Origin of the sequence: Nocardia arseniciresistens, from assembly GCF_046764875.1 — a bacterium.
Taxonomy (GTDB): Bacteria; Actinomycetota; Actinomycetes; order Mycobacteriales; family Mycobacteriaceae; genus Nocardia; species Nocardia arseniciresistens.
The window spans coordinates 343,922-400,968 of the sequence record NZ_JBKORD010000005.1; the positions used below are offsets into that span (position 1 = coordinate 343,922).

Sequence of the window (57,047 nt, forward strand, 5' to 3'; positions counted from 1 at the left end):
CCTACGAGCGGCTGCTGGACGGCCCGACGCCGTTCGAGGGCGGTGTCACGGTAAAGCTTTCGCTGGGGATGGGCGGTAACAACTCGATGGTGGTGCTCGGGCCGGTGTGAGCCAGGGACCTACCCGTAGGGCAGCGGTACCGACCAGCTGAGCCGCGTCCCGGGCAGCCCGTCGTCCGTCTCGTCGTCACGGCGTACGTCGGGCCCGATGGTGAACTGCCCGTCCGCCTTCTCGGCTCGCTGTTCCAGATTGCGTAACCCGCTGCGGATTACGTGATTCGGTATGCCCCAACCATTGTCGGTAACCACGATGGTCAGATCGTCGGCAACGCCGATTTCCACCGCGACCAGATCGCCGCCGGAATGGCGCACGGCGTTGCTCACCGCTTCCCGGACCACCGCCTCGGCGTGATCGGCGAGCTCGGCCTCGAGCACCGACAGCGGACCATTGACCCGAATGGTCGCTCGCAGCTCGCTGTCGGCGGTCTGCTGCCTGATCGCCACCTCGATCCGCTGCTGCAACCCGGTGCTCTGACCGCCGCCGTGCAGGTCGAAGATCGAGGTGCGGATCTCCTGCACCACCTCCTGCAGATCGTTGATCACGTTCGCAAGGCGTTCACGCACGCCGGGAACCTCCGACCGTGGCACCGCGGCCTGCAAGCTGAGCCCGATCGCGAACAGGCGCTGGATCACATGGTCGTGTAGGTCGCGCGCGATGCGGTCGCGGTCGGCGAGGATGTCGAGCTCGCGCATCCGGCGCTGAGTGTCGGCGAGCTGCATGGCCAATGCCGCCTGATCGGTGAACGCGGCGGTCAGCTCGACCAATTCGTCCGGATAGGGCGCGGAGCCGACGGGGCGCACCGCCACCAACGCGCCGAGGGTGGCGTCCGGTGTGCACAACGGCAGGATCAGCGCAGGGCCGACGTCAGGAAGCGGCGCGCCGAGATCCACCTGGGCCGCATCGTCGAAACGCAGTGGCGTGCGCCGGGTGAAGGCCTCGCCGAGCGCGGTGCCCTCGGTCTGCACGATCCACCCTTCGTGTCCGGCGCCGGGTCCCGACCACTGCGTGACGAATAGCTCGGTCACCGCGCCGAGCCTGCCGTCGGTCGCGGCGCTCGCGAGGAACGACTGGTGCGAGCCGGTGAGGGTGCGGGCGTGGTCGACCACATGGGCGAGCACCAGATCCGGTTCGGTGCCGGCGAGGAATTCGGTGGCGATGTCCCTTGTCGCCTCGATCCAGGCCTGTCTGGTGCGCGCGGATTCGTAGAGCCTGGCGTTGTCCACGGCGATACCCGCCGCGGCCGCGAGCGCCTGGACGAGTGCATCGTCGTCCTCGGTGAACGGTTGCCCGCCTGCCTTTTCGGTCAGGTACAGGCTTCCGAAGATCTCGTCCCGGATGCGCACCGGAACGCCGAGGAAGGTGTGCATCGGCGGATGATGCGTCGGAAACCCCACCGACGCATGATGATTCGACAACTCGTCGAGCCGCAGCGGCTTGGGCTGGTTGAACACGACGCCGAGTACGCCGTGCCCGGCGGGCAGCCTGCCGATTCGTTCGCGGGTTTCGTCGTCGACGCCCTCATCGATGAATTGGGTCACCTGCTGATCGTGGCCGCGCACCGCGAGCGCACCGTAGCGGGCATCGACCAGGCTGGTTGCGGTGTGCACGATGGTGCGCAGGGTTTCATCGAGGTCGAGGCCCGAGGTGACAGCGAGCATCGCCTCTACGAGGCCGTCCATCCGGTCGCGCGAGTCGATGATCAACTCGACGCGTTCCTTGACCTCGGACAGCAGCTCCCGCAGCCGAAGCTGCGACAACGTGTCGCGCGCCGAATACAGGCCGCTGCCGTTGTTTTCGGTCATATCGGCTTCCTGTCCTGGCGGGCGCACACCAGCGCGCTTACGCCAGTCTAGTTCGACGATCGAGGACTTTCGGCTCTGTTCACCGTGACGTTGTGGTGATGAGGTTGGCGCACCGAGAATAGAAAGTAGGTGTTTCCTATGAATTCGTCGGAGCTGGTGAGAGCGTCGGAGTTGGTGGGCGAGGCGGGGTTGACGGGCGAAGAGGGGTTCGTCGGAGAGGCGCAGCTGGTCGGCGAATCCGAGTTGGTTGGTCGACCGGAGTCGGTGTCGGTAGGTCGACCGGAGTTGACGGGTAAGTCGGTGTTGGTGGGTAAACCGGTCTCAGTGGGTAAGCCAGTGTTGATGGGTAAGCAAGTATCGGTAAGTAAGTCAGTGCTGTTGCGTTCGACCGAGCTGTGGGCGACCGCGGCCGACCCCGAGCTCGCGGTGACGACATGTGGTGCGGTGCCCGCCGCGGACGTGACACGCGCGGTGCGGGCTATCGGTCGGGTGTTGCGCCGCCATCACGTCGATTCGGCGGCGAGGGTACGGGTGACGGTGCCGCCCGACGCCACCGAACCGACACTGGTGCAGGCGAATATCCGTTTCCACGACACTCCGACGCGTGTGCAGGTCACCGGTCCGCGCGGATTCGCCGTCACGTTCGCCGTTGAACGGCTGGATCGGCAGATCGCCAGACTCGCGACGAGCCAGGCTCGCCCGTGGCCGGATCCGGCGCGGCCACCGCTCGCCCGTGTCACCGAGACGCGCCCGATTGCGCGCAGGAAGCTCTGCGCGCTGCTGACCGGAACACCGACCGAGGCGACGGCGGTACTCGACGCGATGGACTACGACGCATACCTGTTCACCGACTCGGACACCGGTGAGGACGCGATCGTGCACTGGGAAGAGTCACTGGGCGTGCGGCTGACGCGACAGCATGCGATCGTGGCGCCGTCGGTTCCCGCGCCGCAGGAGGAAGCGCCGTTGACGGTGAATTCCCTTCCGCTCACTGTGGATTCGGGGCCGACGCCGATCCTGAGCGAGGACGAGGCGGCAGCCAGGCTGTGCGGCGGCGGCCTGCCGTTCCTGTTCTTCACCGACCAGGGAACCGGTCGCGGCCGACTGCTCTACCGCCGATACGACGGTGACCTCACCATCGTGGTCCCGACCGATGATCAGCGCGGCTAATCTTCCAGGAGTTTTGTGGCCAGTACCGCGGCCTGAGTTCGTCGTTCCATGCCGAGTTTGGCCAATAGTCGGGAGACGTAATTCTTGACGGTCTTCTCCGCCAGGAACATTCGCGCGGCGATTTGCCGATTGGTCAGCCCCTCACCGAGAAGTGCGAGCAGTCTGCGTTCTTGTTCGGTGAGCCCGGCCAGCGGCCCGTCGTTCTCGGTACTGTTGTGCAGGCGCGCTTTGAGTGCGGCCGCGGCGCGATTATCCAGCAAAGATCGACCGGCGCCGATTTCCTTGATCGCCGCGGCCAATTCCATGCCTTTGATGTTCTTGACGACGTATCCGCTCGCGCCGGCCAGAATCGCGTCGAGCATGGCGTGGTCGTCGGTGTAGGAGGTGAGGATGAGGCAGCGCAGACCCTCGATATCGGCGAGCAGATCGCGGCACAGCTCGATGCCGTTGCCGTCGGGCAATCGCACGTCGAGCACCGCGACGTCCGGCCGCAGCGCGTGGATGCCGGTCATGGCCTGCGCGACATCACCCGCCTCGCCGATGACGGTGAGCTCGGGATCGCTGTCCAACAGGTCGATGAGGCCGCGGCGGACGATCTCGTGATCGTCGACGAGGAACACCGTGATCACGGCCGCCTCCCCTGTATCGCTGGAGCCCGCACTTCCCCGGCGGCTGCGCTCCCCCGTTTTACCACCCGCTCAAGGTAACTCGTCGACCACGTGTTGGGGACAGCGCTCCGCAATTTCGGGTAAAGGTGCCTCGAATTCCTACTCGAGGTGGGCAATTGGATTTCAGCACTGCTCTCGGCCCCCGCGCCATTGTCCCGGTTGTGGATCGAACGCCATCGGCATCTCAGGTGATCATCGGGATGTTCACCGTCGTTGTACCCACACCGGTGGGTTGAGCGGGCGCGTCGCATCCGTGTTCCGTGTCTTCGACCACGATGGCGCCGAGTATCGGTATGGTGCGGTCGTGAGCGAGCGTAGCGAGCGAGCCATGTCGCAGTGCGTCTCGCGCACGACGGAGCCGAGCGTCAGCGAGGAGTAGTCGTGAGTAGTCCGTGGGGGGAAGATTCGGGTTCGGGCGAGCCCCGAGCGGCCGAGGCGGGCGTCACCCTCGTCGAGGGCTCGACATTCTGTATCAGCGAAACCGGCGGCGGCATCAGCCCGCATCGCCCTGAGGGGCTATTCGTCAGAGACACCAGGGTGCTGTCGCGATGGCGGCTCACTGTCGATGGTCAGCTGCCGCAGCCGCTCACCGTCCAGCATGCCGACCCCTATAGCGCGACCATGCTCGCCAGGACGGTGCCACGACCCGGCCGTGCCGACAGTACGGCGCTGGTGATCGTCGGTCGCTATGTCGGCGACGGCATGCGCGAGGACCTGACCGTGCGTAACCTGTCCGGCGAACCCGTCCGCTTTGCGGTCGTGCTCGAGGTCGACGCCGATTTCGCGGACCTGTTCGAAGTGAAAGAGAGCAGGGTCGGCGACGGCGTTGTCACCAGTAGCAGGGCTGTCGACGGGGCTGTCGAGATCACCAGGGCCGACCTCCAGGTGGGGGTCACTGTCAGCGCGGCGGGCGCCACCGCGAAGGACCGCGAATTGCATTGGGAGGTAGCGCTTCCCGGGCGCGGTGTATGGACGGCCTGTATCCAGTACCAGCCCGCGCTCGGATCGGTCCCCGTAACGCCGCGACACCTGTGCGGCAGTTCGGTCTCGCGCAGCGAGCCCGCGCAGCGCATGCGTGACTGGTACAAGAACTCACCCACCGTGCACACCGACGACGAAACTCTCGCCGCGGTATTGCAGCGCGCCCTCGTCGATCTCGGCGCGCTGCGCATCTTCGACCCCGGTCATCCGGAGCGGGCGGTGATCGCCGCGGGTGCGCCGTGGTTCATGGCCCTGTTCGGCCGCGATTCACTGCTCACCTCGTGGATGATGCTGCCGCTCGATCGCAGGCTCGCGCTCGGCACGTTGCAGAGCCTGGCGGGCTTGCAGGGCAACGAGGTTCGTTCGGCCACCGAGGAACAGCCCGGCCGCATTCCACACGAGGTGCGGTTCGGGCGGGCGGCCACCCGGCTGCTCGGCGGCGACACCGTGTACTACGGCACCGCCGACGCCACTCCGCTGTTCGTGATGCTGCTCGGGGAGCTGCAACGCTGGGGCCTCGATGCCAAGACCCGCGATGAGCTGTTGCCGCACGCCGATCGAGCGCTGGACTGGATCGAACACTACGGCGACGCCGACGGCGACGGGTTCGTCGAATATCAGCGCGCTGCCGAACACGGACTGGCCAACCAGGGCTGGAAGGACTCCTGGGACGGCGTGAATTTCCGCGACGGCAGCCTGCCGGAGGCGCCCATCGCACTGGCCGAGGTGCAGGGTTATGTCTACGCGGCATACCTGGCGCGGGCGTCAATCGCGCTCGAGATGGGTGACCACGCCACCGCGGACCGGTTCCGCGCGAAGGCGGGGCAGCTGAAGGCCGCCTTCAACAAGGTGTTCTGGCTGCCGGAGCTCGGCTGGTATGCGGTGGGGCTGGATCGGGACAAGCGTCCTATCGATGCGCTCACCTCCAATATCGGGCACTGCCTGTGGACCGGGATCATCGACGACGACAAGGCGGCCCGGGTCGTCGATTGTCTGCTCGCGCCGGAAATGTTCAGTGGCTGGGGCATCCGCACGCTGGCGACAACCATGGGCGCCTACAACCCGGTCAGCTATCACAACGGTTCGGTGTGGCCGCACGACAACGCGATATGCGCCGCCGGGTTGATGCGCTACGGGTACACCGAGCAGGCGACCAGGGTGATCGATGGGATGCTGGACGCGTCGAACCGGTTCGGTCACCGGCTGCCCGAGCTGTTCTGCGGCTTCGATCGCGCCGAGTTCGCGGCACCGGTGCCGTATCCGACGTCGTGCTCGCCACAGGCATGGGCGGCCGCCGCGCCGCTGCTGTTCCTGCGCAGTATGTTGCGCTTGGAGCCGGGCAGCGGTGGTTCGTCCGGCACAGGCTCGACCTCGGTCGCGCCCGCGGTGCCCGACCGGTATCTGCCACTGCGGGTCAGTGGGGTGCGGGTCGGTTCGGATGTGCTGACGGTCACCGTCGACGAGGACGGCTGGCAGTTGCGCGGCGCCTCGGGCGAAGTGCGGGAATCACACCTCTGACCTGGACGGACCTCTTGATCTGGCCGGGCAGGCCGCGCAACCTGAGCGTGGGAATCACCAGCTGAGCCATGCTGTTGGACACGATGGCCGCGAGGTGGGAAAAGGCGCGCGAAGAAACTTGTCGGTGGGTCGGCCTAGCATGGCGACGGGGGCATATCCGGACGTCTAGACAGCGCTTTGTTACACCGACACGATCGAGAAGGGACACCTGGTGGCGGAACGCCTCACTGTGCGCGGAGCTCGGGAGCACAACCTGAAAGGGGTCGACCTCGATCTGCCCCGCGACAGTCTCATCGTGTTCACCGGACTGTCCGGTTCGGGCAAATCGAGCCTCGCCTTCGACACGATCTTCGCCGAGGGCCAGCGCAGGTATGTCGAGTCGCTGTCCGCCTACGCCCGCCAGTTCCTCGGACAGATGGACAAGCCGGACGTCGACTTCATCGAGGGCCTCTCGCCCGCGGTATCCATCGACCAGAAGTCGACCAACCGCAACCCGCGCTCGACCGTCGGCACCATCACCGAGGTCTACGACTACCTGCGCCTGCTCTACGCGCGTGCGGGCACACCGCACTGCCCGGTGTGCGGTGAGCTCATCGAAAAGCAGTCGCCGCAGCAGATCGTCGACCAGGTGCTCGCCATGGAGGAGGGCATCAAGTTCCAGGTGCTCGCGCCGGTGGTGCGTACCCGCAAGGGTGAATTCGTCGACCTGTTCGACCAGTTGAACACCCAGGGCTATGCCAGGGTCAGGGTCGACGGCGTCGTCTATCCGCTGAGCGATCCACCGAAGCTGAAGAAGCAGGAGAAGCACGACGTCGAGGTCGTGGTCGACAGGCTCTCCGTCAAGTCGAATTCCAAGCAGCGGCTCACCGATTCGATCGAGACGGCGCTGCGCCTGGCCGACGGCATCGTCGTACTCGACTTCGTCGATCGCGACGAGCACGCGCACGACCGTGAGCGCCGTTTCTCCGAGCGTCTGGCCTGCCCCAATGGGCATCCGCTCGATATCGAGGACCTGGAGCCGCGGTCCTTCTCGTTCAACTCGCCCTACGGCGCGTGCCCGGACTGCACCGGCCTCGGTATCCGTAAGGAGGTCGATCCGGAACTGGTGGTGCCCGACTCGGAGCTGAGCTTGGCCGATGGCGCCATCGCGCCGTGGTCGCGTGGGCAGACCGCCGAATACTTCAACCGACTGCTGTCGGGCCTCGCCGAATCCGTCGGCTTCTCGATGGACACACCGTGGCAGGATCTGCCGCTCAAGGCTCGCAAGGCGGTGCTGGAGGGCAGCTCGGATCAGGTGCACGTCTCCTATACCAACCGCTATGGCAGGAAGCGTTCGTACTACGCCGATTTCGAGGGCGTGATGCCGTTCCTGCAGCGGCGCATGGAGAACACCGAGTCCGAGCAGATGAAGGAGCACTACGACGGGTACATGCGCGATGTGCCGTGCCCGGTCTGCAACGGCGCCAGGCTGCGCCCGGAGATCCTCGCGGTCACCATCGCCTCCGGCGGCGAGCGGAAGTCCATCGCGGACGTCAGCGAGTTGTCCATCGCCGACTGCGCGGCCTTCCTGAATTCGCTCACCCTCGGTGAGCGGGAGACCGCCATCGCCGGGCAGGTGCTCAAGGAGGTGCAGGCACGGCTCGGCTTCCTACTCGATGTCGGGCTGCAATATCTATCGCTGTCGCGAGCGGCGGCGACGCTGTCCGGCGGTGAGGCGCAGCGGATTCGATTGGCGACCCAGATCGGTTCCGGCTTGGTCGGCGTGCTCTACGTGCTCGACGAGCCCTCGATCGGGCTGCACCAGCGCGACAATCGCCGTCTCATCGAAACCCTCACGCGGCTGCGCAATCTCGGCAACACGCTGATCGTGGTCGAACACGACGAGGACACCATCCGCGCCTCGGACTGGGTGGTCGATATCGGTCCGCTCGCCGGCGAACACGGCGGCGAGGTGGTGCACAGCGGCCCGTACCAGGAACTGCTCACCGAGCCGAAGTCGTTGACCGGCGCCTACCTCGCGGGCCGGGAGCGGATCGAGGTGCCGATGGTTCGGCGCCCGATCAGCAAGAAGCGTCAGCTCACCGTGGTCGGCGCGAACGAGCACAACCTGCGTGGGATCGACGTCAGCTTCCCGCTCGGTGTGCTCACCGCCGTGACGGGGGTGTCGGGTTCCGGCAAGTCCACCCTGGTCAACGACATCCTGGCGACCGTGCTCGCGAACAAGCTCAACGGTGCGCGGCAGGTGCCCGGCAGGCACACCAGGATCAACGGTCTCGATGAGCTCGACAAGCTGGTCCAAGTGGACCAGTCGCCGATCGGTCGCACCCCGCGCTCGAACCCGGCCACCTACACCGGTGTGTTCGACAAGATCAGAACGTTGTTCGCGGCCACAACCGAGGCGAAGGTGCGCGGCTACCAGCCGGGCCGATTCTCCTTCAACGTCAAGGGCGGTCGCTGCGAGGCGTGCTCCGGCGACGGCACGCTGAAGATCGAGATGAACTTCCTGCCGGATGTGTATGTGCCGTGCGAGGTGTGCCACGGGGCTCGGTACAACCGGGAAACCCTCGAGGTGCACTACAAGGGCAAGACCATTGCCGAAGTGCTGGACATGTCCATCGAGGAGGGCGCCGAATTCTTCGAGCCGATCACCTCGATCCACCGCTACCTCAAGACCCTGGTCGACGTCGGCCTCGGCTACGTGCGTCTCGGCCAGTCCGCGCCGACCCTGTCCGGTGGTGAGGCACAGCGCGTGAAGCTGGCCGCCGAACTACAGAAGCGTTCGACCGGCCGTACCGTCTACATCCTCGACGAGCCGACCACCGGCCTGCACTTCGAAGACATCCGCAAGCTGCTGCTCGTCATCAACGGCCTTGTCGACAAGGGCAACACCGTCATCGTCATCGAACACAACCTCGACGTCATCAAGACCTCCGACTGGGTGGTCGACATGGGTCCGGAGGGTGGTTCCGGCGGCGGCACCGTTGTCGCGGAAGGTACTCCGGAAGATATTGTCGCCGTTGCGGACAGCTATACCGGGCAGTTCCTGCAGCACGTGCTGCAGGAAGCATCAGCGCCGAAGGCTCCGGCAAAGAAGGCGGCGAAGAAAACCGCGACCAAGGCCGCGGCAAAAACAGCGCCGAGCAAGGCCGCTGCAGCCAAGGCCGCCGCGACAACAACCGCGTCGACCAAGATCGCGGCCCCGAGTGCCGCCGCCAAACGCGCTTCACGCAAGGCTGCCGCATTGCGGTAGGTCGCCTCTCGTCGACGCCCGTCGAGCCAGCGCGGATCCGGCAACGGTCTGCTCCAGCACATCTGGAGCGGGCCGTCGCCGCCGGCTATGTCCCGCGGCTACTTATCGCCCGGTCGATACGGTAGAACGTCGGCGGCGGACGCAACCGCGCTGCCGATGAATCCGGCGACAACCACCCGTGGATATCCGATGCGGCGGCCTACCTCAACCCGGCGCTGACGCGACGGCTCGCCGCGCCGGTCCGCGTGTCACGAAGCTCGAGGGGCACCGAACCAGCGGGACAATACGCCGCGCAGGCGGTTCTCCTCGGCGTGCCCGGAATCGCCTGCGACCCACGCGATGTAGCCGTCCGGCCGGATCAACAGTGCGGTAGCGGGCGCGTCGGGGCTGGTCGCGGCGATGACCTCGATCCGGTCGTCCCATTCGCGCGCGGCGTGCGCGAAGTCGGTGCCGCCGGACAGATCGAGCAGCACCGGCCGTGCCTTGTGCATCAGCTCGGCGACTCGCCTGCTGCCTTGCGGTGTGTCGACGACCAGTTCGGGGACCAGCAGTCCGGCGAGGGGATGGTGGTCGCCGGTGTCGTAGCGGACGTCGGATCCGGCGAGCAGGTTCGCGATGTGCGCCGCATTGGCGGGGATTCGGAGTAGTTCGGTGAAGAGATCGCGCATCGCGGTTACCTCCGGTCCCGGCGCCATCAGCGCGATCTGGGTCAGCGAATGCATCATGACGCGTACGCCGACCGGATAGCGTTCGGCTTCGTAGGTATCGAGCAAACCTGTTGGCGCCCAGCCGTTCACCTGTGCGGCGAGCTTCCAACCGAGATTGGCCACATCCTGTAGGCCGAGATTGAGCCCCGGCCCGCCCATCGCGGAGTGCACATGTGCGGCATCGCCGACGAGGAACACATTTCCCTCGCGGTAGCGGTCGGCCTGACGGGTGTTCTGGCCGACGGTCCGGCGCAGCGCATGCGGACCGGGGCCGGGCGGCTCCTGGATCGGTACGTCGACACCGAGTACACGCTGAAGGCTCGCCCGCAGTTCCGCCAGTGTCATCGGGACTTCGTCGGACACCGGTTCGGCGTCGAATTCCATTGTCGCGATGAGGGGTCTGCCGGGCTCGAGTTCGGCGAAGACGAATCCGCCGTGCGCCAATCGGTTGTGCCCCATCGGCAGTCGTCCGAAGCCGGGAATGTCGATGCTGCCGTCGGCGGCGCGCACTTCCGCAGGAAGACTCACATGCGCCATCCGGGTAATGGTTCGTTCGAATGTGCTGCCGGGAAAGCCGATTCCGGCGAGCTTACGGACAGCGCTTTTGCCGCCGTCCGCACCCACCAGATACGTCGTATCGATGTCGTAGCTGCCGTCCGGGCCCGCCACTGTCACCGTGATGCCGTCCGGCCGCTGGACCAGATCGGTGAGTTCATGACCCCAGCGGATCTCCGCGCCAAGTTCGAGCGTGTGTTTCTCCAACAGCCGCACCAGTTTCGGTTGGGGCAGCAACAGCACATGCATCGGATTGTCTTGCAGCTCAGCGAAAGACATCGGAATTCCACTGAACGCGTAGCCGTTCATGGTCCATGGCGCGCCGGGAGCGCCACCGAATCGGTGATACAGCCCGCGCATATCGAGCAGCCGAATTACCTGGCCCACCAGGCCGTTCGCTTTCGGCTCCGCGCTGGGTTCGGTGAGTTTGTCGAGCACGATCGCACGCACTCCCGCCAGCGCGAGTTCACAGGCGAGCATCAGGCCGTTCGGGCCGGCACCGGATATGACTACAGAGTTTTCAGGCATGACGAATAGACCCTTCTTGCACGGGTGTGATCAGAGAGTTGTCAGGTGGCCGACGGTTCCGGTAGCCCGGCGGCCACTTCATCGACAGCGCGCCGGAGCAGGGTGGTGATCAGGACGGGCGGATCCGCGCGGGTGTAGGTCTCGGTCACCGATTGATAGATGGCGCCGAGCACCCCGGCCACCAGGCGTGGATACAGATCATGGTCGGCATCGGTGCCGGTGCGCTCGGCGATCGCCTCGATCCAGTCGTCGAAGACGCCCTTGGACACCGCGATTCGCGTTTCCGGGGCGTCCAGGAGTTCGCGGACCACCGCGAGTTGCTCGGGGCTCGGCAGGTACTGTCCGGCGCCGTCGGCCTCCAGCGGTTCGACGATGGCCGCCGCGATGGCCTCCCAGAGCGGCTCGTCCACGGGTCTGCCGCGAAATACGATGAGGCTGCGGCGAACCCGCTCGATCTGCCGGTAGGCCAGTGCTTCGTGTTTGCCGGTGAAGTAGTTGTTGAAGGTCCGCACCGACACGCCCGCCCGGGCGGCGATATCGTCGCGGGTGATATTGCCGAGACCGCGCGCGAAGGCCAGCTCGAGTGCGGCATCGCTCAATGCCTGACGAGTATCGAGCTTCTTGCGTTCCCGCAGACCGAGGGGTGGCTGTTCGTCCGACATGCCCCAAGTGTATGAAAAAAATGCCCGGCGGGCAATATTTCTCGCCGGGCATAATTATCGCAAATGGGTGGAAGTGTTCGGCTGCCGTTCGAGCCCTGGTCAGTGGACCGGGCCGGTGTATTTCTCGCCAGGTCCCTTGCCCGGCTCGTCGGGGTGGGCCGAGGACTCGCGGAAGGCGCGTTGCAGAGACTGCAAGCCATCGCGGTAGGGGCCTGCGTGTGGCCCGAAGTATTCGACGGACGAGGTGACCAGGCCCGCGAGGGCGGTGATCAGGCGGCGGGCCTCGTCGAGGTCGCGATGTGGGCTGGTGTCCGGGTCCGGCTCGCCGAGCCCGAGCTTCTCCGCCGCCGCGCTCATCAGCATCATCGCGGCGCGGCTGATCACCTCTACCGCCGGGATATCGGCCAGTTCGCGAACGGTGGTGTCGGGCTGTTCAGTCATGGGACCAGGCTAGCGAGGCCGCTCGGAGCCCGGCGGGGCCAGGTGGGGGGTCTCGTGCTGGTACGCGGTTGTCGGCGCGATTCGGCAATAGCGAGCCGGAATGTTAGACTTCTTCCCGACGACTGCCCCCGGCTTGCCAGGGGCTGATAAGTGGAGCCCGACTCCCACCGTTGCCGACGAGTAATCGTACTGGTTAAACGGTCCGGTCACCCGCCCCTCCGGGGCGGGTTTCTTGTGCAGGGATGTTTGCGTGGAGAGTGATTCGCCGCGGAAACGCCAATGAGCACAGGGTCGACGCGAGCACCATTGGTGCGCGACGTCGGCGGCCGGTCGACTCGGGCCCCGTTGCGAAGAAATATCGCACCGGGGCTTTTGTGTTGAAGTATGGGTTGCACTTATTGCACGCGGTTGTCTGACGATATCGCTTGACCTAGGAGGCCCCATCAGCACTGAGACCCGCATCAACGATCGCATCCGTGTTCCCGAGGTTCGACTCATCGGACCCGGCGGTGAACAGGTTGGGATCGTGCGTGTTGAAGATGCACTTCGCGTCGCCCTCGAGGCCGATCTTGATCTGGTCGAGGTGGCCCCGGACGCTCGTCCACCGGTCTGCAAGATCATGGACTACGGCAAGTTCAAGTACGAGACGGCGCAGAAAGCGCGCGAGTCTCGGAAGAACCAGGTGCAGACCGTCATCAAGGAGCAGAAGCTCCGCCCGAAGATCGACGACCACGACTACGAGACCAAGAAGCGCAACGTTGTTCGCTTCCTCGAGGCCGGGTCGAAGGTCAAGGTGACGATCATGTTCCGTGGCCGTGAGCAGTCACGCCCTGAACTGGGCTTCCGACTGCTGCAGCGGCTGGGCTCCGACGTCGCCGAGCTCGGTTTCGTCGAGACTTCCGCTAAGCAGGACGGTCGCAATATGACCATGGTCCTCGCTCCTCACAAGGGCGCGAAGACGCGTGTCAAGGCGCAGGAGGACTCGGCGGCCCGTTCGCAGCCCGCTCCCCGCCCCGCCGCGCCTGTCGCGGATACGCAAGCAGCGGACACACAAGCCGCCCCCGCAGCGGCGGCCCCCGCGGCACCGGCCGAGCCGGCCGAGCCGCAGTAACAACGATCAGCACCGGCGGTCCGAACAGGACCGCCGGTACGACACAGATAGAGGAATCCATGCCGAAGATGAAGAGCCACAGCGGCGCGTCGAAGCGGTTCAAGGTGACCGGTCGCGGCAAGCTGCTGCGCCAGCAGGCCAATCGTCGCCACCTGCTCGAGCACAAGTCCTCTCGTCGGACTCGTCGTCTGGACGGCACGGAGTCCGTCGCGTCCGTTGACGTCCCCCGCGTCAAGCGGCTGCTCGGTCTCTGAGACCAGCAGCATCCGCGACCGGATTTCCGGACGCCGACCACCGACCAACCCCCGGGCGCACGCAGACGCCCCCTAGATCGACAAAGGACTGACCCATGGCACGCGTCAAAAGGGCCGTCAACGCTCAGAAGAAGCGGCGTTCCATCCTCGAGGCCTCCAAGGGCTACCGCGGGCAGCGTTCGCGCCTGTACCGCAAGGCCAAGGAACAGCAGCTGCACTCGCTCACCTACGCATACCGGGACCGCCGGGCGCGCAAGGGTGACTTCCGCAAGCTGTGGATCGCCCGCATCAACGCTGCGGCGCGCATCAACGACATCACCTACAACCGCTTCATCCAGGGCCTGAAGGCTGCCGGTATCGAGGTGGACCGCAAGATCCTCGCTGAGCTTGCCGTCTCCGACGCCGAGGCGTTCGCCGGCCTGGTCGCGCTCGCCAAGGCCGCCCTCCCGCAGGACGTCAACGCCCCGGCTGCCTGAGCCAGGGTTCAGTGACAGAGCTTTCGGAACGACCCGTGGACGCGCTCTCCGAGCGCAATCCGCGGGTCGTTTCCGCTGTCAAGCTCCATCGTGCCGCGAACCGTCGCAAGACCGGTCAGTTCCTCGCCGAGGGCGCCAATTCGGTGGCCGCCGCGCTGGAAACCGGCCGTGTGCGGGAGCTGTTCTATTCGGCAAGCGCCGCGACGCGGGAGCACGAACTGGTCGCCGGTGCGGCGGGCAGTGGCGTGCGGACCACGTTGGTGAGTGACAGGGCCGCGCAGCTGCTCGGTGAAACCGTCACGGCGCCAGGACTTGTCGCGGTGTGTGAGCTGATCGATGTACCGCTTACCGAGGTGCTCGCGGCGAGTCCTCGGATGCTGGCCGTGCCGGTCGAGATCGCCGAACCCGGCAACGCGGGCACGCTGATCCGGGTCGCCGACGCCGTCGGCGCCGATGGCGTGGTGCTTGCGGGGGAGACCGTCGACCCGCATAACGGCAAATGCGTGCGCGCAAGTGCGGGCAGCCTGTTCCATGTACCCGTCGCCAGGCACCGCGACATCAGCGAAACGCTGGATTCGATTGCGGCAGTGGGCATCACCATTCTGGCGACCGCCGCCGACGGCGAGATCGACCTGGACGAGGCCGACACGCTGCTCGCCGGTCCGGTCGCCTGGCTGTTCGGCAACGAGGCGCACGGCCTCGCCCCGGCAGTCGCGGCTCGAGCCGATCATCGGGTGCGCATCCCCATCCACGGACGTGCGGAGAGCCTGAACCTGGCTGCCGCCGCGGCCATCTGTCTGTACGCGAGTGCGCGTGTACAGCACGCGAAGTAGCGCCTGAATCTCGTTGCCGCGGCGACGCTCTTCTTCCGACGCTTGCCGCGCTCGTTCAACCGTGGGTGCCGTGTCGAAGTGGTTCAGCCGCCTTCGGCGGAGAGGTTTTCGAGGATTTCCTCGGCCCATTCGGACGGGATGGCGTCGGGTCCTGCGACCTGCATAGCGCTCATCACGGTCAGCAGCATGCCGGTGGCGATGAAGCGGCGCGATTCGGTCAGCGACGCGCCGGTCAATTCGCGAACCAGGCAGCAGATCTGACCGAAACGTGCGCGGACCTCGTTGCCGATCGCAGGGTCGGCGCTTGCCGCGATGCCGTGCAGTAATAACTCCGGCAGTTCGCTTTCGGTCAGGAAGACGTTGTAGCCGCGGCCGAGTTGATGCAAGGCCTCCTTGGCGGATGCGTTCCGATCGGTGCGTTCCGCGTCGGCCGCACGGAAGGTTTCCTCGATTCGGTCGCAGACCCGGTGCACGGCGGCGAGGAACAGTTGCTGTTTTGTACCGAATAGGCGGATCACGTAGGGCTGGGAGACACCTGCTCGGCGGGCGATCTCATCGGTTTTCGTTGCCGCGTAACCGGATTCGGCGAAGGCCGAGACGGCGGCCCGCAGTACCTCTTCGCTGCGTTCGGTGGCGGTCATTCGGGTTCGGGTCGAACTCCTCATCGTGCTCCACTCCGCTGGTCGATCGGCTGCTGTTGACATGTTATCAGTCGATGCATACGCTCCGATGCGTTAGTTATCAGTCAATAACAACAAGGGCTGGATATGAGCGAGATTCTCGAAGCCGCCGACCCGTCGGCATCCGTCACGACACAGGAGAGTCGCAGCCGCGGCCGTCCCTTGGTCGCCGTTTTGGCCGCCGTCGGCATCCCGATGTTCATGGTCGTTTTGGATAACCTTGTGGTGACCAACGCGCTGCCGGTCATTCGCACCGAACTCGGCGCCTCCCTGAGCGACCTGCAATGGTTCGTCAACGCCTACACCCTCGCCTTCGCCTCGCTGCTGCTCACCGCGACCGTCCTCGGCGACCGGCTCGGCCGTCGCCGCATGTTCCTTGCCGGTATCGCGCTGTTCACCGTCGCGTCCGCGGCCTGTGCGCTGGCCGCCGATCCGTGGATGTTGATCGCCGCGCGGGCAATTCAAGGGTTCGGCGCCGCCGCGGTGATGCCGCTGTCGCTGACACTGCTGTCCTCCGCGGTATCCGAGAAGATGCGCAGCGCCGCGATCGGCATCTGGGGCGGCATCACCGGTCTCGGTGTCGCGCTCGGACCGCTCGTCGGCGGTGCGGTGGTGGAAGGCCTGAGCTGGCAGTGGATCTTCTGGATCAATGTGCCCATCGGTGTGCTGGTGTTGCCCTTCGCGGCGCGCGTGCTGAACGAGTCCTATGGCGGTAAGCGGCGGCTGGATCCGCTCGGGCTCGTGCTGTCGGCGGGCGGGGTGCTCGCGGTGGTGTGGGGCGTCGTGCACGGTGCCGAGGACGGCTGGACCTCGGCGGGTGTGCTGTCCGCGCTGCTCGGTGGCGCGATACTGCTCGGCTGTCTGATCGCCTGGGAGTTGAAGACGACGGACCCGATGCTGCCACTGCGATTGTTCCGCTCCCGTGCCTTCCGGGTCAGCAACACGACCGTCTTCACCTTCTCGGCCGGCGTATTCGGTTCGGTCTTCCTGGTCGCGCAGTACTTCCAGGTCGTGCAGGGCTACGGTCCGCTGCAATCGGGCATTCGCACCATGCCGTGGACGCTGGCACCGATGGTGGTCGCACCGCTGGCCGGTTTGATCGTCGATAAGGTCGGCGCCCGCACCCTGCTCGCGACGGGACAGGCGGCGCTTGCCCTCTCACTGGCTTGGATGGCGGCGATCGCCACGGTCGACGCGAGCTACGTATCGTTCGTCGGGCCGTTCCTGCTCGGCGGCATCGGCATGGGCCTCACCTTCGCTCCCGGCGCGACAGTCGTGATGGCCAGCGCCACACCCGAGGATCGTGCGATGGCCTCCGGTACCAACAGCACCATCCGTGAGGTGGGCGTCGCGATGGGCGTCGCGGTGCTGGCCTCGGTGTTCGCCTCGCACGGCTCCTATCTGAGCCCGCAGAGTTTCGTCGACGGCATGGTGCCCGCGGTATGGGTCGGCGCGGGCGTCGTCGCGGTCGGTGCGCTGGTGGTGTGGCTGCTGCCCGCGAAAATCACGCAAGCTCGCTGAGCCGTATGGCTGCGCCCCCTTCTCGGTCCATGACCAGAGTGCGGGGGCGTAGTCGTGTGCGCGCCTGGTCGGCCTGTGCACGTCATCGCTGATATACAGGTCGCGGCCGCGCGCGCCGATGCTGCTGATCCGGTCGACGTGAAATCGCCGCGCGTGACCCGACAGAACGCGAGTAGGCCGCTAGCACACCACCCGCTCGCGCCGCAGCAGTAATCCGGGTGAATGTGCCATTGCGCATCGAATACGATTGACCAGCAGCAATGTGGGTGAGCCATGAGGCGGACCCGCGAACCGATCCCCAGGGGAGAGTCGAACGACCGTGGCCGAGGACAACGACGCAGTCGAACCAGGCACAGCGCTGACCGAGGAGGCACTCGCCGCCGCAGCGGCGGCGGCCGAAAAGGCGTTTGCCGCTGCCGCCGATCTCGATGCGCTCGCCGTCGCGAAAACCGAGCATCTGGGTGGTAAGGCGCCGCTGGCCCTTGCCCAGCGCGCGCTCGGTAGCCTGCCGAAGGCCGAGAAGGCCGACGCGGGCAAGCGGGTCAATATCGCGCGGGCTCGGGTCTCCGAGGCGTTCGAGGCCCGTCGTGGCGTGCTGCTCGCCCAGCGCGATGCCGCGGTGCTCGTCGCCGAGGCGATCGACGTCACGCTGCCCGCACACAGGCAGCAGGTCGGTGCGCGGCACCCGATCACCGTGATCTCCGAGCAGATCGCCGACGTGTTCGTCGCGATGGGCTGGGAGGTTGCCGAGGGGCCCGAGGTCGAGACCGAGCATTTCAACTTCGATGCGCTGAACTTCCTTCCCGATCACCCGGCGCGCACCATGCAGGACACCTTCCATATCGCGCCGGAGGGCTCGCGGCAGGTGCTGCGCACGCATACCTCCCCGGTGCAGGTGCGCTCGATGCTCGAGCGCGAGCTGCCGATCTATGTGGTGTGCCCCGGCCGCACGTTCCGCACCGACGAACTCGACGCCACGCACACTCCGGTGTTCTCCCAGGTGGAGGGGCTGGCCGTGGACAAGGGCCTGACCATGGCGCACCTGCGCGGCACGCTGGACGCCTTCGCGCGCGCGCTGTTCGGACCCGAGACTCGAACTCGTATGCGCCCCAACTACTTTCCCTTCACCGAACCGTCGGCCGAGGTCGACGTCTGGTTCGCGGACAAGAAGGGCGGCGCGGGCTGGGTCGAGTGGGGCGGCTGCGGCATGGTGAACCCGAAGGTGCTGATCGCCAGCGGCATCGATCCCGAGGTGTACAGCGGGTTCGCGTTCGGTATGGGCATGGAGCGGACGCTGCAATTCCGCAACGGCATTCCGGACATGCGCGACATCGTCGAGGGCGACGTGCGTTTCACGCTGCCCTTCGGTATCCGGTCCTGAGCAGAGAGCGAAACGTCAAGTGCGAGTAGCGCAGTCCTGGCTGACTGAAATCATCCGGCGGACGACACCCGAGTGGTCGGTGACGCCGGAGGAGCTCGACGCGGGGTTCGTCCGCGTCGGGCTCGAGGTCGAAGAGGTCGACAAGCTCGAGCGGGTGACCGGTGACATCGACAAGCCCCTTGTCGTGGGGCGCGTCGCCGAGATCACCGAGCTGACCGAGTTCAAGAAGCCGATCCGGTTCTGCAAGGTCGATGTGGGCAACGTTGATCTGCAGGAGATCGTCTGCGGCGCAAGCAACTTCGCCGTTGGCGATCTGGTCGTCGTGGTGCTCCCCGGAGCGGTGCTGCCCGGCGGCTTCGCCATCGCCTCGCGTAAGACCTATGGGCATGTCTCCAACGGCATGATCTGCTCGGTCGCCGAACTCGGTATCGGCAAGGATCACGCGGGCATTCTGGTGCTCGAACCCGGCAGCGCGGAGCCGGGCGCCGACGCCAACGAACTGCTCGGCCTCGACGACACCATTATCGAACTGAACATCACTCCCGATCGCGGCTACTGCTTCTCGGTACGTGGCCTCGCTCGCGAACTCGCGTGTGGATTCGACCTCGAATACGCGGACCCTGCCGTGCGGACCCTGCCCGACGCCGAGCCGGATGCCTGGCCGGTTCGGCTCGAACCGGCTTCGAAGTGCACCCGTTTCGCGGTCCGCAGGGTCACCGGCATCGACCCGAACGCGGTGAGCCCGTGGTGGCTGCAGCGCAGGCTGCTGCTGTCCGGGCTGCGCCCGATCTCGCCCGCCGTCGACGTCACCAACTACGTCATGCTCGAACTCGGTCAGCCGCTGCACGCCTTCGATGCGGCCAAGCTGAACGGTGGCCTTGTGGTGCGCGCCGCCAACACGGGCGAGACGCTGCGCACCCTCGACGAGACCGAGCGGGTGCTCGACGCCGAGGACGTGGTGATCGCAGATGATTCGGGCGTCATCTCCCTTGCGGGCGTGATGGGCGGCGCGACAACGGAAGTCGGCGCCGAGTCGACCGATATCGTGCTGGAGGCCGCTACCTGGAATCCGCTGCTTGTCTACCGCACGTCGCGGCGGCACAAGCTCTCCTCGGAGGCGGGCAAGCGCTACGAACGAGTTGTCGATCCCGAGATCAATGTCATCGCGCTCGACCGCGCTGCCGCGCTGCTTGCCGAAATCGCCGGTGGCACTGTCGAATCCGCGCTCACCGATGTCCGGGTGCCGGTGCAGGCCGCCGACCCGATCCGGATGGACATCGACCTTGCCGACCGGGTCGCGGGGGTCACCTACCCGACGGGAACGTCGGCGCGCCGCCTCTCCCAGGTCGGTGCGAAGGTGGATGTCGGCGTCAGCGACAGCGGACACGGTCAGCTGGTCGTTACCCCGCCGAGCTGGCGGCCCGACCTGGCCCAGCCCGCCGACCTGGTGGAGGAGGTGCTGCGGCTGGAGGGCCTCGAGCAGATCCCCTCGGTGATCCCGACCGCACCCGCAGGGCGCGGCTTCACCGCGACCCAGCGCCGCCGCCGCGCGGTGAGCAGGGCGCTGGCCTTCGCCGGTTGTGTGGAGGTACCGCCGCCGGTGTTCCTGGCTGCGGGTGTGTTCGACACCTGGGGCCTGGATGCCGACGACCCGCGCCGCGCCACCACCCGGGTGCTGAACCCGCTCGACGCGGAGCGCCCGGAGCTGGCGACCACGCTGCTGCCCGGTCTGCTGGAAGTGGCCGCGCGCAACATCTCTCGCGGCGCACGTGATCTCGCGGTCTACGGCATCGCCCAGGTGGTGCTGACCGGTGCGAACGTCGAGCCGATCGCACCGCTGCCTGTCGATCGCCGCCCGACCGATGAGCAGATCGCGCAACTGATCGATTCGCTGCCCGCTCAGCCGGTGCATGTCGCCGCCGTGCTGACCGGCCGCCGTGACCCGCGTGGGCCGTGGGGTCCCGGTCGCCAGGCGGAGGCCGCCGACGCCTTCGCACTCGCCGACGCCGCCGCCGACGCGGCGGGTGTGATCATCGAACGCCGCGCCACCGCGCACCTGCCGTGGCATCCGGGCCGCTGCGCCGAACTGCTCGTCGACGGCGAGGTCGTCGGCCACGCGGGCGAACTGCACCCCGCCGTGCTGGAACGCGCGGGCCTGCCGCCGCGCACCTGCGCCGTCGAGTTCGATCTCGACGCATTGCCGCTGCGCGAATCTCGCCCGGTGCCAGTGGTTTCCCCGTTCCCGGCCGTGCTGCAAGACGTGTCGGTGAGCGTCGAGAAGTCGGTCGCCGCCGCATCGGTGGAGTCGGCACTGCGTGTCGGTGGTGGAGAATTGCTCGAAGACATCGCACTGTTCGACGTCTACGAGGGCACCCAAGCCGGCGAGGGCCGCAAGTCCCTCACCTACGCGCTGCGCTTCCGCGCCTCCGACCGCACCCTGACCGAGGACGAGGCAAGCGCCGCACGCGACGCCGCGGTCGAGGCCGCGGCAGGTGCTGTTGGTGCGGTCCTGCGCGGCTGAGGTGATCCGGACGGCTACGGCATGTTCGTAGTTGCTGGGAGCGGCGGGAATCCGGCTCGCCGAGCTCGCAGGTAACCACGCCAGGTGCCGTATCCGGCGGCGAGGCGATAAGCGGAGCGGGATGCGGGGATGTGGCAGCCCGCGACGGTGTGTGGTGCGTAAACCAGTCGCCCGCCGTCGTTTTCCATCCAGCCGGTGTATCTTCGCTGGGTTCGACCATAGGCGTACCTGGTGAAAGAGTGCGCGAGCAGACCGGCCCTGCGTCCGCCCTGCGGTGCCCATCCGGTCGGATTGGTCACGACGATGCCGTGCTCGTCGGTGTCGCGAACCTCGGCTGCGACGATCACCGGGAAGCCCTCGCTGTCGACCCAGGACAACAAGCGGTTCGGCTGGTCCGCCACAAAGCGTGCGGCGCGCTCGTGATCCACCCGCGGCCCAGTTCCCTTGGCGGGCGGCCGTTGTGGTGCGGGATGTGCGCCCGGTAGCGCATTGCCGTAGGTGGTGTGGGGGCCGCCGCACTGCAGATCGGGCCAGACCATGATGCGCTCGACGGCGATGTTGATCCCGATCCGCCAGTGATACCGACGCAGCCACAGTTCCCACAGCGGACCGACGTCGCGTGGCCCCGCGAAGTGCTCCCAGGCACCCTGATGTGTGACAAGCCAATTGCGGTCGTGCAAGGGGGAAAGCGACGCTTCGCCTTGGACCAGCACGTACTCCTGGCGATCGCTGTGTGAATGCGCGCGCGTGTGATAGGCGATCGCGACCTTCGGATTCTGTTGGAGGCGAGTCAGTTTCGTGAACATCGCGATCGAACTGCTCACCGATGTCATCGTGCCTGCCGCTCGGTCCCCTAACCCGAGGTTGATCATCGGGGTGAGCACCACTCCGTGTGCGGGCGTGACATAGCCGAAGGCAACGGCCTGGTCGCTCGCGAAGATGTCGTCGGCCACGTCGGACCACATACTCGCCATGGGGAGCCCCTGAATTCATGCTGCACGCGCAACTGCTTCGGCCCATGCTAAGCGCCGGAAGTCATAGCTGTCGGCGATTGGCAGGTCCCGTCGACGGCGAAGGACGGGCAGCGAGTAAGAAGAGTTCCATGCGGCATCCGGCGAGCCCAATCCTGCACGCGCTGACCTACCTGCCTCAGCGGGAGGTCGCGCAGACCCCGGCCATCCTCGGGATGGCCTACACCGACCTGTCGATTGCGACCCGGGACGGAGAGACGCTGCACGGCTGGTGGCTTCCGGCCCGCAGGTCCATCGGGCATGTGCTGTTCGCGCACGGGAACGCGGGCAATATCGGTGATCGGATTCCGATTTTCGCTCTGCTCACCGAGGCCGGTTTCGATGTGCTCGCCTTCGACTATCGGGGCTTCGGGCACAGCACAGGGCGGCCGACCGAGCACGGGACCTATCTCGATTCCCGTGCGGCGCTGCGGGTTCTACTCGAACAGCCCGGTGTCGACGCCGATCGGGTGCTGTATCTGGGGAAGTCGCTCGGCGGCGCGGTAATGCTCGAGCTGTCGAGCGCGCATCCGCCCGCCGGGCTGGTTCTCATGTCCACCTTCACCGGCATCCGCGATGCGGCCAGGTCGGTGTACCCGCTGCTGCCTCGGCCGTTTGTTCCGGACGCCTACCCGAGTCTGCGCCGCATAAAGACGCTGCGTGCGCCTTTGCTGCTGATGCACGGCGACCAGGACGAACTCCTCCCGCTCCGCCATGCCGAACGGCTCTACGCCGCGGCGCCGGAACCGAAGCGGTTGCTGGTCGTGCCTGGTGCCGGGCACAACGACCTCATCACGATGGGCGGGTTGGTCTGGGCGGGCACGATTCGCGACTGGGCCGGTGACGCGGGCATCACGTCGGCGTAATTGTGGATCACTCGTGGTGACGGCCGAGCACGCAGACCCGAAGTCGGTCGGGGCCATGACGGCGGCGTTCTGTGGGGCATAGCCGCGCCTGCGCTGCGTAACCTGGCCATATGAGCGATACCAGCGAGATTGTCGAGCGGTTGGCGGCGTTGTCGGATGAGGAGTTGGTGGCTGTGCTGCTGGCCGCGACGGTGGGCCGCCCGACGCTGGCCGTGGTGCACGCGGCTGCGAGCGTGTCGCAGGGAGGCGGTGATGCGATCGCCGATGTCGATGTGACTCCTGCCACTGAATCATCGCCCGAGCGTGAGTTCCAATCGACGTCCGAGGTATCCGGGCAGGTCGGAGGGATTTCTGCGGTACCTCCGGTACCGGTACCGCCGACCGGTATCCCGGCAGGACCGGAGCTGGGCGGATATTCCACCGGTGGAGTCCCTACTTTCGAGTCAGTTCGCGATAAGGTCGAGCAGCGCGTCGGTACCGCGCAGGGGATGGGCGAACTCGACCGGCAGACCCCGGCGGGCCGCAGCGCTGACGAACAGTGGGAAGCGCGCGAGAAGGCCGCGCGTGAGCGCCTGGACCAGATACGGAAGTCGTTGCACGGCAACGATACCGAGAAAACCGAGCCGTAATCTGCGCCGAACCGGACAACGAATGTGTGAGGGTGGAACTCGATGAGCGAGCCGCGAGAGATCGCCGACCGACTGCTGGATGCCCAGGTGGAATTCCTGCTGGCCGAAGTGACCGGCGAGCGTTTCGCGGAGGTGATCGCCCGCGATGTGGATGCGGTCATCGCCGTCGCCGACACCCTGATCTTCCGTGACGTGGTCGAGCTCGACCATGCCAAGCAGACGGTGGCGACAATCGTCGATCTGATCGGCGGCAGTCCTGTCCTCGCCGATATGGTCGGGGTGTTCTCCGATTCGATCTACGACCACATCGCCACCAATAACGACTACACCCTCGGTCAGGTCGTGGATCGGGAACCGGTCGAGGCACTGCTGGAGAAGATCTTCGGAATGCATCAGGCGCAGGAGCGCATCCTCGATCGGCTCACCGAGAGCCCGCTGGTCGCCACCGTCGCCTCCAAGTTCGTGGACAAGCTGATCAACGACTTCATGCAGACCAATCGGGAGCGTGCCGAGAAGATCCCCGGTGTTTCCTCGCTGATGTCGTTCGGGCAGTCCGCGGCCAACCGTGCCATGAAGGCCGCCGACGGCACCTTCGTCGGTGACCTGGCAGGCAAGGGCGCCATGTTCGCGCTCAAGCGCACGAACAACGCCATCCGCGAAATGCTGCGTGACGCACCGGTGCACTCGGCCGCCATGGAATTCTGGGACCTGCACGCCGACGAGCCGGTCAGCGGCCTTCGCGAGTACCTCAGCCAGAAGGACCTCAACGAGCTGGTGCTGATCTGCTACGAGATCGCCGTCACCACCCGGGAGAAGGAGTACTTCGGGCTGCTCGTCGACGAGTGCGTCGAGGTGTTCTTCACCAAGTACGGCGACTACACCCTCGCGGCGATGCTGCCCGAGCTCGGCCTTTCCGGTGACGACATCGCCACCGAGATCCTGCGCTACGGTCCCGCGGTGATCGAGGGCGCCAAGCGCAATGGCGTGCTCGGCAAGCTGATTCGCGAGCGCCTCGAGCCGTTCTACAGCTCCGAGGTGGTGCTCGGGATCCTCGGCGGCGCGGCCGGCTGACGCGGTTTCCGCTGTCGCGCATGGTGGCGGCGACACGCTGAGAGTTGTCTCGATGGCGCTCACCTCGTGGCCGGTGTGGGCGCGGCAGGGGTGAAGGTCGGGGAGGATGCGGCCGACATCACCGCCGAGCTCTGATCTCGGCGCAGTAGGGTCGGTGCATGAGCGAACCGCGGATCGAGACGGATCAGGACGCGACCCGGCCGCTGCGGGACGACATCCGATTTCTCGGTGGCGTCCTCGGCGACACCATCCGTGATCACGAAGGTCCCGAGGTGTTCGATCTCATCGAACGGGTGCGGATCGAGGCCTTCCGGGTGCGCCGCGAGGAGGTCGAACGTAGCGCGGTCGCGGAGATACTCGACGGCGTCGACATCGCCGTCGCACTTCCGCTGATCCGTGCGTTCAGTTACTTCGTGCTGCTTGCCAACCTGGCCGAGGACATCCAACGCGACCGCCGTCGCGCCGTGCACGAGGCGGCGGGGGAGCTGCCGCAGGATTCGTCGCTGGCCGCCACCTACCGCAAGTTGGACGCGGCCGCGCTCGACGGAACAGAAGTCGCCGAACTGCTCGCCGATGCGCTGGTGTCCCCGGTGATCACCGCGCATCCGACCGAAACCCGCCGCCGCACCGTATTCGACGTGCAGACCCGCATCACCGAGCTGATGCGGCTACGGCAGCGCTACACCGAGACCGAGCGCGAGCGCATCGAATTCGAGCTGAAGATCCGCCGCCAGGTGCTCACGCTGTGGCGCACCGCGCTGATCCGGTTGCAGCGCTTGCGGATTCAGGACGAGATCGCGGTCGGACTGCGTTATTACGAGATCACACTGTTCGACGTCATTCCCGCGATCAATGCCGAGGTGCGGGCGGCGCTGCGGTCGCGCTGGCCCGGTGTCGAACTGTTGTCGCGGCCGATCCTTCGTCCCGGTTCATGGATCGGCGGCGACCGCGATGGAAACCCCTATGTGACAGCGGAAGTGGTCGGTACCGCGGCCGGCCAGGCGGCGGCGGTTGCCTTCGGCCGCTACCTGCGCGAGCTGGTGGAGTTGGAGAAGTCGCTGTCGCAGTCCGCACGCCTTGTTCCTGTGACACCGGAGGTGGCCGCGCTCGCGGCGACGGGTTATCCCGACCCGGCAACGCATGCGGATGAACCGTATCGCCGTGCCCTGCACGGGATTCGGGTTCGACTGGAGGCAACGGCGGGCCAGGCCCTCGGCGTTGTCCCCGGCGGATCGGGCGGGGGCCGACCAGAGGGGTTGTCGCAGCCGGCCACAGGTGTGGCAGCGGTTGCCGAGCCGTATTCGACACCGCAGGCAGTGCTGGACGACTTGGACGCGATCGACGCCTCGATGCGGGCCAGCGGTGACGGTCTACTCGCCGATGACCGGCTCGCGGCACTGCGGCACGCGATCGAGACCTTCGGTTTCCATCTGCAAGGCCTCGATATGCGCCAGAACTCGGATGTGCACGAGCAGGTCGTCGCGGAGTTGCTTGCCTGGTCCGGTGTGCATCCGGATTATGCGAGCCTGTCCGAATCGCAGCGGGTCGAGCTGCTCGCCACCGAGCTGCGCACCCGCCGTCCGCTGCTCGGCCCGCACGCGCGACTCAGCGAGCTCGCTACCAAGGAGCTCGACATCGTCCGTGCCGCACGGGATGTCGTGCAGACCTTCGGCACGGAAGCGGTGCCGAACTACATCATCAGCATGTGCACTTCGGTCAGCGACATGCTCGAGGCGGCGCTGTTGCTGAAGGAGGGCGGGCTGCTCGATCCCGGCGAGCCGGACGGTCCGCCGAGCTGCTCGGTGGACATCGTGCCGCTGTTCGAAACCATCGAGGACCTCGGTGCGGGCGCCGCGACACTGGCCGCGGCGCTGGAGGTTCCCGTCTATCGAGAGCTGGTGGCCGCCAAAGGGATGCGGCAGGAGGTGATGCTCGGCTACTCCGACTCGAACAAGGATGGCGGGTACCTGGCCGCCAACTGGGCGCTGTACCGGGCCGAGCTGGACCTGATCGAGGTGGCGCGCAAGACCGGAATCCGCCTGCGCCTGTTCCACGGTCGCGGCGGCACCGTCGGTCGCGGTGGTGGCCGCAGCTACGACGCGATTCTCGCGCAACCCGCGGGTGCCGTGCGGGGTTCGCTGCGGCTGACCGAGCAGGGCGAAGTCATCGCCGCCAAGTACGCGGAACCCGGTGCCGCGCACCGCAATCTGGAATCACTCATCGCGGGCACGTTGGAATCGACGCTGCTGGATGTCGAGGGACTCGGACCCGACGCCGAGCCATCCTACGAACTCATGGACGATCTGGCCGCCCGCGCCCGCGCCGCCTATTCGCGGTTGGTGCACGAAACTCCGGGATTCGTCCAGTATTTCCGTCAGTCGACGCCGGTCGCCGAGGTCGGTGACCTGAACATCGGCAGCAGGCCCGCCTCGCGTAAACCGACGAACTCGGTCTACGACCTGCGGGCCATCCCGTGGGTGATGTCCTGGAGTCAGGCGCGCGTCATGTTGCCCGGCTGGTACGGCACCGGATCAGCGTTGGAGGAGTGGATCGGCGGCGACCCCGACCGCCTCGCCACCCTCGCCGATCTCTACCGACGCTGGCCGTTCTTTCGCACCGTGCTGTCGAACCTGGCCCAGGTTATGGCCAAGAGCGACCTCGACATCGCCGCCCGCTACGCCGAACTGGTCGACGATGTCGCCTTGCGCGAGCAGATCTTCGGCATGATCGGTGACGAGCACGCCCGCACCATCCGCATGCACGCCGCCATCACCGGCAACGACCAGTTGCTCGCCGACAACCCGAGCTTGGCCGAGTCCATCCACAACCGCTTCCCGTACTTGGAGCCGCTGAACCAGATGCAGGTGGAGTTGCTACGCCGACTGCGCGCGGGCGACGACTCGGAACTGGTCAAGCGTGGCATCCTGCTGACGATGAACGGCCTGGCCACCGCGCTACGTAATTCCGGCTGACCGGGGTGGCGCAGCCTATTCGGTGACGATGGCGATCGCGTCGATCTCGACCAGCATCTCTTCGCGCGGCAAGCCGGTGAAAACCGTGGTGCGGCTGGGGAGCACATCGCCGGTGGTGTTGGCCTTGACGAATTCGCCATAGGCGTCGTTCATGGTGGCGAAGTCGTCGCGGGTGGTGAGGTAGACGCGCAACATCACCACGTCGTCGAAGGTGGCGCCGCTGGCGTCGATGATCGCCTTCACGTTCTGGAGCGTCCGGATGGTTTGTGCCGCAACGTCACCTGGGTGCAGGTACTCGTTGGTCACCGGGTCCACCGGGCCCTGGCCGGAGACCTGGACGAACGGTCCCTTGCGGACCCCCTGGGAGAAGGTGTGCGCGGGGGCGGGGGCGTCGGTGGTGCGGACGGCGATCTTCTCACTCATGGGTCAGCCTTTCGTAGCGGTGGACATTCGGTTGGGAGTCCAGCCGAGTTCGGTGGAAATGGCCTCGGCCGCCGCACGCAGTCGCGGCAGTTCGGCCAGCACCTGGTCGTGGTCGAGCAGCATGTCCGGCACGGACATCGACACCGCTGCGACCACCGCGCCGGTGCCGTTGCGCACCGGAACCCCGATGCAGTTGACGAAGCTCTCGTGCTCCTCGTGATCCTCCGCATAGCCTTGCGTGGCAACGAGTTCCAGCTCGGCAAGGTATTGCTCGGGAGTGCGGATGGTGCGCTCGGTGAACTTGCGGTAGTCCAGGCGATCCGCGACCGCCCGCCATTCCGTGCGCGGCTGGGCGCAGACGAGCACCTTCCCGACGGCAGTGCAGTGCAGCGGTGCGGGTCGCCCGATCCGGGAGTACATCCGCACGCTCTGAATCGCGTCGAACTTGTCGATGTAGATGGCCTCGCCCGATTCGTAGGTGGCCAGGTGAATCGTCTGTCCGGTATCGGAATTCAGCGCGCTCAGATGCGGGCGCGCGATGGTGCGGACATCACGCTGTTCGAGCGCCCGGTTGGCCAACTCGAAAAGCTTGGAACCCAAAACGTATTGATGCTGGCTGTCATGGGTGACGAAGCGTTGCGACTCCATGGTCTGCAGCAGCCGCAGCACCGTCGATTTGTGCACCCCGAGCTCGGTCGCCAGCTGATCCAGTGACCGCGAATCCTCTCCGAGTGACATGAGAATGGTCAACGCACGCAACAGACTTTGGCTCATGACTTTGCCTTACCGCTCATAACGCCACATTCTGGGCCACCACCGCGTCGGCGTAATGCACTCGGGCCCAGGCGGCCTCATCCAGCGTCGCCAGCGACTCCAATACCTCGGGTACGGGCAGTTCCGCGACGTCGCCCGCCCCTGTCAGCGCCGCGGCGGCGCACAGATGCCCAAGGCGCAGCCGTTGCGCCAGCGGACGCCCGTGCAGCAGCGCCGACAGATACCCGCCCGCGAACGCATCGCCTGCCCCGATCCGTTCGGTGACGTCGAGTCCGAGCGCGGGCACTTCCACCCGATTGCCGCCGGAGAACCCGGTCACCGAGTGCTCGTTGTTCTTCACGACCAGATGCTCGGGTTCCGGGAACAGGGCACGCAACCGGTCCGCGTCGTCGATATCGAACACCTCGCCCGCCTCGTCGGCGCCGAGGAATACCACGTCGCTGCCGCGCACATGCCTGGCGAGCACGTCCGCCGCCCGCTCGGATCGCCCGGCCCACAGCGCCGGTCGGAAGTTCAGGTCGAAGCTGACCAGTCGGCCGCGGCGCGGCATCGCGATCAGCGCCTCGGTGAGCCCGGTGGTCGACTCCGACAGCGCGGTGGTGATCCCGGTGAAGTGCACGGCATCACAGCGGTCGAGCACACTGGCCGCGGCAGTGGCGGCGAGGTCGGCGGTGGACAGCGCGCTGGCGGCGGACCCGGTGCGGTAGTACAGCATCCGGCTGACCCGCTCGGCCAGGTCTGTTGACTTGCCGGAGCCGCTACCGCGCTCCTTGACATAGACCGCGGTCGGCCGGGCAGGGTCGGTCACGACCGCGGACACATCTACGCCGCGATCGGCGAGGTGTCCCACCAGGTAGCGGCCGAATCCGTCGTCGCCGACCCGGGAGATCCACGCGGCATCGACACCGAGCTGAGTGAGCACGGTAGCCACATTCGACTCGGCGCCGCCCGCGGTGCGCTCGAAGCTCTCCGAGTCCTCCAGCGGGCCGGGCCTGGCCACCAGGACGGCAAGCCCTTCCCCGATGGTCACCGCCCTCGACCGGGTCGATGTACGCCACATCACATCGATCTCCTTCCTGCCCTTGCGGCCAACGGCCATCCCGTGCAGAATAGCCACACAAAACACGATATGCAACCAGCGTTGCAAAATATGCAATGCATGGAATGCATGACGAAATCGTGACTTCGGGGGCATGAAACTGCGGACACCGTCCGAGGGAAGGAACACCGTGGCGATCGACGAGAAGGCCGTTGCCGTACTGGATGAACGGGTGCTCGGTCCGGAGTACAAGGCCCTTCCACCTGCGGCGTGGGGACGCACGGCACGGGAATTCCTCGACTCGGCGCCCTATCTCGACCAGTTCGAGACACCGGTGCTGACCGTGGACCGTGGGGCGGTCGCCGCCAATATCACGGTGATGGCCGACTGGGCACGGGCCGCGGGCGTGCGCCTGGCCCCGCACGGGAAAACCACCATGGCTCCGCAACTGTGGGCGCAGCAGTTGTCCGCGGGTAGTTGGGGCATCACCTTGGCCACCGTGTGGCAGGTCCAGCTCGCACGTTCCTTCGGTGTCGGTCGCATCGTGCTCGCCAACGCCCTTGTCGATCCGGTCGGCCTGCATTGGGTCGCAGCGGAATTGGCGAAGGACCCGGCCTTCGAGTTCGTCTGCTGGGCCGACAGCGTCGAAACGGTCGCGTTGATGGACTCCCACCTCCGCTCGGCACCGGGCGCGGCCCGCATCAGGGTGATCGTCGAACTCGGGGGCCCGCACGGCCGTACCGGCGCGCGCACGGTGGCGGCCGCGGGCGTCATCGCCGCGGCGGTGGACGGTGCCGCGCGGCTGACTCTGGCGGGCGTCGGCGGCTACGAAGGCGCCCTCGCTCACGACCGCAGCCCGGACGCCATCGCCGCTGTCCGCCACTACCTCGACGAACTCGCCCGGCTGCATCGCGAACTCGCCGCCGCGGGGCTCTATCACGACACCGCGATCATTACCGCGGGCGGCAGCGCCTACCAGGACCTGGTCGTCGAGTGTCTGGCCGGGCTCGCCGATGAGCAAGGCACACAAGGCATTCCGACCACGATCGTCCTGCGCTCGGGGGCATACATCATCCACGACGACGGCTTCTACGCGAGCATTTCGCCGTTGGCCGCACCGCGCAGCGAACGGCCGCTGCGTTCGGCGATGCACGGCTGGGCGCGCACCGTGTCGCGACCGGAACCGGAGCTCGCGCTATTGGACGCGGGGAAGCGTGATCTTCCCTTCGATGAGGGGCTTCCGGTCCCGCAACATATTGCGGGACCGGAGGACTCATTGAACCCGACCGCGACGGTGTCGGCGCTCAACGACCAGCACGCCTTCCTCCGGCTGCCGGGCAGCACCGCCGACGAAGTGCCCGTCGGCACCGTGGTGCGCCTCGGTCTGTCGCATCCGTGCACCGCCTTCGACAAATGGCGGCTCATTCCGGTGATCGACGATGCGGACGCCGAACGTCCGCGCGTCGTCGATCTTCTGCACACGTTCTTCTGATGGCCATGAGCGACTTACTGTTTCGCGATATCGACATCGTCGACGGCACCGGCGCACCCCGCTTCCGCGGCGACGTGCTCATCGACCGAGGCCGGATCACCAAGATCGCCACGCCGCGCACACTCACCGGTGCCGCGAGAATCGTCGATGCCGCGCCGGGATCGGTGCTCGCCCCCGGCTTCATCGACATGCACGCCCACTCGGACCTGCACCTGCTCACCGAGCCCGGTCATTTTCCGAAGATCAGCCAGGGCATCACCACCGAGGTCCTCGGACAGGATGGCCTCTCCTACGCGCCGATCGACGACGCCACCCTGGCGGTGTTGCGCCGCCAGATCGCCGGGTGGAACGGCAATCCCACGGATCTGGACTTCTCCTGGCGCAGTGTCGCCGAGTATCTGGACCGTCTCGACCAGGGCATCACGCCCAATGCCGCCTACCTGGTTCCGCAGGGCACGCTGCGGCTACTGGTCGTCGGCAGCGAGCAGCGCTCGGCGACCGTGGACGAGATACGCCGGATGCGAGAGCTGCTCGCGCAGGGGCTGCGCGAAGGTGCGGTCGGTATGTCGAGCGGGCTCACCTACACGCCGGGAATGTATGCCGACCCCGGCGAATTGGCCGCCCTGTGCGAGGTCGTCGCGGATTTCGGCGGGTTCTACGCCCCGCACACCCGTTCCTACGGTGCCGGTGCCCTCGAGGCATATGCCGAAATGATCGAGTTGGCGCGCAGCACCGGCTGCGCACTGCACCTCACGCACGCCACCATGAACTTCGGCGTCAATCGTGGTCGGGCACCGGAGTTTCTGGCACTGGTCGACGCCGCTCGCGCCGAGGGCTGTGACATCACCCTGGACACCTATCCGTATCTGCCCGGCGCGACAACGCTTTCCGCGCTGTTGCCGAGCTGGGCGATGTCCGGGGGACCGGACGCTGCTCTGGCCAGGATCGACGACCCCACGATGCGCGCGCGCATCGCTCGCGATGTGGATGTGAACGGTTCCGACGGCTGCCACGGTGTCACCGTCGAATGGGAGACCATTCAAATCAGCGGCGTCGCCAATTCGGAACTGGACCGGTATGTCGGCATGACCATCGACGAGATCGCGGGTGCCGCCGGTGTCGCGCCGGTTGCGGTGTTCTTCGACCTGCTACGACGCGATCTGCTGGCCACCACGATCTTGCAGCACGTCGGCCACGAGGAGAACGTGCGCGCCATCATGGTGCATCCCGCGCACATGGGCGGAAGCGACGCGCTGTTGGTCGGTGAGCGCCCGCACCCGAGGGCATGGGGTACCTTTCCCCGCTACCTCGGTCACTACGTGCGCGAGCTCGGAGTCCTCGAGCTGGAGGACTGCGTGCACCACCTCACCGGCAGGCCCGCCGACCGGCTCCGGCTCAGTGATCGCGGGCTCGTCTTCACCGGTTACGCAGCCGATCTCGTGCTGTTCGATCCGGCCACGATCACCGACACCGCGACCTTCGACAACCCGAAACAGCAGGCGCGCGGCATCCAGCACGTACTGGTCAACGGTGAGTTCGCCATCGAAAATGGCGCGCCGACAGGGAAACTCGCGGGCCGTGCGCTGCGCATGGATTCCACCAGGAAGGAGACATATTGAACGCCAACGCTCTCGACATCATCCGCACCGATCGGGTGCTGAGTGTCGTTCGCGCCGCACAGATCCCGGACCCCGCGGCACTGGCGGATGCCTTGGCGCGGTCCGGAATTCGCGCGCTCGAACTCACCTTCACCACGCCGGGTGTGCTCGGCTACTTGCGTGCGGCGGCCGCGACCGAGGCCGCCGTGCTCGGTGTCGGTACGGTGCTGACCGCCGATCAGGCCGAGGCCGCGATCGACAGCGGTGCGCGGTTCCTGGTCACCCCCGGGATTCGCGCCGAGGTCGCGGCCATCGCGACACGGCACGATATCCCGCTGGTGATGGGCGCTTTCACGCCGAGTGAGGTCCTCACCGCGCTCGACCTCGGTGCCGCGGCGGTCAAGATCTTTCCCGCCAGGGCGTTGGGCCCCGGCTATCTGAAGGACTTGCGCGGCCCGTTCCCCGACGTAGCGCTCATACCCTCGGGTGGCGTCAACGCGGGCAATGCCGCCGAATTCCTCGCCAACGGTGCCGTGGCCGTCACCGCGGGCACCGATGTTGTTTCTCCTTCTGATGTCGCCGCGGGCCGATGGTCCGATATTGCCACGCGCGCGGCGTCTTTCGTTCGATCCATGAATTGAGAGGTACCCCGTGAGCGAGCGTAGCGAGCGAGCCATCCAATCCAGCGCCGGGTGGCATATGCCTGTGCCGAGCGTCAGCGAGGCTCGGGCATGAACGCCACTGTCGACTGGCTGCGCACCACCACCCCGGGGCTGTTGGTGCTCTGTGGTCTAGCGATCGCAGTACTGCTGTTCGCCATCATCAAGGTGAAGCTGGAGCCGTTCATCGCGCTGCTGCTCACCGGGCTCGCCCTGGCGCTCGCTGCCGGGCTACCGGTGTCGAAGATCGTCGGCACCGCGATCAAGTCAGGAGATTCACTGCTGGAGACCGGCTTCGGCGGCATCCTCGGGCACATCGCGGTCATCATCGGCCTCGGTACGGTGCTCGGTGCGATTCTCGAACGGTCCGGTGGCGCCGATGTATTGACCGGCAAGCTGCTGAATGTGTTCGGTGAGAAGGGCGCCCCGGTGGCGATGGGCCTACTCGGGCTCATCTTCGGCATCCCCGTCTTCTTCGACATCGGCATCTTCGTGCTCGCGCCGCTGGTGTACGTGGCCGCCAAGCGCGGTGGCCGGTCGCTGGTGCTGTACGCGATGCCGATGCTCGCGGGGCTTTCGATGACACACGCCTTCCTGCCGCCGCACCCGGGGCCGGTAGCGCTCGGTGGTTTGCTCGGGGTGAGCCTCGGCTGGCTGATCCTGATGGGATTCGTCTGCGGCATACCGGGATTCATCGCGGCGGGCATTGTGTGGGGCAGCTACATCGGCAACCGTGTGCAGGTGGAGGTTCCTGAGGAGTTCCTCATTCGGCCGGAAACCAAGGAATTGGCACCGGTGACAGGCGGCGGCCCGGACACCGGTGACGGCCGAGGCGCCGCCGCGGACGGCGGCTCGATTGCCACGAAAACCGAGCTCGGCGCACCTTCGGTCGCGGTCATCGGCGGCATCATCGCGATTCCGCTGCTGCTGATCCTGGGCGCCACCTTCGGCACGCAGTGGCTGGACAAGCAGTCGCAACTGCTACAGGTGCTCACCTTCCTCGGCACACCTGCCATCGCACTGCTCATCGCGGTGCTCGTCGCCTTCTATGTACTCGGCGTGCGCCGCGGTTCCAGCGTCCAGGAACTCAGCACCCTCACCGCGGAGTCGTTGCGGCCGGTGGGCATGCTGTTGCTGGTCGTCGGCGCCGGCGCGTTCTTCGGAAAGGTCATCTCCGCCACCGGCATCGGCACTGCTCTGGCCGACACCATGTCGGCCGCGGGCCTGCCGGTGATCGTGCTCGCCTACATCATCAGCTGCGGCTTGCGCATCGCCCAGGGCTCGGCCACCGTCGCCATCGTGACTACTGGCGGCATTGTCGCACCGTTGGTCGCCGGGCACGGCTACTCGCAGATGTCGATCGCGTTGATCGCCATGTCCATCGCGGCGGGCTCGATCATCCTCAGTCACGTCAACGACGGCGGCTTCTGGATCATCTCGAAGTTCTTCAATCTGACGGTGAAGCAGACACTGCAAACCTGGACCGTGCTCGAAACGGTGCTGTCGGTGGTGAGTTTCGCGGTCGCCGCGGTGCTGTTCGCGATCGTCAGCTGAGCAGCGCGCGAACAATCCTTTCCAGCCCGGTGCGTGGGTCGAACCCCGGCACCGGGCTGGTCGGTCGATGTGGAGCGCGGCACCTGCGGTCGTGACCGAATAGGCCTGTCGCACAAGGGCTTCAAAGACGATGCAACCTGCCTTCGAGTGCGGTCACAGTTTCGAGTTCCAGCACTTCGCTTGCCGCACGCTCACCCGAGCGAATGGCTCCATCGACCCAACCGCACATGACGGCAGAGCTCTCGGTTCCGGCCCAGTGGACGCGGCCGCAGGGTTCGCGCAGGGCATGGCCGAACTGCGTAAGCACACCAGTTGGCGCGTGACTCAGCATCCCGCCACCGGAGTAGCGCTCGGCACTCCAGTTCTGCTCGATGTAGTCGACAGGGGCACCGGCCTTCTCGCCGAACCGCTCGACGAGTGCGCCGAGGATCGCTGCCCTTCGCTCGGCCTCATCGAGTTGTCCGATTTGCCGCGCGATGGGCCCCTCGGTGATGACGCACATGACCCCAGGTCGCCCGGTGTCCGTGCAGGCATCGATGGTGACGGTCGCGGGCGATCCCGGTGCGGCGGACTGCCCCGACAACCCGTCGCGACGCCAGAACGGCTCGTCGTACACGGCGGCAATCTTGAAGATCGCGCCGCTCGGCATCCGCTGATGTAGCAACGATCGATCGATCGGCAGCATCGGCTCGTACAGGATCTGGCTTGCGATCGCCAAAGGAACTGCCACGATCACCCGGCGTGCGCGCACGGTCAACTCGTCGGAGCGTACCGTCACCCCGTCGGCATCCTGATGGATGTGCCGGACCGGCTGCGACAGGTGGATCGAGTCGCCGATCTCGGCCGCCATCGGCCGGTAGAGGGCACCCATGCCCCCGACTGGTCGAGCATCCTCGGCGGCATCCTTGACTCCGAGCACGAAGCTCGGCCCACCCCCCGACGCCATCTGGTACAGCACAAAGAGCAGCGACACCTCCGAGGCGGCCGAGGTGTAGCAGCCGGCGATAGCGGTCTCGAGGAGTTCATGGGCGGGCTTGGACAGGATGTTTCTGTCCAGCCAATGCGCCAGAGTGATCTGATCCCACTTGTCGGCATTTTTAGCAGTCCACGGGGCTTCGAGGGGAATTGACTTGCACATATGTCCCAGCTCGAGAAATATCGCACCGAGGTTCATCGCCGCCCAGGGGCTCATCGTCCACGGGATCGTGCCGGTATAGCGGTACTGCTTGCCATCGACCACCATCATGGCCTCACCGTCGGTGTACTGCCGGTAACTCGGTACCCCGAACTCATTCATCAACGCATAGATCCGGTCCTGGCCCGGCCCGATCCAGGCGCCACCACGATCGATCCAGGACCCGTCCTCGCGCAATTCGGTGAACGTTCGCCCGCCGACCCGGTCCCGAGCCTCCAGTACCGCTACCGATCGACCCGCCTGTTTCAGCCGCAAGGCGGTCGTTAATCCCGCGAATCCCCCACCGACTACACAAAAGTCGACGTCTGTCATGGAGAGCCGTCCTTGTCTTGAAGTTCCGCGCGTGGCCGCCGTGCAACCAGCCGTTACTGGTCGCACCCTCGGCACAAGGCGCGAAATCGCCTTCAATTCGACCTACCCTCGAACGTGGCAATTCTATAGCAGAACTACTTGGGCAGGGCGTTTTGCAGTTCGCGGAACGCGTGTTCCGCTATTGCGAGGACATTGTGTTCCTGTGCCAGGTAGTCCGCCATGCCTTGTTCCTGCGCTTGGCGCAGGTAGGGTGGCAGCGGCTGGTTCAGTTCGGCAATCGCTTGTTGCAGTAGCGGTTCCATCTGCGCGCGCAGATCAGCGTTACCGGCGGCTTGGTTGTCGAGTTCGAGTTGCCCGCCCGCCGCTGCGTAATCGTAGAGCTCGTATTCTTGCTGCTGAGCCGAGTCTATTTCTATTCGTCCGTTGACGAAGTGTGAATAGGACACGTATTTCGCGTCGGCGGTGCGTACCGCTGCGACGTGTGCGGGCGCATTCTGGTTGAAGAGCACGGCGGCCTCTTCGATGGTGGGTTCATCGGTGGCGTGGACGATCCAGGGTCGCCCGGGTTTGCCGCTATCGCGGCACATGGCGGCGATGTCGAGACGACCGGCGAGGTGTGCGTACCTCGTGTCCCCGCGCCACGCGCTCCCGCCGGAGGCGATCGTCAGCAGCAGTGGGGTGATATCGGCGCTGGAAGTGAGCTGTTCGCGGATACTGGTCGAAGAAGTGGGGCTCAGCAGACCGCGGGGATCGTGCACATACAGCGGTACTCTGATCGCCTCGTCATAGGCCGCGCCACCTTTACCGTGCAGCCCGTGCGAGCCGGCGTAGTCCCCGTGGTCGGAGGTGAAGACGATGACGGTGTTGGCCGCGACCTCCGGGCGCTCGTACAGCGCGTCGAGCACTCGGCCGATCTGGGTGTCGACCTGCTGTTGCAGCCACAGATAGAAGTTGCGCATGTCGATCCACTGTTGCTCGGCACCGGGAGTTCCATTCGGCGCCCACCCGAACGCGATCGCGGAGGCTTCCACCAGCGCAAGCTGTAGGCGTGGCTTCGCGGCCAGCTGCTCGAGGGTTTCGTAATTCGCGGGCAGGTCGTTCATCCAGCGCGGAATGTCGAGCTGCGCTTGCAGGCGTTGGGTCCATCGGGGCCACCACTGGATGTCGTGCGGATTGACCAACGACACTGTGCAGCACCATGGCGCTCGACCCGCTTCCGTGTCGAACCATCCGAGGAATTGGTCGACGACGGCCGGGTCCATCTGCAAACCTTGTCCGGGCGCCCCGTTGGGTGACGGATAGGTGCCGCCCGCGAATCCGTAATTCGCCAGCGACCCCGGAATCGTGTCCGAATCGTGGCCGAGATGCCACTTCCCCCACCACGTCGTCTCATACCCGTGTTCACGGATCATCGAGCCCCACGTGGGGAACAACGGCGACAAGGTCGACTGCGAGGTCATCATGCAACCGGTCTGATGGGAGTACAAGCCGGTCAGCAGAACCCCGCGTGATGGAGTGCAGTCGTTGGCCGCGGTGTAGTGCTGCTCGAATGACACTGCGCCTCGGCGGATTCGAGCAATGTGCGGCAGTATCCCGTCCAACGCTTCCTGGTCGGGGAACCACATCGGCGCGCGCATCTCGTCCACGAGCACAACGAGGATGTTCGGCCTATCAGGGTCGACATCGGCGCGGGCCTTGCCGGCCCCCGTCGCGCCCGACGCCGCGGTGGCGGCCGTTGCGGCCGCGGCACCCCTGGCAAAGAAACCACGCCTGCTGATCGACACGCTGCTACTCCATTCACGGAATGTTGCACATCTCGATTACCTGGAATCTGGTCGAGCAGTCGGAACCCCCACGTAAGTGCACTACAGATTCGGGAGCATCATCCGGCGCCGAGCTCAACCGCAATCTGCACTATAAGGGAATGGCTACGCGGAAGGGTTCAAGGCAGCCATGAGTGGGCGACCGCACCGGCAATCAGCCCTTGGAATTACTCGTCCAGGAGGGCTTTCGGTGCGTGCTCTGGCGGCGGGAAATTCCGTAGGGCTCGGTCGCAGCGGTTGGCTTGGGAGCGCAGGGCGGTGGCCAGTTCCTTCGGTCCGCTGAGCAATGTGAAGTCGATGTCGGTCGAGGTGATCATCCAGACCAATGCCTCGGGAGTATCGGCCCCGACGTGCAGGTGGCAGCTGTGCTCGTCGACGGCCTCGACGACGCCCATGCCCGGCCACACACTGCCGGATGCTCCCGCGGCGGGTTTGTGCAGCAGCACGGTCGCTTGATACGGCCAGCTCCGCGCGGAGAGTTGCAGTGAAAGATAGGTCGACACATCGCCTTCCGGGATTTCGCGCGGGGTGAACCTCGGCCCGGTCGGTACTCGCGTAGCGATGCGGTCGGCGCGAAAGCTGCGCCAGTCGGCTCGGTCGACATCCCACGCGACGAGGTACCAGCGCCTGCTGAAGTGCACCAGGCTGTGCGGTTCGACCGAGCGGACGCTGGTCGCGCCGCTGTGCGCACGATAGTCGAAGCGCAACCGCTCCCGGCGCTGACAAGCCTCGGCGATCGCCATCAGCGTGTCGGGCTCGACCGCCGTTCCCGGCACACCGACCCGGACGGTGGCGCCGCGCAGGGTGCGCACGCGTTGGCGCAGCCGGGGCGGCAGCACCTGCTCCAGCTTGGTCAGCGCGCGCAGCGAGGATTCCTCGATGCCCGCGACGGTGCCGTCGGAGGCGCTGCGCAGGCCGACCGCGATCGCGACGGCCTCCTCGTCGTCGAGCAGCAGTGGCGGCAGCGCGGCACCGGCCCCGAGCCGATAGCCCGCCGTCCCCTGGCTGGCGTGTACCGGATAACCGAGTTCGCGCAGGCGCTCCACGTCGCGCCGGACGGTCCTGGTGGTGACGTCCAGGCGTTCGGCGAGATCGGCGCCGGTCCAGTCCCGGTGTGTCTGGAGCAGCGCGAGCAGTCTGAGCAGCCGCGCCGAGGTTTCCAACATGGCTTCGAGAATGCCAGATGCTTAGGAATGGACCTGTCCTAAGTGGGTAATAGCGTTGTCGTCATGAGCACCGAACACGACATCCGTCCCTTCCATATCGAGATCCCGCAGGATCAGATCGATGACTTGAACGCCCGGCTGGCGAACATCCTATGGCCCGACGAACTGCCCGGTGTCGGTTGGGATTACGGCATGCCGGTCTCCTATTTGAGGCGGCTCGCCGACTACTGGCGGTCCGGCTACGACTGGCGCGCTCACGAGCACCGCCTGAACAAGATTCCGCAGTTCATCACCGAAATCGACGGTCAGACAGTGCATTTCCTGCATGTACGGTCACCGGAGCCGGATGCGCTGCCGCTGGTACTCAGTCACGGGTGGCCGGGCTCGTTCGTCGAATTCCTCGACGTGATCGGCCCGCTCAGTGATCCGCGCGCGCACGGCGGCGACCCGGCCTCCGCGTTCCATCTGGTGATCCCGTCGCTGCCCGGTTTCGCATTCTCCGGACCGACGCGCCGGGTCGGTGATGGCGGGACCGAGCGGTACGCCCAGGTTGTCGCCGAACTGATGGCGCGGCTCGGTTACGACCGATACGGCGCGCAGGGCGGCGACGCGGGCGGCTTCGTGTCCGCGGAACTGGGGCGCATCGCCACCGAACACCTCGTCGGCATTCATCTGAACGGGCCGATCACTATCCCCTCGTGGGATGCGGACGGCGCGCAGTCGTGGGAGGACGACGGCGAACAGTCATGGGGTAGTGCGGAATCCGGCGGCAGGGAACCCGAATACAGCGAAGCGGACAAGGCTCGGCTGGAGAAGCTGACAGGTCCGGAGAGCTACACCCGTTTCGGCTACGCGATGGTGCAGGCGGGCCGGCCGCAGACCCTGGCCATCGGCATGCACGACTCCCCGGCCGCGCTCTTGTCGTGGATCGTCGACATCTTTCAGCGCTGGACCAACCCGGCCATCGAACTACCGGATGAGGCCGTGGATCGCGACGCGTTGCTCACCAACGTCAGCATCTACTGGTTCACCGAGACCTTCGCCTCCTCTATCCGCCTCTACCGCGAATCGAACTCCTGGGGTGTGCAGGTGAAGAACTCCGGTGTGCCGACAGCAGGGGCGGTGTTCGCGGGCGACAACTCGATCCGGATGCTTGCCGAACAGCAGCACACCATCGCGCGCTGGACCGAGTACGACCGTGGTGGTCACTTCGCGGCTATGGAAGCGCCCGATCTGCTGATCACCGATATCCGCGAGTTCTTCGGCTCGCTGCGCTGAATCGACCTCCGCCCCAACGGTCGCGGCCGGGATCCGCCGCACATCTCGGGCGCCGGGTGTGCGGCTGTTCCTACCCGGGGTGTGCCGGTTGGGGTGTGGCTGCGGGAGCAGGGTCCCGCGACTCGCGGTATCGGTCGGCCATGGCGAAGGCTGTTTCGGCGAGCTGGGCGCGCAACTCGGGCGGGTCGAGGACTTCGCAGTACTGCCCGAGCGGAAGGATGGCGCTGGCCAGCACCTCGTAGGACTCCGAGGGCAGGGTCAATTCGACCCACCCCTCGGAGTCGGGCGCTGCGGCCGAGTCCATCGCCTCGGCCAGCGCTGCGGGCTCGTTCATCAACCGGAGCAGGCGCAGATGGGTGGCGGCGATCCGGCAGCGGGCACGTACCCGCAGCATCGAGCGGGCGAAGTCCTCCGCCGACTCCGACCAATGCTCGGCAAGATCGAAATGTTGTGGCCGCGTGAATGATTCGCCGGTCTGCTCGGCCGAGGTAATCCGGCCGGCCCGATAAGAGCGCACCGCGGACCCCTCTCGTGCGACGAGATACCAGATCCCGGCCTTCAGCACGAGGCCGAGCGGATCGAGGCGGCGTTGCACTGCCCGGTCCTTGCGCTGGTAGCGGATGTCCAGACGTCGATCGTGCCAGAGCGCATCGGCGACCGTCGCCAACGTGGGTGTCTGGTCGGGGCGATGGAACCAGCCGGGGGCATCGATGTGCACTCGCTCGGCGATTCGTGTTGCCCGGCCGCGCAATTCGGGTGGCAGCGCGGCGAGCACCTTGAGCTGCGCGGTCGCGAGCACGGTGCCGAGGCCGAGATCGGCAGCGGCGGCAGGTGATCCGGCCAGCAGTACGGCGTCGGCCTCCTCTGTGGTCAGTCCGGTCAGCCGGGTCCGGTATCCGTCGACGAGCTGTACGCCACCTCCGCGCCCCTGCTCGGTGTACACCGGAACGCCGGCCGCCGAGAGTGCCTCGATATCGCGATAGACCGTCCGCACCGACACCTCCAGCTCGCGGGCCAGCTCGGGTGCCGTCGACCGGCCGCGCGTCTGTAGCAACAACAGCAGCTGAACCAATCGACTCGCCCTCATCGGTCCGAGATTAATCGCTGAACCTGACAGAAGATGTCAGGTTCAGCTCCTACAGTCGTCGGCATGACCACTTGGAGCCAGTTCACCGAAGAAGCGCCCCAGATCGCCGCCGTATTCATCCGACGACACAAAGCCACCGGCAACCTCTGCATGCTCGGTACGCTCCGGTCCGACGGTTTTCCGAGGATCAGCCCCGTCGAGCCGATGATCTTCGAGGACATGCTGGTGATCGTGGGTATGCCGAACACAACGAAGTTCAAGGACCTGGCGCGCGACCCGCGCTTCTGTCTGCACACCGCGACCGTCGACACGAAGGTCACCGATGCCGACGCCAAACTCTTCGGTACCGTCACCGACCTGCCTGACAAGCAAGTGCATGCGCGTTTTGCCGAAAAACTCTTCGACGACAGCGGTTTGGATCTGCGCGGCGAAGAATTCGATCACTTCTTCGTCGCGGACCTGACCAGTGCCTCCACCGTCGCTGTGATAGACGACCACCTGGACATCACCATCTGGAAGCCCGGCCAGGGGGAGCGGGTGGTACGTAAGCACTGACGTCGGCCGTGCCCGGCCGAAGATCGGCTGTTGCTCCTGAACCGCCTACGCGACCGTCTCGCGACGGGACCGGAGGAAGGCTTGCTCGGCGCGGTTTTCGGTGCGGTCGATCGCTCGGTCGTAGGCCGCCAATGCCTCGGAGGTTCGGCCGAGGCGGCGCAGTAGATCGGCTCGGATGGCGTGGAAGAGATAATGATTCGCCAAGTCGATGTCGTCGAGCATGGTGAGTGCGGCGTGTGGTCCCTCCACCTCACCCACCGCTACCGCGCGATTGAGCAGCACCACCGGGCTCGGTGCTATCGCGGCCAGTTGGTCGTAGAGGTGCAGGACCTGCTGCCAGTCGGTCGCGGCGGCATCGGTTGCGTCCGTGTGGACCGCGTTGATCGCCGCTTGGATCTGATACGGGCCGGGTTGATTGCGGCGCAGGCACTCTCGGACGATGGTGTGGCCCTCGGCGATGAGGGTGCGGTTCCAGCGGGTGCGGTCCTGCTCCGTTAGCGGGACCAGCGCGCTGTCGGGCGTTGTCCTTGCGGCACGTCGAGATTCGGTGAGCAGCATCAGTGCCAGCAGGCCATGGGCTTCCGGTTCGTCGGGCATCAGCTCGGCGATGAGGCGTCCGAGCCGGATCGCCTCGGCGCACAGGTCCGCTCGGACCAGGTGCGACCCCGAGGTGGCCGTGTGTCCCTCGGTGAAGATCAGGTAGACCACGGCGAGCACCGCGCGCAGGCGATCGGGCAGGTCGGCGTCGCGTGGAACACGGTAGGGGATCCGGGCATCGCGAATCTTGCCCTTGGCGCGGACGATTCGCTGCGCCATGGTCGATTCGGACGTCAGGAAGGCGTGCGCGATCTCGGTGGTGGTCAGGCCGCCGAGCAGGCGCAAGGTAAGGGCCACTTGGGCATTGGCGGCGAGGGCGGGGTGGCAGCAGGTAAAGATCAGCCGCAGTCGGTCGTCGCGGACCGCGCCGCGCTCGACCGGTTCGTGTTCGGCGTGGAGCAGTGCGGCCTCGGCATGCCGGTCGTCGCGGGATGATTCGCGGCGCAGTCGATCGATCGCCCGATTGCGTGCGGTGGTGATGATCCATCCCGGCGGGCTCGCGGGGAGACCGTCGGACGGCCACCGCTGCACGGCGGCGGTGAACGCGTCCTGTACCGCGTCCTCGGCGACGCCGATGTCGCCGAAGACGCGGATCAAGCTGGCCACCGCGCGACCGTAGTGTTCGGTGAACACCTCTTCGATCACCGAAGGGGTCACCACGGCGGCCTCAGCCATCCTCTAGCGGCCGGATCTCGATCGGCAGGCCGAGCACAACCGCGACCTTGCTGCCCCATTTCAGCGCCTCGTCGAGATCGGCGGCCCGAATGATGCTGAATCCGGCAATGTATTCCTTGCTCTCGACGTATGGCCCGTCGGTGATGAGCACGTCGTTGCCGGTGGCGCGCAGCACGGTGGCGGTGCTCGGCGCGTTGAGGCCCGAGGCGAATACCCACGCGCCCGCGGCGCGCATCTCGTCGTTCACCACCTCCAGTTCGCGCATGATCTCCGCCAGTTCGTCCGGCGCAGGCGGTACACCACCTTCGGACTGGTAGATGCCGAGCATGTACTGCTTCATTTCGGTGCTCCTCACTCGCGCGGACAGGTGTCGATCACGAGCTCACGATCGGACCGATCATCAACAAATACTCGTCGACGAGATCGTCTCGCATCAGCGATTGCCGCAGGTTGTCGCCCATGTCCGCGCCTTCCTCGGTGCCGAATCGGAGTCGGCCTCACCTCCTACACGAACGGGATCTCGCCGGATCGACATACTCGCGGAAACTTTCTCCCACGAATTCGCTCGGGCCTCAGAAGCCCGACAGTCGCGGAGACTAGTTCGTTCGGGTTCAGGAGCCCGGTGCGGTGATGGCCTGAACCTGGCGATAGGTCGGTACCTCGACCGCGAACGGCCTGTCGTCGCGCACCGCTCGGGCGGCGTCGACGATTGCCGCGAGGGCGGTGCGGTACAGCAGCGAGCCGGTGCTGATGCGGCGAACGCCCAACTCGGCCATGGTCGCGATCGTCGGGCCGTGCGCGGTGTAGAGGATGTTGACCGGCAGCGCGGTCGTGGCGACCAGCCGGGTTATCTGGACCGGGTCGGTCACGCCGGGCACGAAGATGCCGTCGGCACCCGCGTCCGTGTATCGCTCGACCCGCGCGAGCGTCGAATCCTGTTGCAGCTTCAGCCAATACGTGTCGACGCGCGCATTGACGAACAGTTCGGGTGTGCGGGCCTTGATCGCGGCGATCAGCTCGGCCTGGTGCTCGGGTTCGGCGAGCGTGCTTTCCGAACGGCCGTCTTCGAGATTCACTCCGGCGATCCCCAGTTCCGCCAACCGGGCGACAAAGTCGGCGACCTCGCCGGGGTCAGCGCTGAAGCCGCCCTCGATATCGACGGTCACCGGAACCGGTAGGCGTGCGAGTCGCGTTGCCACCGTGAGTGTTTCGTCGCGGGTGACACCGGTTCCGTCGGGCAGTCCCGCAGCGACGGCGACCCCGAGACTGGTGGTGCCGATCGCGGGAAACCCCTCGGCGGCAAGTGCGGCCGCGGAGCCGAAATCCCAGGCGTTCGGCAGCACGAGCGGCTCGTCGCGATGGTGCAGTGCGTGGAAGATCTTCGTCTTGTTCATCGGGATCCTTCGATGATTCCGGTGGCGATGGCGGATGCCCGTCCGATGCTCACCGGGCGGATTCCGTTCATATCGCGACCGTATCCCGCTGTTGTTTCGGTGGCCGCCGAAACAACAGCGCACCATGATGGAGTGGTGCAGACCCGAGGGACCGAACTGGCGGGGCTGGCCGTATTGCTCGCCGACCGCACCCGCGCCGAGATGTGCCTCGCCCTGATCGACGGCCGCGCCTGGACCGCGGGCGAATTGGCGCGGCACGCGGGCGTCGCGCCCTCCACCGCCACCGAACACCTGAACCGACTGCTCGAGGGCGGCCTGCTCATCGAACGCCGACAAGGCAGGCACCGCTATGTGCAGCTGGCCAGTGCCCAGGTTGCGGAGCTATTGGAGGCCATGGTCACCCACCTCGACCCGCCGCGTACCGGACCGACGGGACTGCGCTCGGCCACCGTCGCCGCCGCCCTTGCTCGCGGCCGTACCTGCTACGACCACCTCGCGGGTCGCCTCGGCGTGACGATCACCGAAGCCATGACCGCCCGCGGCCTGCTCGGCGGCGACGGTGGCTTCGCATTGACCCCGGCGGGTCTGGGCTGGTTCACCAACCCCATGGGAATCGACAAGGCGGTACTGCGCGCCACCCGCAGGCCCGTCGCCCGCCCCTGTCTCGACTGGACCGAGCGCCGCACCCATCTCGGCGGCGCGGCGGGAGCACAGCTCTGTCGCCGTCTACAGGATCTGGACTGGGTCCAACGAGTCGGCAACGGACGCGCGATCCGCCTGACGCCGAAGGGCGAATCCGGTCTGGCCGACGCCCTCGGTATCGATCCTGTGCCGTTGCGCTAGACGCCGGTGGGGGCGCGGCGACGGTGCTGTTGTTCTCGTTGATCGCACGATTGATCAGTGGCAGACGACCCCGTCTATGAATGAGCTTGCACAATCGTGCATAATAATCGCATGGTTGATTCAGCGGGCGGGCCCGCATTGCGGGTCGCGGTGGCCGGTGCGAGCGGGTACGCGGGCGGCGAGGTGCTGCGGCTATTGCTGGGACATCCGGCATACCGTGACGGGCGCCTCGTCATCGGGGCGCTGACCGCGGGAGCGAACGCGGGCAGCACCCTGGCGCAGCATCAGCCACATCTGCTGCCATTGGCCGATCGGGTGCTCACCTCGACCACCGTCGACGAACTCGCCGGACATGACGTGGTGTTCCTCGGGCTGCCGCACGGGCAATCCGCCGCCATCGCGCAGCTGCTACCCGAGTCGACCGTGATCATCGACTGCGGCGCCGACTTCCGGCTGACCGATGCGCGCGCGTGGGAGAAGTACTACGGCAGCGCCCACGCGGGCAGTTGGCCATACGGTCTGCCGGAACTGCCCGGCGGCAGGGAGAAGCTGCGCGGCGCGAGCCGGATCGCCGTCCCGGGGTGCTACCCGACGGTGGCGAGCCTGGCTCTTGCCCCGGCGATCGCGGCGGGCATCGTCGAGCCGACGGTCAATGTGGTTGCGGTGAGCGGCACTTCGGGTGCCGGCCGCAAGCCCGATGTCGGCCTGCTCGGGTCCGAGGTGATGGGTTCGGTACGCGCATACGGTATCGCGGGCGCGCATCGGCATACCCCCGAGATTTCGCAGAACCTGAAGGCGGCGGGCGGAACCGACGTCACCGTCTCGTTCACCCCCGTGCTCGCGCCGATGCCGAGAGGGATTCTCGCCACCTGCACCGCGCCGACAAAGGTAGACGCCGAACATGCGCGCGCGGTCTACGAAAAGGCTTACGCCGATGAACCTTTCGTGCAGCTGCTGCCGGAAGGGCAACTGCCGCAGACGGGTTCGGTGCTCGGCTCCAACGCCGTCACCCTCCAGGTCGCCGTCGATACCGACGCGGGCCTGCTGGTGGTGATCGGCGCGATCGACAACTTGACGAAGGGCACCGCGGGCGCCGCGGTGCAATCGATGAATCTGGCCGTCGGATTCGACGAGACCGCAGGACTTTCCACCGTAGGAGTGGCACCGTGACGACAACCGCTGGGACATCGCCCGAGGGCTCGGGCGGCAAGCTGGTCCGGACGCAGGGGGTCACCGCACCGCTCGGATTCCGCGCGGCGGGCATTGCCGCGGGCATCAAGGCGAGCGGGAAGCCCGACCTGGCCCTGGTGTTCAACGAGGGGCCCGAGTACGCGGCCGCGGGCGTGTTCACCCGTAACCAGGTCAAGGCCGCACCGGTGCTGTGGTCGCAGCAGGTGCTCACCACCGGTCGGCTGCGCGCGGTCATCCTCAACTCCGGCGGCGCGAACGCGTGCACCGGGCCCGGCGGATTCCAGGACACGCACCAGACGGCCGAGGCACTGGCCGAGGCGCTGAGCAACTGGGGCACCGAGACCGGCGCGGGCGAAATCGCCGTCTGTTCCACCGGTTTGATCGGCGACCGGCTGCCCATGGACAAGGTGATCCCCGGTGTCACCGAGATCGTGCACGAGATGGGCGGTGGTCTGTCGGGCGGTCTCGACGCGGCCTACGCGATCATGACCACCGACACCGTGCCCAAGGAAGCGGCCTTCCATCATCATGACAAGTGGAACGTCGGCGGCATGGCCAAGGGCGCGGGCATGCTCGCACCCTCGCTGGCGACCATGCTTGTCGTACTCACCACCGATGCCGCGGTCAGCGCGCAACAGCTGGATCGGGCGCTGCGCAACGCGACTCGGCTCACCTTCGACCGGCTCGACGTCGACGGCTCCTGCTCCACCAACGACACGGTGCTGCTGCTGGCCAACGCCGCGAGCGAGGTCACTCCATCCCAGGAGGAACTCGACGCCGCGGTGCTCGCGGTCTGTGACGATCTGGCCGCGCAGCTGATGGCCGACGCGGAGGGCGTCACCAAGCGGGTGCAGGTCGTGGTCTCCGGTGCGGTCAGCGAGGACGAGGCGCTGATCGCCGCGCGCACCGTCGCACGCGACAATCTGGTCAAGACGGCGCTGTTCGGTTCCGACCCGAACTGGGGCCGGGTGCTCGCCGCCGTCGGTATGGCGCCGATCACCCTCGATCCGAACCGGATCTCGGTGTCGTTCAATGGAAAACCGGTGTGCGTCGACGGCGTCGGAGCTCAGGGCGCGCGCGAGGTCGACCTGTCCGGGATGGACATCGAGGTGCTCATCGAGCTGAATGTCGGTGCCGGCACCGCGATGATCCGTACCACCGATCTCTCGCACGGTTATGTCGAAGAGAATTCGGCATACAGTTCATGAGTGGCCAAGTGCTGCATGAGCTTTCGGCGCTGGACAAGGCGCACGTACTGGCTGAGGCGTTGCCGTGGCTGCAGAAGTTCCGCGACAAGATCGTGGTCGTCAAATACGGCGGCAACGCGATGGTCGACGACGAACTCAAACGGGCATTCGCCGCCGATATGGTGTTCCTGCGTACCGTCGGCGTGCACCCGGTGGTGGTGCACGGCGGCGGACCGCAGATCAGTGCGATGCTGAAGAAACTCGGCCTCGAGGGCGAATTTCGCGGTGGTTTCCGAGTCACCACGCCCGAGGTGATGGATGTGGTGCGGATGGTGCTGTTCGGCCAGGTCGGGAGGGAGCTGGTCGGACTGATCAACGCGCACGGCCCGTACGCGGTCGGCATCTCCGGTGAGGACGCGCGACTGTTCACCGCGACCAGGCGCACCGTCGACGTCGACGGCGCACCGACCGACATCGGTCTGGTCGGCGATGTCACCGCGGTGAACCCGGACGCGGTGCTCGACCTGATCGGTGCCGGACGTATCCCGGTGGTGTCGACCATCGCCCCCGATGTCGACGGCGTGGTGCACAACATCAACGCGGACACCGCCGCCGCGGCGCTCGCCGAGAGTATCGGCGCCGAGAAGCTGGTGGTGCTCACCGACGTCGAGGGCCTCTACACCGACTGGCCCGACCGCTCGTCGCTCACCTCGCATATCGACGCCGACGAGCTGGCGAAGTTGCTCCCGAGTCTCGATGCGGGCATGGTGCCCAAAATGGAAGCCTGCCTGCGCGCCGTGCTCGGCGGAGTGCCGACCGCGCACGTCATCGACGGTCGGGTCCCGCACTCGGTGCTGCTGGAACTGTTTACCGGAGAGGGAATCGGAACGATGGTGACGCCCGTGCCGTCCGGAATGGACGGTGCCGACCCACTGAACGGAACGAAATCATGAACGAAGTCACGAACAATTCTGCTCTACAGCAGCGATGGTCGGCCGCGATGATGAAGAACTACGGGACGCCGAAAATCGCGCTCACCCGCGGTGCGGGGGCCGTGGTCTACGACGCGGACGGCAAGCGCTACGTCGATTTCCTCGGCGGCATCGCGGTCAACAGCCTCGGACACGCCCACCCGGCGATCCTCGAGGCCGTTACCAACCAACTCGGCACCCTCGGGCACACCTCGAACTTCTACGTGAACGAGCCGGTGGTCGAACTGGCCGAACGACTGCTCGCGCATTTCGGCGACGGTGAGCTCGGCGACGGGCACGGGCGCGCGTTCTTCTGCAACTCCGGCACCGAGGCCAACGAGGCCGCGTTCAAGATGGCGCGGCTGACCGGCCGCAGCAAGATCATCGCGTGCGAGGAAGCGTTCCACGGCAGGACCATGGGTGCGCTCGCCCTCACCGGCCAGGCGTCCAAGCGGACGCCGTTCGAACCGATGCCGCCCGGCGTCGTACACGTGCCCTACGGTGACGCCGCCGCCTTGGAAGCGGTGGTCGACGAGGACACCGCCGCGGTCTTCCTCGAACCGATCATGGGGGAGAGCGGCGTCGTGGTGCCGCCGATCGACTACCTGGTGAAGGCACGCGAGATCACCGCGCGTCACGGTGCGCTACTGATCCTCGACGAGGTGCAGACCGGCATCGGCCGGTGCGGAAAGTTCTACGCGCACCAGGCTTTCGGCATTGTGCCGGACGTGATCACCCTGGCCAAGGGGCTCGGCGGTGGCCTGCCCATCGGCGCGGTGCTCGCCACCGGACCTGCCGCCGATCTGCTGTCTCCCGGCCTGCACGGCACCACCTTCGGCGGTAACGCGGTCTGCGCGGCGGCCGCACTCGCCGTGCTGCGCACCATCGACGAACTGGATTTGCTCAACCATGTCGAGTCGGTCGGCAAGCGGCTCAGCGACGGCATCGAACTGCTCGAGCATCCGCTCGTCGAACAGGTGCGCGGCGCGGGTCTGCTGCTCGGCATCGTGCTGACCGAGGACGCCTCGGCCGAGGTCGAGGCACGGGCGCGGGCGGCGGGCTACCTGGTGAACGCGCCCAAGCCCAACGTCATTCGGCTCGCACCGCCGCTGGTGCTCACCGAAACCCAGTCCGACAACTTCGTCGCCGACTTGCCGGACATTCTGGACGGTGCCGCCGAAGACGCGAAGGGAGCCAAATGAGCAACGCACGCCTACGCCACTTTCTGCGCGACGACGATGTGACCCCGGTCGAACAGGCCGAAATCCTCTCGCTTGCAGCCGAATTGAAGCAAGCACCGTTCTCGCGTAGGCCGCTAGAGGGCCCGCGCGGGGTCGGGGTGATCTTCGAGAAGAACTCCACCCGCACCAGGTTCTCCTTCGAAATGGGCATCGCCCAGCTCGGCGGGCACGCGGTCGTCGTCGACGGTCGCGACACCCAGCTCGGCCGTGAGGAAACCCTCGGCGACACCGGCACGGTGCTCTCGCGCTATGTCGATGCGATCGTCTGGCGCACCTTCGAGCAGGTTCGTCTCGACGAAATGGCCTCCACCGCAACGGTTCCGGTGGTGAATGCGCTGTCCAACGAGTTCCATCCGTGTCAGGTGCTCGCGGATCTGCAGACGCTCACCGAGCGCTTGGGCACCCTGGCCGGCCGCAAACTCACCTACTTCGGTGACGGCGCGAACAATATGTCGCACTCGCTGCTGCTCGGCGGCGTCACCGCGGGATTGAACATCACCATTGCCGCGCCGGAGGGCTTCGAGCCGCTGCCGTGGATTCTGGAGGCTGCGCGCAAGCGTGCCGCCGAAACCGGCGCGACCATCACGCTCACCGGTGATCCGGTCGCCGCCGCCGAGGGCGCCGATGCGCTGGTGACCGACACGTGGACGTCGATGGGCCAGGAGAACGACGGCCTCGATCGCGTCGGACCGTTCCGCCCGTTCCAGCTGAATGAGAAGCTGCTGGCGCACGCCGAGTCCGATGCCGTGGTGCTGCATTGTCTCCCCGCACATCGCGGCGAGGAGATCACCGACAACGTGCTCGACGGTCCGCACAGTGTGGTCTGGGACGAGGCGGAGAACCGGCTGCACGCACAGAAGGCACTGCTGGTGTGGCTGCTGGCCAGACGCGGCGAGGAGCAGTCGTGAGTGAGCGAACCAGGGGCGAGGTGGAGTCGTGAGCGTCACCCGCCCCGAACCCGGCAGGCTCGGGCCCGTCATCGCGGGCACCCGTGCCGGACGTCAGTCCCGCATTATCGAGTTGCTGCTCGCGCACGCGGTCCGCAGTCAGACCGAACTCGCCGCACTGCTGTCCGCGGAAGGCATCGAGACCACCCAGGCCACCCTGTCGCGTGATCTCGATGAACTCGGCGCGGTGAAACTGCGCGCCGCGGACGGCGGCGCGGGCGTCTATGTGGTCCCCGAGGACGGCAACCCCGTCCGCGGCGTCACCGGCGGCACCGGCCGCCTCTCCAAACTCCTCGGCGACCTGCTCGTCTCCACCGACGCCAGCGGCAACATCGCGGTCCTGCGCACCCCACCAGGCGCCGCCCACTACCTGGCAAGCGCCCTCGACCGTGCCGCCCTGCCCTACATAGTCGGCACTATCGCGGGCGACGACACCATCGCCGTCATCGCCCGCGAACCCCTGACCGGCGCCGAACTAGCCGCCAAAATCGAGGAACTCGCCTAATCGGCGCTCATGCCGCATCGCACAGCGCGGCCAATAGCCCGATGCCGCGATCGATCTCGGCCAGCGGGACACTGGCGAAACTCAGCCGCATCGCGTTGCGTGGTGCATCGTCGGCGGCGAAGAACATTGCCCCCGGCATGAAAGCCACGCCGGGCTTCCAGAGCTGGCAGCAAGAGCGCCTCGGCGTCGAAATCGGTGGGACCCTCGACCCACACGAACATGCCGCCATCGGGGATTGTCCATGAGTATCCGGCCGGAAAATGCCTTTCCAGTGCCTTCACGAGCGCGTTCAACCGTGCAGGTTCGGGATCAACTCCGGCCCGACAAGCGTCGCGGCCCGCCCGCGCACGCACAACACGATGGTTTCGCTGTGTGCGTGGTAGTGGGCACTCGCGACCCGACCCGGTGCCATGTTCACCATGGCCGCCGAAATCCCCTCTGCTCCACAGGTTTCCCTCGTATGCACGGTATCAAGTGCTGTCCGTGGGGACCGATGGTCTCGGCGCGGTCTGCGGCGGCGACCACGCGCGCCACACCTTGGCAACGTTCTTCATCAAGCACTCCAACACACTGTCCGGTCAGTATTTGCTGAACGTAGGTCATTCCCGCTCGCGGGGAGAACAAGATCACGCACCGTCGCGGCTATCGGTATCGCTTCCCAGCACAGGCATGGTGTCCGGCAGGCGCGCGTAATGTCGACGCCAGTCAGGCTGCGGATCGGTTTGCGGAACTCGATTCCGTCGGCAGCGGGCTCAACGCCACCCGGTTGTGAATGGGCTTGCATAGTCATGCATAATCATTTGCAGAACGGTGCAGGGGACAAGACTGCACAAGACGGCAGACACAGCACGAATCCGAGGAGCACATAGACATGTCCGAGCGCGTCGTACTCGCCTACTCCGGTGGGCTTGACACCTCCGTCGCGATCAGCTGGATCGCCAAGGAGACCGGTTCCGAGGTGGTGGCCGTGGCCATCGACCTCGGTCAGGGCGGCGAGGACATGAACGTGGTGCGCCAGCGAGCGCTCGACTGCGGCGCCGTCGAGGCGATCGTGGTCGATGCGCGTGACGAGTTCGCCAACGACTACTGCCTGCCGACCATCCAGGCCAATGCGCTCTACATGAGCCGTTACCCGCTGGTGTCGGCGATCAGCCGTCCGCTGATCGTCAAGCACCTGGTCGAGGCCGCCAAGTTCCACGGCGCGAGCACCGTCGCGCACGGCTGCACCGGCAAGGGCAACGACCAGGTGCGCTTCGAGGTCGGCATCGGCGCGCTCGCGCCCGACCTGAACGTGATCGCCCCGGTCCGTGACTACGCCTGGACCAGGGAGAAGGCCATCGCGTTCGCCGAGGAGAACGCGCTGCCGATCAACGTCACCAAGAAGTCGCCGTTCTCCATCGACCAGAACGTGTTCGGTCGCGCGGTGGAAACCGGCTTCCTCGAGGACCTCTGGAACGCGCCGACCAAGGACGTCTACGACTACACCGCCGACCCGACGGTCAACTTCGAGGCGCCCGACGAGCTCATCGTCACCTTCGACAAGGGTGTCCCCGTCGCCATCGATGGCCGCCAGGTCACCGTGCTCGAGGCCATTGTCGAGCTCAACCTTCGTGCGGGACGACAGGGCGTCGGTCGCCTCGACATGGTCGAGGACCGGCTCGTCGGCATCAAGAGCCGCGAGATCTACGAGGCACCCGGCGCCATCGCGCTGATCACCGCGCACCAGGAGCTCGAAGCTGTCACCGTCGAGCGCGAGCTCGGCCGCTACAAGCGGCAGGTCGAGCAGCGCTGGAGCGAGCTGGTCTACGACGGCCTGTGGTTCTCCCCGCTCAAGCGGGCACTCGACGCCTTTGTCGCCGAGACCCAGGAGCACGTGTCCGGCGACATCCGCATGGTGCTGCACGGCGGCTCCGTCGTGGTCAACGGCCGCCGCTCCGAGCAGTCGCTCTACGACTTCAACCTGGCCACCTACGATGCGGGCGACACCTTCGACCAGTCGCTGGCCAAGGGCTTCGTGCAGATCCACGGCCTGTCCTCGAAGGTCGCGGCGCGCCGCGACCTGAACCAGAAGTAAGGTGCCCGACATCCACCGATGATCGCCACCCGACCTTCAGGAGACAGCACACGATGACGCAGAGTGGCAGCACCAACGAAGGGGCGCTGTGGGGCGGGCGTTTCGCGTCCGGACCGGCCGCTGCGATGGCCGCGCTCAGTAAGTCGACGCATTTCGACTGGGTGCTCGCCCCCTATGACGTGCGCGCTTCGAAGGCGCACGCACGGGTGCTGCACAAAGCCGGGCTGCTGTCGGAATCCGACCTCACCACCATGCTCGAAGGCCTCGATCGTCTTGCGGCCGATGTGGATTCGGGGGCCTATGTCCCCGCGGAGTCGGACGAGGATGTGCACGGCGCGCTCGAGCGCGGGCTGATCGAGCGGGTCGGCACCGAGCTCGGCGGCAGGCTGCGCGCGGGGCGTTCGCGCAACGATCAGGTGGCGACGCTGTTCCGTATGTGGCTGCGCGACGCGGTCCGCAGGGTCGCCGTCGGCCTGCTCGAGGTGGTCGACGCGCTGGTCGTGCAGGCGGCCGCACACCCCGACGCGGTGATGCCGGGCAAGACGCATCTTCAGGCCGCGCAGCCGGTGCTGCTCGCGCATCATCTGCTCGCGCACGCTCACCCGCTGCTGCGCGATATCGACCGGCTGCGCGATTTCGACAAGCGGGCGGCGGTGTCGCCCTACGGTTCCGGCGCGCTGGCGGGTTCCTCGCTCGGTCTCGATCCGGAGGCGATCGCCGCCGAACTGGATTTCGACGCGTCCGCGGCCAACTCGATCGACGCCACCTCCTCACGCGATTTCGCGGCGGAGGCGGCGTTCGTGCTGGCCATGATCGGTGTCGACCTCAGCAGGATGGCCGAAGAGGTCATCATCTGGAGCACACCGGAATTCGGCTATATCACCCTCGCCGACGCCTGGTCCACCGGCTCGTCGATCATGCCGCAGAAGAAGAACCCGGACGTCTCCGAACTCACCCGAGGCAAGGCCGGTCGCCTTATCGGCAACCTCACCGGCCTGCTCGCCACGCTCAAAGCCCAACCGCTGGCCTACAACCGGGACCTACAGGAGGACAAGGAGCCCCTGTTCGACTCGGTCGCTCAGCTGGAAATGCTGCTTCCTGCCATCGCGGGTCTGGTCTCGACCCTGACCTTCCACACCGAGCGCATGGCCGAGCTTGCCCCCGCCGGTTTCACACTCGCCACCGACATCGCCGAATGGCTTGTCCGCCAAGGCGTCCCGTTCCGGGTCGCGCACGAGGCCGCAGGTGGTTGCGTGCGTGCGGCCGAGGCGCGTGGCGTCGGACTCGACGAGCTGACCGATGCGGAGTTCGCCGCTGTCGACCCGGCATTGACACCACAGGTCCGGGAAGTGCTGACGGTGCAGGGCTCGATCGCCTCCCGCAATGCTCGCGGTGGCACGGCGGGTGTTCAGGTCGCGAAACAGCTCGATGAGATCCAGAGCACAGTGGGGGAGTTGCGCAGCTGGCTGGCGTGACTGCTCCCGAGCTCTGCCATGCCCGGGGTTAGACTCGCGCCAGTGACTCTGCTGCTACTCGCGCTGGCCATCGCGTCCGAGGTGACCGCGACCGTTTCGCTGAAGATCTCCGACGGATTCAGCAAACTCATCCCTTCGATCATCGTCGTCATCGGTTACGGGGCCGCGTTCTACTTCCTGTCGCAAGCACTGAAACGTGGCATGGCGATCGGCGTCGCCTACGGCATCTGGTCGGCCGTCGGCGTTGCCGCGATCTCCATCATCGGTGCGCTGTTCTTGGATGAGCGGTTGACCATGGTGCAGGTCGGTGGCGTCGGCCTGGTAATCCTCGGTGTGCTCGCCCTAGAACTCGGCGGCGCACACTGATCAGCAGGGGATTCGCCGCGAGCCACCGCCCGCCGGTCGAACGCGCACGCTCGTGACCTTGCGGGGTTGCGCAGGACGAGTCCGTTGCGCCCTCTGCATTTTGCCGATTACGTCCCGGACGGCACGGAGCCGAACGTAACATCGGGCGATGGACTGGACGTTTGCTCAACTAAGTCCACGCGGAGTACCCCATGACCTCGAATGACGAGGGCGAGGTCATGGACAAGTCGGGCGACGCCGCCGTGGTGCTGGAGGCTGCCGGGCTTACCAAGCACTACGGCAGCGTTGCGGCGTTGCGCGGCACCAACTTTCAAGCCAAGGCCGGTGAGGTCGTGGCACTGATCGGTGACAATGGCGCGGGCAAATCGACCTTGGTGAAATGCCTTTCTGGAGCCGAACAGCCGGACGGCGGCGCCATCCTGCTCGACGGCAAGCCGGTGGTGCTCGATACTCCGACCGCCGCGCGCAAGCTCGGTGTGGAAACGGTGTACCAGGATTTGGCGGTCGCCCCCGATCTGGACCCCGCCGCGAACCTGTTCCTCGGCCGCGAACTGCTCCGCCGTGGATTCGCGGGCAAACTCGGCATGTTGGACAGGACGGCAATGAAAAGCCAAGCGGTCGAACACTTTCGACGACTCGGTGTCACCTTGCAGAGCGCCGATGTGCCGATCGGCTCGCTCTCCGGTGGGCAGCGGCAGAGCGTCGCGGTGGCACGGGCGGTGATGTGGGCGAGCAAGGTGGTGTTCATGGACGAGCCGACCGCCGCGCTCGGCGTTGTCCAGCGCGAGCGCGTGCTCGACGTCATCCGAAGGGTGCGCGACCACGGCATCGCGGTCGTGCTGATCAGCCACAATATGCCCGAGGTGCTCGCGGTCGCCGATCGCATCGAAGTGCTGCGACTCGGGAAGCGAGTGGCCCGATTCTCCGCTGCCGACGTCACACTGGAGCAATTGGTCGGC

At 66.5% G+C, this 57,047-nt stretch carries 51 protein-coding genes (2 of these 51 running past the window's edge); 32 read left to right on the top strand and 19 right to left on the bottom strand.

Annotated elements, in window-relative coordinates:
- Window positions 1–110, top strand: partial view of a beta-ketoacyl synthase N-terminal-like domain-containing protein gene (locus tag ACLMAJ_RS11560; protein WP_412013586.1) — the 3' end only. The gene continues 1,033 nt to the left of window position 1, outside the view; only the last 110 of its 1,143 coding nucleotides appear in the window; the start codon falls outside the window, past its left edge; it ends in the stop codon at window positions 108–110.
- Between the two features lie 9 nt (window positions 111–119).
- Here the strand turns inward: ACLMAJ_RS11560 and ACLMAJ_RS11565 are convergent, their stop codons facing one another.
- Complete coding sequence (locus tag ACLMAJ_RS11565; protein WP_412013587.1) at window positions 120–1,862, bottom strand: sensor histidine kinase; 1,743 nt, start codon at window positions 1,860–1,862, stop codon at window positions 120–122.
- A gap of 138 nt (window positions 1,863–2,000) precedes the next feature.
- On the opposite strand from ACLMAJ_RS11565, the gene ACLMAJ_RS11570 reads away from it, so the two are divergent.
- The gene (locus ACLMAJ_RS11570) at window positions 2,001–3,032 is read left to right on the top strand and encodes a sigma 54 modulation/S30EA ribosomal C-terminal domain-containing protein (RefSeq protein ID WP_412013588.1); all 1,032 of its coding nucleotides are present in this window, start codon (window positions 2,001–2,003) and stop codon (window positions 3,030–3,032) included.
- On the opposite strand, the gene ACLMAJ_RS11575 is transcribed toward ACLMAJ_RS11570, so the two are convergent.
- Complete coding sequence (locus tag ACLMAJ_RS11575; protein WP_412013589.1) at window positions 3,029–3,661, bottom strand: response regulator; 633 nt, start codon at window positions 3,659–3,661, stop codon at window positions 3,029–3,031. The genes ACLMAJ_RS11570 and ACLMAJ_RS11575 overlap by 4 nt on opposite strands.
- A gap of 420 nt (window positions 3,662–4,081) precedes the next feature.
- On the opposite strand from ACLMAJ_RS11575, the gene ACLMAJ_RS11580 reads away from it, so the two are divergent.
- Window positions 4,082–6,199, top strand: coding sequence for an amylo-alpha-1,6-glucosidase (locus ACLMAJ_RS11580; RefSeq protein ID WP_412013590.1), 2,118 nt, complete (start codon window positions 4,082–4,084; stop codon window positions 6,197–6,199).
- Between the two features lie 211 nt (window positions 6,200–6,410).
- Entirely contained in the window at window positions 6,411–9,449 is a 3,039-nt protein-coding gene (gene uvrA, locus ACLMAJ_RS11585; RefSeq protein ID WP_412013591.1) for an excinuclease ABC subunit UvrA, read from the top strand.
- A gap of 248 nt (window positions 9,450–9,697) precedes the next feature.
- Here uvrA and ACLMAJ_RS11590 read toward each other — a convergent pair whose 3' ends face one another.
- From ACLMAJ_RS11590 to ACLMAJ_RS11600, 3 genes are all read right to left on the bottom strand, one after another.
- Complete coding sequence (locus ACLMAJ_RS11590; RefSeq protein WP_412013592.1) at window positions 9,698–11,239, bottom strand: FAD-dependent monooxygenase; 1,542 nt, start codon at window positions 11,237–11,239, stop codon at window positions 9,698–9,700.
- A 41-nt stretch (window positions 11,240–11,280) separates the two neighbouring features.
- A complete protein-coding gene (locus ACLMAJ_RS11595) occupies window positions 11,281–11,901 on the bottom strand; it encodes an acyl-CoA-like ligand-binding transcription factor (protein WP_412013593.1) in 621 nt (206 codons plus the stop codon).
- A 99-nt stretch (window positions 11,902–12,000) separates the two neighbouring features.
- Complete coding sequence (locus ACLMAJ_RS11600; RefSeq protein WP_412013594.1) at window positions 12,001–12,342, bottom strand: DUF1844 domain-containing protein; 342 nt, start codon at window positions 12,340–12,342, stop codon at window positions 12,001–12,003.
- 397 nt (window positions 12,343–12,739) lie between these two features.
- On the opposite strand from ACLMAJ_RS11600, the gene infC reads away from it, so the two are divergent.
- The 4 genes from infC (at window position 12,740) to ACLMAJ_RS11620 (ending at window position 15,016) form a co-directional block, all read left to right on the top strand.
- Complete coding sequence (gene infC, locus ACLMAJ_RS11605) at window positions 12,740–13,453, top strand: translation initiation factor IF-3 (RefSeq protein ID WP_412013685.1); 714 nt, start codon at window positions 12,740–12,742, stop codon at window positions 13,451–13,453.
- A 59-nt stretch (window positions 13,454–13,512) separates the two neighbouring features.
- Window positions 13,513–13,707, top strand: coding sequence for a 50S ribosomal protein L35 (rpmI, locus tag ACLMAJ_RS11610; RefSeq protein WP_412013595.1), 195 nt, complete (start codon window positions 13,513–13,515; stop codon window positions 13,705–13,707).
- A 95-nt stretch (window positions 13,708–13,802) separates the two neighbouring features.
- Entirely contained in the window at window positions 13,803–14,183 is a 381-nt protein-coding gene (gene rplT / locus ACLMAJ_RS11615; protein WP_412013596.1) for a 50S ribosomal protein L20, read from the top strand.
- A 35-nt stretch (window positions 14,184–14,218) separates the two neighbouring features.
- Entirely contained in the window at window positions 14,219–15,016 is a 798-nt protein-coding gene (locus ACLMAJ_RS11620) for a TrmH family RNA methyltransferase (RefSeq protein ID WP_412013686.1), read from the top strand.
- A gap of 83 nt (window positions 15,017–15,099) precedes the next feature.
- Here the strand turns inward: ACLMAJ_RS11620 and ACLMAJ_RS11625 are convergent, their stop codons facing one another.
- Window positions 15,100–15,681 (bottom strand): TetR/AcrR family transcriptional regulator, encoded by a 582-nt coding sequence (locus tag ACLMAJ_RS11625; protein ID WP_412013597.1) that lies wholly within the window; start codon window positions 15,679–15,681, stop codon window positions 15,100–15,102.
- Window positions 15,682–15,783: 102 nt separating this feature from the next.
- Between ACLMAJ_RS11625 and ACLMAJ_RS11630 the strand changes: the two genes are divergently transcribed.
- The 3 genes from ACLMAJ_RS11630 to pheT all read left to right on the top strand — a co-directional run bounded on the left by ACLMAJ_RS11630 (window position 15,784) and on the right by pheT (window position 21,119).
- Entirely contained in the window at window positions 15,784–17,217 is a 1,434-nt protein-coding gene (locus ACLMAJ_RS11630; RefSeq protein ID WP_412013598.1) for an MFS transporter, read from the top strand.
- 319 nt (window positions 17,218–17,536) lie between these two features.
- The gene (pheS, locus tag ACLMAJ_RS11635) at window positions 17,537–18,598 is read left to right on the top strand and encodes a phenylalanine--tRNA ligase subunit alpha (protein WP_412013599.1); all 1,062 of its coding nucleotides are present in this window, start codon (window positions 17,537–17,539) and stop codon (window positions 18,596–18,598) included.
- Between the two features lie 19 nt (window positions 18,599–18,617).
- Entirely contained in the window at window positions 18,618–21,119 is a 2,502-nt protein-coding gene (gene pheT / locus ACLMAJ_RS11640; protein ID WP_412013600.1) for a phenylalanine--tRNA ligase subunit beta, read from the top strand.
- Between the two features lie 14 nt (window positions 21,120–21,133).
- Here the strand turns inward: pheT and ACLMAJ_RS11645 are convergent, their stop codons facing one another.
- Complete coding sequence (locus ACLMAJ_RS11645; RefSeq protein ID WP_412013601.1) at window positions 21,134–22,093, bottom strand: hypothetical protein; 960 nt, start codon at window positions 22,091–22,093, stop codon at window positions 21,134–21,136.
- 128 nt (window positions 22,094–22,221) lie between these two features.
- Here ACLMAJ_RS11645 and ACLMAJ_RS11650 point away from each other — a divergent pair, with 128 nt between their 5' ends.
- From ACLMAJ_RS11650 to ppc, 4 genes are all read left to right on the top strand, one after another.
- Entirely contained in the window at window positions 22,222–22,995 is a 774-nt protein-coding gene (locus tag ACLMAJ_RS11650; protein WP_412013602.1) for an alpha/beta hydrolase, read from the top strand.
- Between the two features lie 110 nt (window positions 22,996–23,105).
- The gene (locus ACLMAJ_RS11655) at window positions 23,106–23,624 is read left to right on the top strand and encodes a hypothetical protein (protein ID WP_412013603.1); all 519 of its coding nucleotides are present in this window, start codon (window positions 23,106–23,108) and stop codon (window positions 23,622–23,624) included.
- A 42-nt stretch (window positions 23,625–23,666) separates the two neighbouring features.
- Entirely contained in the window at window positions 23,667–24,695 is a 1,029-nt protein-coding gene (locus ACLMAJ_RS11660; RefSeq protein WP_412013604.1) for a hypothetical protein, read from the top strand.
- A gap of 158 nt (window positions 24,696–24,853) precedes the next feature.
- Entirely contained in the window at window positions 24,854–27,667 is a 2,814-nt protein-coding gene (ppc, locus tag ACLMAJ_RS11665) for a phosphoenolpyruvate carboxylase (protein WP_412013605.1), read from the top strand.
- A 15-nt stretch (window positions 27,668–27,682) separates the two neighbouring features.
- Here the strand turns inward: ppc and ACLMAJ_RS11670 are convergent, their stop codons facing one another.
- Genes ACLMAJ_RS11670 through ACLMAJ_RS11680 form a run of 3 tightly spaced genes read right to left on the bottom strand, consistent with a single transcriptional unit; the run spans window position 27,683 to window position 29,981 of the window.
- Window positions 27,683–28,090, bottom strand: a complete 408-nt coding sequence (locus ACLMAJ_RS11670; protein ID WP_412013607.1) for a RidA family protein — start codon at window positions 28,088–28,090, stop codon at window positions 27,683–27,685.
- 3 nt (window positions 28,091–28,093) lie between these two features.
- Complete coding sequence (locus tag ACLMAJ_RS11675) at window positions 28,094–28,864, bottom strand: IclR family transcriptional regulator (RefSeq protein ID WP_412013608.1); 771 nt, start codon at window positions 28,862–28,864, stop codon at window positions 28,094–28,096.
- Between the two features lie 16 nt (window positions 28,865–28,880).
- Window positions 28,881–29,981 carry a sugar kinase gene (locus ACLMAJ_RS11680; protein ID WP_412013609.1) on the bottom strand — a complete coding sequence of 367 codons (1,101 nt, stop codon included), beginning with the start codon at window positions 29,979–29,981 and terminating at the stop codon, window positions 28,881–28,883.
- 76 nt (window positions 29,982–30,057) lie between these two features.
- Between ACLMAJ_RS11680 and ACLMAJ_RS11685 the strand changes: the two genes are divergently transcribed.
- The 4 genes from ACLMAJ_RS11685 (at window position 30,058) to ACLMAJ_RS11700 (ending at window position 35,206) form a co-directional block, all read left to right on the top strand.
- A complete protein-coding gene (locus ACLMAJ_RS11685; protein ID WP_412013610.1) occupies window positions 30,058–31,395 on the top strand; it encodes a type III PLP-dependent enzyme domain-containing protein in 1,338 nt (445 codons plus the stop codon).
- A 5-nt stretch (window positions 31,396–31,400) separates the two neighbouring features.
- Entirely contained in the window at window positions 31,401–33,014 is a 1,614-nt protein-coding gene (locus tag ACLMAJ_RS11690) for an N-acyl-D-amino-acid deacylase family protein (RefSeq protein WP_412013611.1), read from the top strand.
- The gene (locus ACLMAJ_RS11695; protein ID WP_412013613.1) at window positions 33,011–33,634 is read left to right on the top strand and encodes a bifunctional 4-hydroxy-2-oxoglutarate aldolase/2-dehydro-3-deoxy-phosphogluconate aldolase; all 624 of its coding nucleotides are present in this window, start codon (window positions 33,011–33,013) and stop codon (window positions 33,632–33,634) included. Before ACLMAJ_RS11690 ends, ACLMAJ_RS11695 begins: the two co-directional genes overlap by 4 nt.
- A 90-nt stretch (window positions 33,635–33,724) precedes the next feature.
- Window positions 33,725–35,206 (top strand): GntP family permease, encoded by a 1,482-nt coding sequence (locus ACLMAJ_RS11700; RefSeq protein WP_412013614.1) that lies wholly within the window; start codon window positions 33,725–33,727, stop codon window positions 35,204–35,206.
- Window positions 35,207–35,327: 121 nt separating this feature from the next.
- Here the strand turns inward: ACLMAJ_RS11700 and ACLMAJ_RS11705 are convergent, their stop codons facing one another.
- From ACLMAJ_RS11705 to ACLMAJ_RS11715, 3 genes are all read right to left on the bottom strand, one after another.
- Window positions 35,328–36,713, bottom strand: coding sequence for a flavin monoamine oxidase family protein (locus ACLMAJ_RS11705; RefSeq protein WP_412013615.1), 1,386 nt, complete (start codon window positions 36,711–36,713; stop codon window positions 35,328–35,330).
- Between the two features lie 134 nt (window positions 36,714–36,847).
- Complete coding sequence (locus tag ACLMAJ_RS11710; protein ID WP_412013616.1) at window positions 36,848–38,497, bottom strand: sulfatase-like hydrolase/transferase; 1,650 nt, start codon at window positions 38,495–38,497, stop codon at window positions 36,848–36,850.
- A gap of 206 nt (window positions 38,498–38,703) precedes the next feature.
- A complete protein-coding gene (locus tag ACLMAJ_RS11715) occupies window positions 38,704–39,702 on the bottom strand; it encodes a helix-turn-helix transcriptional regulator (protein WP_412013617.1) in 999 nt (332 codons plus the stop codon).
- 63 nt (window positions 39,703–39,765) lie between these two features.
- Here ACLMAJ_RS11715 and ACLMAJ_RS11720 point away from each other — a divergent pair, with 63 nt between their 5' ends.
- Window positions 39,766–40,980: an epoxide hydrolase family protein gene (locus ACLMAJ_RS11720; protein WP_412013618.1), complete on the top strand. Its 1,215-nt coding sequence runs from the start codon at window positions 39,766–39,768 to the stop codon at window positions 40,978–40,980.
- Window positions 40,981–41,050: 70 nt separating this feature from the next.
- Here ACLMAJ_RS11720 and ACLMAJ_RS11725 read toward each other — a convergent pair whose 3' ends face one another.
- Window positions 41,051–42,067 (bottom strand): helix-turn-helix transcriptional regulator, encoded by a 1,017-nt coding sequence (locus ACLMAJ_RS11725; protein ID WP_412013619.1) that lies wholly within the window; start codon window positions 42,065–42,067, stop codon window positions 41,051–41,053.
- Between the two features lie 63 nt (window positions 42,068–42,130).
- Here ACLMAJ_RS11725 and ACLMAJ_RS11730 point away from each other — a divergent pair, with 63 nt between their 5' ends.
- On the top strand, window positions 42,131–42,622 hold the full coding sequence (locus tag ACLMAJ_RS11730; RefSeq protein WP_412013620.1) for a pyridoxamine 5'-phosphate oxidase family protein: 492 nt from the start codon (window positions 42,131–42,133) through the stop codon (window positions 42,620–42,622).
- 45 nt (window positions 42,623–42,667) lie between these two features.
- Here ACLMAJ_RS11730 and ACLMAJ_RS11735 read toward each other — a convergent pair whose 3' ends face one another.
- The 3 genes from ACLMAJ_RS11735 to ACLMAJ_RS11745 all read right to left on the bottom strand — a co-directional run bounded on the left by ACLMAJ_RS11735 (window position 42,668) and on the right by ACLMAJ_RS11745 (window position 45,288).
- Complete coding sequence (locus ACLMAJ_RS11735) at window positions 42,668–43,894, bottom strand: RNA polymerase sigma factor (protein ID WP_412013622.1); 1,227 nt, start codon at window positions 43,892–43,894, stop codon at window positions 42,668–42,670.
- On the bottom strand, window positions 43,887–44,234 hold the full coding sequence (locus tag ACLMAJ_RS11740; RefSeq protein ID WP_412013623.1) for a YciI family protein: 348 nt from the start codon (window positions 44,232–44,234) through the stop codon (window positions 43,887–43,889). The genes ACLMAJ_RS11735 and ACLMAJ_RS11740 overlap by 8 nt, the downstream gene beginning before the upstream one ends.
- Before the next feature lie 271 nt (window positions 44,235–44,505).
- Entirely contained in the window at window positions 44,506–45,288 is a 783-nt protein-coding gene (locus tag ACLMAJ_RS11745) for an isocitrate lyase/PEP mutase family protein (RefSeq protein ID WP_412013624.1), read from the bottom strand.
- Between ACLMAJ_RS11745 and ACLMAJ_RS11750 the strand changes: the two genes are divergently transcribed.
- The 7 genes from ACLMAJ_RS11750 to ACLMAJ_RS11780 all read left to right on the top strand — a co-directional run bounded on the left by ACLMAJ_RS11750 (window position 45,265) and on the right by ACLMAJ_RS11780 (window position 52,173).
- Window positions 45,265–46,131 carry an ArsR/SmtB family transcription factor gene (locus tag ACLMAJ_RS11750; RefSeq protein WP_412013625.1) on the top strand — a complete coding sequence of 289 codons (867 nt, stop codon included), beginning with the start codon at window positions 45,265–45,267 and terminating at the stop codon, window positions 46,129–46,131. The two genes, ACLMAJ_RS11745 and ACLMAJ_RS11750, sit on opposite strands and share 24 nt — an antisense overlap.
- 111 nt (window positions 46,132–46,242) lie before the next feature.
- The gene (argC, locus tag ACLMAJ_RS11755) at window positions 46,243–47,301 is read left to right on the top strand and encodes an N-acetyl-gamma-glutamyl-phosphate reductase (RefSeq protein ID WP_412013626.1); all 1,059 of its coding nucleotides are present in this window, start codon (window positions 46,243–46,245) and stop codon (window positions 47,299–47,301) included.
- A complete protein-coding gene (gene argJ, locus ACLMAJ_RS11760) occupies window positions 47,298–48,530 on the top strand; it encodes a bifunctional glutamate N-acetyltransferase/amino-acid acetyltransferase ArgJ (protein WP_412013627.1) in 1,233 nt (410 codons plus the stop codon). The genes argC and argJ overlap by 4 nt, the downstream gene beginning before the upstream one ends.
- Window positions 48,527–49,462: an acetylglutamate kinase gene (gene argB / locus ACLMAJ_RS11765; protein ID WP_412013628.1), complete on the top strand. Its 936-nt coding sequence runs from the start codon at window positions 48,527–48,529 to the stop codon at window positions 49,460–49,462. Before argJ ends, argB begins: the two co-directional genes overlap by 4 nt.
- Window positions 49,459–50,682, top strand: coding sequence for an acetylornithine transaminase (locus ACLMAJ_RS11770; RefSeq protein WP_412013629.1), 1,224 nt, complete (start codon window positions 49,459–49,461; stop codon window positions 50,680–50,682). Before argB ends, ACLMAJ_RS11770 begins: the two co-directional genes overlap by 4 nt.
- The gene (argF, locus tag ACLMAJ_RS11775) at window positions 50,679–51,629 is read left to right on the top strand and encodes an ornithine carbamoyltransferase (protein ID WP_412013630.1); all 951 of its coding nucleotides are present in this window, start codon (window positions 50,679–50,681) and stop codon (window positions 51,627–51,629) included. Before ACLMAJ_RS11770 ends, argF begins: the two co-directional genes overlap by 4 nt.
- Before the next feature lie 28 nt (window positions 51,630–51,657).
- Window positions 51,658–52,173 (top strand): arginine repressor, encoded by a 516-nt coding sequence (locus tag ACLMAJ_RS11780; RefSeq protein ID WP_412013631.1) that lies wholly within the window; start codon window positions 51,658–51,660, stop codon window positions 52,171–52,173.
- A gap of 7 nt (window positions 52,174–52,180) precedes the next feature.
- Here the strand turns inward: ACLMAJ_RS11780 and ACLMAJ_RS11785 are convergent, their stop codons facing one another.
- Together ACLMAJ_RS11785 and ACLMAJ_RS11790 are read right to left on the bottom strand one after the other, a co-directional pair.
- Window positions 52,181–52,321: a hypothetical protein gene (locus ACLMAJ_RS11785; RefSeq protein WP_412013632.1), complete on the bottom strand. Its 141-nt coding sequence runs from the start codon at window positions 52,319–52,321 to the stop codon at window positions 52,181–52,183.
- A 141-nt stretch (window positions 52,322–52,462) separates the two neighbouring features.
- Window positions 52,463–52,594: a cupin domain-containing protein gene (locus ACLMAJ_RS11790; RefSeq protein ID WP_412013633.1), complete on the bottom strand. Its 132-nt coding sequence runs from the start codon at window positions 52,592–52,594 to the stop codon at window positions 52,463–52,465.
- A 450-nt stretch (window positions 52,595–53,044) separates the two neighbouring features.
- Between ACLMAJ_RS11790 and ACLMAJ_RS11795 the strand changes: the two genes are divergently transcribed.
- The 4 genes from ACLMAJ_RS11795 to ACLMAJ_RS11810 all read left to right on the top strand — a co-directional run.
- Window positions 53,045–54,247 (top strand): argininosuccinate synthase, encoded by a 1,203-nt coding sequence (locus ACLMAJ_RS11795; RefSeq protein WP_412013634.1) that lies wholly within the window; start codon window positions 53,045–53,047, stop codon window positions 54,245–54,247.
- 53 nt (window positions 54,248–54,300) lie between these two features.
- Window positions 54,301–55,722, top strand: coding sequence for an argininosuccinate lyase (gene argH, locus ACLMAJ_RS11800; protein WP_412013635.1), 1,422 nt, complete (start codon window positions 54,301–54,303; stop codon window positions 55,720–55,722).
- 42 nt (window positions 55,723–55,764) lie between these two features.
- Window positions 55,765–56,088 (top strand): DMT family transporter, encoded by a 324-nt coding sequence (locus ACLMAJ_RS11805; RefSeq protein ID WP_412013636.1) that lies wholly within the window; start codon window positions 55,765–55,767, stop codon window positions 56,086–56,088.
- Between the two features lie 191 nt (window positions 56,089–56,279).
- A protein-coding gene (locus ACLMAJ_RS11810) for an ATP-binding cassette domain-containing protein (protein ID WP_479725029.1) crosses the window boundary here: on the top strand, window positions 56,280–57,047 show its 5' portion. Its footprint extends 39 nt past the window's final position; the window shows 768 of its 807 coding nt (coding positions 1–768); it begins with the start codon at window positions 56,280–56,282; its stop codon lies off the right edge, out of view.

What these genes read in the sequence shown, in the direction of transcription:
- ACLMAJ_RS11715 (WP_412013617.1), bottom strand. Translation starts at nt 39,702, where the DNA reads ATGTTGGAAACCTCGGCGCGGCTGCTCAGACTGCTCGCGCTGCTCCAG.
- argB (WP_412013628.1), top strand. Translation starts at nt 48,527, where the DNA reads ATGAGTGGCCAAGTGCTGCATGAGCTTTCGGCGCTGGACAAGGCGCAC.
- ACLMAJ_RS11645 (WP_412013601.1), bottom strand. Translation starts at nt 22,093, where the DNA reads ATGGCGAGTATGTGGTCCGACGTGGCCGACGACATCTTCGCGAGCGAC.
- ppc (WP_412013605.1), top strand. Translation starts at nt 24,854, where the DNA reads ATGAGCGAACCGCGGATCGAGACGGATCAGGACGCGACCCGGCCGCTG.
- ACLMAJ_RS11590 (WP_412013592.1), bottom strand. Translation starts at nt 11,239, where the DNA reads ATGCCTGAAAACTCTGTAGTCATATCCGGTGCCGGCCCGAACGGCCTG.
- ACLMAJ_RS11650 (WP_412013602.1), top strand. Translation starts at nt 22,222, where the DNA reads ATGCGGCATCCGGCGAGCCCAATCCTGCACGCGCTGACCTACCTGCCT.
- ACLMAJ_RS11705 (WP_412013615.1), bottom strand. Translation starts at nt 36,713, where the DNA reads ATGACAGACGTCGACTTTTGTGTAGTCGGTGGGGGATTCGCGGGATTA.
- ACLMAJ_RS11730 (WP_412013620.1), top strand. Translation starts at nt 42,131, where the DNA reads ATGACCACTTGGAGCCAGTTCACCGAAGAAGCGCCCCAGATCGCCGCC.
- ACLMAJ_RS11655 (WP_412013603.1), top strand. Translation starts at nt 23,106, where the DNA reads ATGAGCGATACCAGCGAGATTGTCGAGCGGTTGGCGGCGTTGTCGGAT.
- ACLMAJ_RS11670 (WP_412013607.1), bottom strand. Translation starts at nt 28,090, where the DNA reads ATGAGTGAGAAGATCGCCGTCCGCACCACCGACGCCCCCGCCCCCGCG.
- rpmI (WP_412013595.1), top strand. Translation starts at nt 13,513, where the DNA reads ATGCCGAAGATGAAGAGCCACAGCGGCGCGTCGAAGCGGTTCAAGGTG.
- ACLMAJ_RS11625 (WP_412013597.1), bottom strand. Translation starts at nt 15,681, where the DNA reads ATGAGGAGTTCGACCCGAACCCGAATGACCGCCACCGAACGCAGCGAA.
- ACLMAJ_RS11570 (WP_412013588.1), top strand. Translation starts at nt 2,001, where the DNA reads ATGAATTCGTCGGAGCTGGTGAGAGCGTCGGAGTTGGTGGGCGAGGCG.
- rplT (WP_412013596.1), top strand. Translation starts at nt 13,803, where the DNA reads ATGGCACGCGTCAAAAGGGCCGTCAACGCTCAGAAGAAGCGGCGTTCC.
- ACLMAJ_RS11740 (WP_412013623.1), bottom strand. Translation starts at nt 44,234, where the DNA reads ATGAAGCAGTACATGCTCGGCATCTACCAGTCCGAAGGTGGTGTACCG.
- ACLMAJ_RS11700 (WP_412013614.1), top strand. Translation starts at nt 33,725, where the DNA reads ATGAACGCCACTGTCGACTGGCTGCGCACCACCACCCCGGGGCTGTTG.
- argC (WP_412013626.1), top strand. Translation starts at nt 46,243, where the DNA reads ATGGTTGATTCAGCGGGCGGGCCCGCATTGCGGGTCGCGGTGGCCGGT.
- ACLMAJ_RS11720 (WP_412013618.1), top strand. Translation starts at nt 39,766, where the DNA reads ATGAGCACCGAACACGACATCCGTCCCTTCCATATCGAGATCCCGCAG.
- ACLMAJ_RS11790 (WP_412013633.1), bottom strand. Translation starts at nt 52,594, where the DNA reads ATGGTGAACATGGCACCGGGTCGGGTCGCGAGTGCCCACTACCACGCA.
- ACLMAJ_RS11725 (WP_412013619.1), bottom strand. Translation starts at nt 42,067, where the DNA reads ATGAGGGCGAGTCGATTGGTTCAGCTGCTGTTGTTGCTACAGACGCGC.
- ACLMAJ_RS11795 (WP_412013634.1), top strand. Translation starts at nt 53,045, where the DNA reads ATGTCCGAGCGCGTCGTACTCGCCTACTCCGGTGGGCTTGACACCTCC.
- argH (WP_412013635.1), top strand. Translation starts at nt 54,301, where the DNA reads ATGACGCAGAGTGGCAGCACCAACGAAGGGGCGCTGTGGGGCGGGCGT.
- ACLMAJ_RS11630 (WP_412013598.1), top strand. Translation starts at nt 15,784, where the DNA reads ATGAGCGAGATTCTCGAAGCCGCCGACCCGTCGGCATCCGTCACGACA.
- ACLMAJ_RS11690 (WP_412013611.1), top strand. Translation starts at nt 31,401, where the DNA reads ATGAGCGACTTACTGTTTCGCGATATCGACATCGTCGACGGCACCGGC.
- ACLMAJ_RS11660 (WP_412013604.1), top strand. Translation starts at nt 23,667, where the DNA reads ATGAGCGAGCCGCGAGAGATCGCCGACCGACTGCTGGATGCCCAGGTG.
- ACLMAJ_RS11745 (WP_412013624.1), bottom strand. Translation starts at nt 45,288, where the DNA reads ATGAACAAGACGAAGATCTTCCACGCACTGCACCATCGCGACGAGCCG.
- ACLMAJ_RS11565 (WP_412013587.1), bottom strand. Translation starts at nt 1,862, where the DNA reads ATGACCGAAAACAACGGCAGCGGCCTGTATTCGGCGCGCGACACGTTG.
- ACLMAJ_RS11735 (WP_412013622.1), bottom strand. Translation starts at nt 43,894, where the DNA reads ATGGCTGAGGCCGCCGTGGTGACCCCTTCGGTGATCGAAGAGGTGTTC.
- argF (WP_412013630.1), top strand. Translation starts at nt 50,679, where the DNA reads ATGAGCAACGCACGCCTACGCCACTTTCTGCGCGACGACGATGTGACC.
- ACLMAJ_RS11600 (WP_412013594.1), bottom strand. Translation starts at nt 12,342, where the DNA reads ATGACTGAACAGCCCGACACCACCGTTCGCGAACTGGCCGATATCCCG.
- ACLMAJ_RS11685 (WP_412013610.1), top strand. Translation starts at nt 30,058, where the DNA reads ATGAAACTGCGGACACCGTCCGAGGGAAGGAACACCGTGGCGATCGAC.
- ACLMAJ_RS11675 (WP_412013608.1), bottom strand. Translation starts at nt 28,864, where the DNA reads ATGAGCCAAAGTCTGTTGCGTGCGTTGACCATTCTCATGTCACTCGGA.
- ACLMAJ_RS11595 (WP_412013593.1), bottom strand. Translation starts at nt 11,901, where the DNA reads ATGTCGGACGAACAGCCACCCCTCGGTCTGCGGGAACGCAAGAAGCTC.
- ACLMAJ_RS11770 (WP_412013629.1), top strand. Translation starts at nt 49,459, where the DNA reads ATGAACGAAGTCACGAACAATTCTGCTCTACAGCAGCGATGGTCGGCC.